General features: G+C 65.7%; 54 protein-coding genes (2 of these 54 cut by a window edge). 19 read left to right on the plus strand and 35 right to left on the minus strand.

The window, feature by feature from the left end:
* Positions 1 to 1,008, plus strand: the 3' portion of a protein-coding gene (locus FHY19_RS06575; RefSeq protein ID WP_259163112.1) for a peptidoglycan-binding protein. 861 nt of this gene lie to the left of the window's left edge; only the last 1,008 of its 1,869 coding nucleotides appear in the window; the start codon falls outside the window, past its left edge; its stop codon occupies positions 1,006 to 1,008.
* A 133-nt stretch (positions 1,009 to 1,141) separates the two neighbouring features.
* Here FHY19_RS06575 and FHY19_RS06580 read toward each other — a convergent pair whose 3' ends face one another.
* From FHY19_RS06580 to glmS, 3 genes are all read right to left on the minus strand, one after another.
* The gene (locus FHY19_RS06580; protein WP_259163113.1) at positions 1,142 to 2,296 is read right to left on the minus strand and encodes a hypothetical protein; all 1,155 of its coding nucleotides are present in this window, start codon (positions 2,294 to 2,296) and stop codon (positions 1,142 to 1,144) included.
* 374 nt (positions 2,297 to 2,670) lie between these two features.
* Positions 2,671 to 3,144, minus strand: a complete 474-nt coding sequence (locus FHY19_RS06585; RefSeq protein ID WP_259156611.1) for a hypothetical protein — start codon at positions 3,142 to 3,144, stop codon at positions 2,671 to 2,673.
* Positions 3,145 to 3,509: 365 nt separating this feature from the next.
* Positions 3,510 to 5,339: a glutamine--fructose-6-phosphate transaminase (isomerizing) gene (gene glmS, locus FHY19_RS06590; RefSeq protein WP_259163114.1), complete on the minus strand. Its 1,830-nt coding sequence runs from the start codon at positions 5,337 to 5,339 to the stop codon at positions 3,510 to 3,512.
* Between the two features lie 206 nt (positions 5,340 to 5,545).
* Here glmS and FHY19_RS06595 point away from each other — a divergent pair, with 206 nt between their 5' ends.
* The 7 genes from FHY19_RS06595 to FHY19_RS06625 all read left to right on the plus strand — a co-directional run bounded on the left by FHY19_RS06595 (position 5,546) and on the right by FHY19_RS06625 (position 13,643).
* Entirely contained in the window at positions 5,546 to 6,817 is a 1,272-nt protein-coding gene (locus tag FHY19_RS06595; protein WP_259156614.1) for an efflux RND transporter periplasmic adaptor subunit, read from the plus strand.
* Between the two features lie 101 nt (positions 6,818 to 6,918).
* The gene (locus tag FHY19_RS06600; protein WP_046963361.1) at positions 6,919 to 7,638 is read left to right on the plus strand and encodes an ABC transporter ATP-binding protein; all 720 of its coding nucleotides are present in this window, start codon (positions 6,919 to 6,921) and stop codon (positions 7,636 to 7,638) included.
* Between the two features lie 11 nt (positions 7,639 to 7,649).
* A complete protein-coding gene (locus FHY19_RS06605; protein ID WP_259163115.1) occupies positions 7,650 to 8,942 on the plus strand; it encodes an ABC transporter permease in 1,293 nt (430 codons plus the stop codon).
* A gap of 59 nt (positions 8,943 to 9,001) precedes the next feature.
* The gene (locus FHY19_RS06610) at positions 9,002 to 10,210 is read left to right on the plus strand and encodes an FtsX-like permease family protein (protein ID WP_259163116.1); all 1,209 of its coding nucleotides are present in this window, start codon (positions 9,002 to 9,004) and stop codon (positions 10,208 to 10,210) included.
* A gap of 120 nt (positions 10,211 to 10,330) precedes the next feature.
* Entirely contained in the window at positions 10,331 to 10,705 is a 375-nt protein-coding gene (locus FHY19_RS06615; RefSeq protein WP_259163117.1) for a hypothetical protein, read from the plus strand.
* Between the two features lie 233 nt (positions 10,706 to 10,938).
* The gene (locus tag FHY19_RS06620; protein WP_259163118.1) at positions 10,939 to 12,282 is read left to right on the plus strand and encodes a sigma-54 dependent transcriptional regulator; all 1,344 of its coding nucleotides are present in this window, start codon (positions 10,939 to 10,941) and stop codon (positions 12,280 to 12,282) included.
* Between the two features lie 8 nt (positions 12,283 to 12,290).
* The gene (locus tag FHY19_RS06625; protein WP_259156628.1) at positions 12,291 to 13,643 is read left to right on the plus strand and encodes a HAMP domain-containing sensor histidine kinase; all 1,353 of its coding nucleotides are present in this window, start codon (positions 12,291 to 12,293) and stop codon (positions 13,641 to 13,643) included.
* Positions 13,644 to 13,776: 133 nt separating this feature from the next.
* On the opposite strand, the gene FHY19_RS06630 is transcribed toward FHY19_RS06625, so the two are convergent.
* Positions 13,777 to 14,745, minus strand: a complete 969-nt coding sequence (locus FHY19_RS06630) for a right-handed parallel beta-helix repeat-containing protein (protein WP_259163119.1) — start codon at positions 14,743 to 14,745, stop codon at positions 13,777 to 13,779.
* Between the two features lie 96 nt (positions 14,746 to 14,841).
* Positions 14,842 to 16,206 carry a bifunctional UDP-N-acetylglucosamine diphosphorylase/glucosamine-1-phosphate N-acetyltransferase GlmU gene (glmU, locus tag FHY19_RS06635; protein ID WP_259163120.1) on the minus strand — a complete coding sequence of 455 codons (1,365 nt, stop codon included), beginning with the start codon at positions 16,204 to 16,206 and terminating at the stop codon, positions 14,842 to 14,844.
* Between the two features lie 146 nt (positions 16,207 to 16,352).
* Here glmU and FHY19_RS06640 point away from each other — a divergent pair, with 146 nt between their 5' ends.
* Positions 16,353 to 16,736, plus strand: coding sequence for a GtrA family protein (locus tag FHY19_RS06640; RefSeq protein WP_259163121.1), 384 nt, complete (start codon positions 16,353 to 16,355; stop codon positions 16,734 to 16,736).
* A 322-nt stretch (positions 16,737 to 17,058) separates the two neighbouring features.
* On the opposite strand, the gene FHY19_RS06645 is transcribed toward FHY19_RS06640, so the two are convergent.
* The 10 genes from FHY19_RS06645 to FHY19_RS06690 form a co-directional block, all read right to left on the minus strand.
* Positions 17,059 to 17,646 (minus strand): chorismate mutase, encoded by a 588-nt coding sequence (locus FHY19_RS06645; protein WP_259163122.1) that lies wholly within the window; start codon positions 17,644 to 17,646, stop codon positions 17,059 to 17,061.
* Between the two features lie 228 nt (positions 17,647 to 17,874).
* On the minus strand, positions 17,875 to 18,297 hold the full coding sequence (locus FHY19_RS06650) for a F0F1 ATP synthase subunit epsilon (RefSeq protein ID WP_005992065.1): 423 nt from the start codon (positions 18,295 to 18,297) through the stop codon (positions 17,875 to 17,877).
* A gap of 168 nt (positions 18,298 to 18,465) precedes the next feature.
* Positions 18,466 to 19,872, minus strand: a complete 1,407-nt coding sequence (atpD, locus tag FHY19_RS06655) for a F0F1 ATP synthase subunit beta (protein WP_046963369.1) — start codon at positions 19,870 to 19,872, stop codon at positions 18,466 to 18,468.
* Positions 19,873 to 19,994: 122 nt separating this feature from the next.
* A complete protein-coding gene (gene atpG, locus FHY19_RS06660) occupies positions 19,995 to 20,858 on the minus strand; it encodes a F0F1 ATP synthase subunit gamma (RefSeq protein ID WP_259163123.1) in 864 nt (287 codons plus the stop codon).
* A 112-nt stretch (positions 20,859 to 20,970) separates the two neighbouring features.
* Positions 20,971 to 22,518, minus strand: coding sequence for a F0F1 ATP synthase subunit alpha (atpA, locus tag FHY19_RS06665; RefSeq protein WP_115003856.1), 1,548 nt, complete (start codon positions 22,516 to 22,518; stop codon positions 20,971 to 20,973).
* A gap of 47 nt (positions 22,519 to 22,565) precedes the next feature.
* Positions 22,566 to 23,093 (minus strand): F0F1 ATP synthase subunit delta, encoded by a 528-nt coding sequence (locus FHY19_RS06670; protein ID WP_115050627.1) that lies wholly within the window; start codon positions 23,091 to 23,093, stop codon positions 22,566 to 22,568.
* Positions 23,094 to 23,096: 3 nt separating this feature from the next.
* Entirely contained in the window at positions 23,097 to 23,567 is a 471-nt protein-coding gene (locus FHY19_RS06675; RefSeq protein WP_003483999.1) for a F0F1 ATP synthase subunit B, read from the minus strand.
* A 112-nt stretch (positions 23,568 to 23,679) separates the two neighbouring features.
* Positions 23,680 to 23,982 (minus strand): F0F1 ATP synthase subunit C, encoded by a 303-nt coding sequence (gene atpE, locus FHY19_RS06680; RefSeq protein WP_002814105.1) that lies wholly within the window; start codon positions 23,980 to 23,982, stop codon positions 23,680 to 23,682.
* A gap of 72 nt (positions 23,983 to 24,054) precedes the next feature.
* On the minus strand, positions 24,055 to 24,855 hold the full coding sequence (atpB, locus tag FHY19_RS06685; RefSeq protein WP_039421795.1) for a F0F1 ATP synthase subunit A: 801 nt from the start codon (positions 24,853 to 24,855) through the stop codon (positions 24,055 to 24,057).
* Between the two features lie 25 nt (positions 24,856 to 24,880).
* Entirely contained in the window at positions 24,881 to 25,246 is a 366-nt protein-coding gene (locus FHY19_RS06690; protein ID WP_074059361.1) for a hypothetical protein, read from the minus strand.
* A gap of 633 nt (positions 25,247 to 25,879) precedes the next feature.
* Here FHY19_RS06690 and FHY19_RS06695 point away from each other — a divergent pair.
* Positions 25,880 to 26,692 carry a hypothetical protein gene (locus tag FHY19_RS06695; protein WP_259156657.1) on the plus strand — a complete coding sequence of 271 codons (813 nt, stop codon included), beginning with the start codon at positions 25,880 to 25,882 and terminating at the stop codon, positions 26,690 to 26,692.
* Positions 26,693 to 27,208: 516 nt separating this feature from the next.
* Here FHY19_RS06695 and FHY19_RS06700 read toward each other — a convergent pair.
* The 6 genes from FHY19_RS06700 to FHY19_RS06725 form a co-directional block, all read right to left on the minus strand.
* The gene (locus tag FHY19_RS06700) at positions 27,209 to 28,486 is read right to left on the minus strand and encodes an amidohydrolase family protein (protein WP_259163124.1); all 1,278 of its coding nucleotides are present in this window, start codon (positions 28,484 to 28,486) and stop codon (positions 27,209 to 27,211) included.
* 447 nt (positions 28,487 to 28,933) lie between these two features.
* Complete coding sequence (gene lpdA / locus FHY19_RS06705) at positions 28,934 to 30,754, minus strand: dihydrolipoyl dehydrogenase (protein ID WP_259163125.1); 1,821 nt, start codon at positions 30,752 to 30,754, stop codon at positions 28,934 to 28,936.
* A gap of 16 nt (positions 30,755 to 30,770) precedes the next feature.
* On the minus strand, positions 30,771 to 31,418 hold the full coding sequence (locus FHY19_RS06710; protein ID WP_259163126.1) for a hypothetical protein: 648 nt from the start codon (positions 31,416 to 31,418) through the stop codon (positions 30,771 to 30,773).
* The gene (locus FHY19_RS06715; protein ID WP_259163127.1) at positions 31,415 to 33,187 is read right to left on the minus strand and encodes a dihydrolipoyllysine-residue acetyltransferase; all 1,773 of its coding nucleotides are present in this window, start codon (positions 33,185 to 33,187) and stop codon (positions 31,415 to 31,417) included. The genes FHY19_RS06710 and FHY19_RS06715 overlap by 4 nt, the downstream gene beginning before the upstream one ends.
* 127 nt (positions 33,188 to 33,314) lie before the next feature.
* Positions 33,315 to 34,079 carry a YggN family protein gene (locus tag FHY19_RS06720; RefSeq protein ID WP_259163128.1) on the minus strand — a complete coding sequence of 255 codons (765 nt, stop codon included), beginning with the start codon at positions 34,077 to 34,079 and terminating at the stop codon, positions 33,315 to 33,317.
* A gap of 180 nt (positions 34,080 to 34,259) precedes the next feature.
* A complete protein-coding gene (locus tag FHY19_RS06725) occupies positions 34,260 to 34,820 on the minus strand; it encodes a DNA-deoxyinosine glycosylase (RefSeq protein ID WP_259163129.1) in 561 nt (186 codons plus the stop codon).
* A 144-nt stretch (positions 34,821 to 34,964) separates the two neighbouring features.
* Here FHY19_RS06725 and FHY19_RS06730 point away from each other — a divergent pair, with 144 nt between their 5' ends.
* The gene (locus FHY19_RS06730) at positions 34,965 to 35,636 is read left to right on the plus strand and encodes an OmpW family outer membrane protein (protein ID WP_259156667.1); all 672 of its coding nucleotides are present in this window, start codon (positions 34,965 to 34,967) and stop codon (positions 35,634 to 35,636) included.
* A 118-nt stretch (positions 35,637 to 35,754) separates the two neighbouring features.
* On the opposite strand, the gene FHY19_RS06735 is transcribed toward FHY19_RS06730, so the two are convergent.
* From FHY19_RS06735 to FHY19_RS06755, 5 genes are all read right to left on the minus strand, one after another.
* A complete protein-coding gene (locus tag FHY19_RS06735) occupies positions 35,755 to 36,312 on the minus strand; it encodes a DUF1453 domain-containing protein (protein ID WP_259156668.1) in 558 nt (185 codons plus the stop codon).
* Between the two features lie 125 nt (positions 36,313 to 36,437).
* Entirely contained in the window at positions 36,438 to 37,238 is an 801-nt protein-coding gene (locus FHY19_RS06740) for a MetQ/NlpA family ABC transporter substrate-binding protein (protein WP_259156669.1), read from the minus strand.
* 215 nt (positions 37,239 to 37,453) lie between these two features.
* A complete protein-coding gene (locus FHY19_RS06745) occupies positions 37,454 to 38,146 on the minus strand; it encodes a methionine ABC transporter permease (RefSeq protein ID WP_259164089.1) in 693 nt (230 codons plus the stop codon).
* A 2-nt stretch (positions 38,147 to 38,148) separates the two neighbouring features.
* A complete protein-coding gene (locus FHY19_RS06750) occupies positions 38,149 to 39,156 on the minus strand; it encodes a methionine ABC transporter ATP-binding protein (RefSeq protein WP_259163130.1) in 1,008 nt (335 codons plus the stop codon).
* Between the two features lie 169 nt (positions 39,157 to 39,325).
* Positions 39,326 to 40,222, minus strand: a complete 897-nt coding sequence (locus tag FHY19_RS06755) for a DMT family transporter (protein WP_259156671.1) — start codon at positions 40,220 to 40,222, stop codon at positions 39,326 to 39,328.
* A 106-nt stretch (positions 40,223 to 40,328) separates the two neighbouring features.
* Here FHY19_RS06755 and FHY19_RS06760 point away from each other — a divergent pair, with 106 nt between their 5' ends.
* The 6 genes from FHY19_RS06760 (at position 40,329) to FHY19_RS06785 (ending at position 45,681) form a co-directional block, all read left to right on the plus strand.
* On the plus strand, positions 40,329 to 40,814 hold the full coding sequence (locus FHY19_RS06760; RefSeq protein WP_259156674.1) for a YajQ family cyclic di-GMP-binding protein: 486 nt from the start codon (positions 40,329 to 40,331) through the stop codon (positions 40,812 to 40,814).
* Between the two features lie 152 nt (positions 40,815 to 40,966).
* The gene (locus FHY19_RS06765) at positions 40,967 to 41,428 is read left to right on the plus strand and encodes a hypothetical protein (RefSeq protein ID WP_259163131.1); all 462 of its coding nucleotides are present in this window, start codon (positions 40,967 to 40,969) and stop codon (positions 41,426 to 41,428) included.
* On the plus strand, positions 41,421 to 43,160 hold the full coding sequence (locus FHY19_RS06770) for an ATP-binding protein (protein WP_259163132.1): 1,740 nt from the start codon (positions 41,421 to 41,423) through the stop codon (positions 43,158 to 43,160). Before FHY19_RS06765 ends, FHY19_RS06770 begins: the two co-directional genes overlap by 8 nt.
* Positions 43,138 to 43,995, plus strand: a complete 858-nt coding sequence (locus FHY19_RS06775) for an alpha/beta fold hydrolase (RefSeq protein WP_259163133.1) — start codon at positions 43,138 to 43,140, stop codon at positions 43,993 to 43,995. Before FHY19_RS06770 ends, FHY19_RS06775 begins: the two co-directional genes overlap by 23 nt.
* Before the next feature lie 130 nt (positions 43,996 to 44,125).
* Positions 44,126 to 44,686, plus strand: coding sequence for a DUF1415 domain-containing protein (locus FHY19_RS06780; RefSeq protein WP_259156680.1), 561 nt, complete (start codon positions 44,126 to 44,128; stop codon positions 44,684 to 44,686).
* A 188-nt stretch (positions 44,687 to 44,874) separates the two neighbouring features.
* Positions 44,875 to 45,681, plus strand: a complete 807-nt coding sequence (locus FHY19_RS06785) for an SDR family oxidoreductase (RefSeq protein ID WP_259163134.1) — start codon at positions 44,875 to 44,877, stop codon at positions 45,679 to 45,681.
* A gap of 434 nt (positions 45,682 to 46,115) precedes the next feature.
* On the opposite strand, the gene FHY19_RS06790 is transcribed toward FHY19_RS06785, so the two are convergent.
* From FHY19_RS06790 to FHY19_RS06800, 3 genes are read right to left on the minus strand one after another with little or no spacing between them, the layout of a single operon-like run.
* The gene (locus FHY19_RS06790; RefSeq protein WP_259163135.1) at positions 46,116 to 46,796 is read right to left on the minus strand and encodes an HAD family phosphatase; all 681 of its coding nucleotides are present in this window, start codon (positions 46,794 to 46,796) and stop codon (positions 46,116 to 46,118) included.
* Positions 46,793 to 47,506 carry a pseudouridine synthase gene (locus tag FHY19_RS06795; protein ID WP_259156685.1) on the minus strand — a complete coding sequence of 238 codons (714 nt, stop codon included), beginning with the start codon at positions 47,504 to 47,506 and terminating at the stop codon, positions 46,793 to 46,795. The genes FHY19_RS06790 and FHY19_RS06795 overlap by 4 nt, the downstream gene beginning before the upstream one ends.
* Entirely contained in the window at positions 47,503 to 48,570 is a 1,068-nt protein-coding gene (locus FHY19_RS06800; RefSeq protein WP_259163136.1) for a class I SAM-dependent methyltransferase, read from the minus strand. The genes FHY19_RS06795 and FHY19_RS06800 overlap by 4 nt, the downstream gene beginning before the upstream one ends.
* Positions 48,571 to 48,799: 229 nt before the next feature.
* Here FHY19_RS06800 and FHY19_RS06805 point away from each other — a divergent pair, with 229 nt between their 5' ends.
* Positions 48,800 to 49,060, plus strand: coding sequence for a hypothetical protein (locus FHY19_RS06805; protein WP_104535155.1), 261 nt, complete (start codon positions 48,800 to 48,802; stop codon positions 49,058 to 49,060).
* A 475-nt stretch (positions 49,061 to 49,535) separates the two neighbouring features.
* Here FHY19_RS06805 and FHY19_RS06810 read toward each other — a convergent pair whose 3' ends face one another.
* The 5 genes from FHY19_RS06810 to FHY19_RS06830 form a co-directional block, all read right to left on the minus strand.
* Positions 49,536 to 50,873, minus strand: a complete 1,338-nt coding sequence (locus tag FHY19_RS06810; RefSeq protein WP_259163137.1) for a sorbosone dehydrogenase family protein — start codon at positions 50,871 to 50,873, stop codon at positions 49,536 to 49,538.
* 89 nt (positions 50,874 to 50,962) lie between these two features.
* A complete protein-coding gene (locus FHY19_RS06815; RefSeq protein ID WP_259163138.1) occupies positions 50,963 to 51,271 on the minus strand; it encodes a DUF3247 family protein in 309 nt (102 codons plus the stop codon).
* A gap of 216 nt (positions 51,272 to 51,487) precedes the next feature.
* The gene (locus FHY19_RS06820; RefSeq protein WP_259163142.1) at positions 51,488 to 53,521 is read right to left on the minus strand and encodes a PAS domain-containing sensor histidine kinase; all 2,034 of its coding nucleotides are present in this window, start codon (positions 53,519 to 53,521) and stop codon (positions 51,488 to 51,490) included.
* 125 nt (positions 53,522 to 53,646) lie between these two features.
* Positions 53,647 to 53,937: a hypothetical protein gene (locus FHY19_RS06825; RefSeq protein ID WP_259156691.1), complete on the minus strand. Its 291-nt coding sequence runs from the start codon at positions 53,935 to 53,937 to the stop codon at positions 53,647 to 53,649.
* Positions 53,924 to 54,370, minus strand: coding sequence for a hypothetical protein (locus FHY19_RS06830; protein WP_259156692.1), 447 nt, complete (start codon positions 54,368 to 54,370; stop codon positions 53,924 to 53,926). Before FHY19_RS06830 ends, FHY19_RS06825 begins: the two co-directional genes overlap by 14 nt.
* A 248-nt stretch (positions 54,371 to 54,618) precedes the next feature.
* On the opposite strand from FHY19_RS06830, the gene FHY19_RS06835 reads away from it, so the two are divergent.
* Entirely contained in the window at positions 54,619 to 55,194 is a 576-nt protein-coding gene (locus tag FHY19_RS06835; RefSeq protein ID WP_259163143.1) for a DUF3016 domain-containing protein, read from the plus strand.
* Positions 55,195 to 55,800: 606 nt separating this feature from the next.
* On the opposite strand, the gene alr is transcribed toward FHY19_RS06835, so the two are convergent.
* Positions 55,801 to 56,298 carry the 3' portion of an alanine racemase gene (alr, locus tag FHY19_RS06840; protein ID WP_259163152.1) on the minus strand. 603 nt of this gene lie beyond the right edge of the window, so 498 of the gene's 1,101 nt are visible here — the last part of the coding sequence; the start codon falls outside the window, past its right edge; its stop codon occupies positions 55,801 to 55,803.

Consider the following 56,298-nt stretch of genomic DNA (forward strand, 5'->3'; position numbering starts at 1 on the left):
GCATCCGAATTGCTACGCAAGGCCGAACAACGCTCCGGCGTCCTGATCCAAGGCAAGGACGTCGCTGCCCAGAACCTCAAAGAAGGCATGATCATCGGCGAGGACAATGGGTCACTGGGGTGGGACAAAGGGCGCTACAAGGGCATCGACCACATCACCATGGTGGTGCGCGACCCCAAGGATGGCGAGCTCAAGATCAGCCAATCGCGGGGCGGTGAGGGCGTCGAGCTCAGCTCGCTGGATACCTACCTTGAACGCAAGCACGCCAAGGGCGTCAAGCTCTATGCCAGCGACCCGCTTTCCGAAGCGCGCGACTTGCTGCAGGACCGCAACCAGAGCAAGCAACAATCTCACGACAGCGACGCGCACAAACCCGCGCATGCGCAGGATGCGGTACAAACATCCGGCGTGCTGCGCGAAAAGGCGCATGGCGCTGAAGTTCTGAAGGTGCAGCAGACCTTGCAGCAGTTGGGCTACAGGGACGCAAAGGGCAACGAACTCAACTCCGACGGCGCCTATGGCCAGCGGACGGGTGAGGCGGTCAAGGCCTTTCAGCGTGCGCACGGACTGCAGGATGATGGCGTCGTCGGCGGCGATACGCTCAAGGCACTGAAGCAAGCCGAGAAGACGCCGTTGCTGTCGGAAAAAACCAATCCCGATAATCCGCTGTACAACCAGGCCGTGAGCAAGCTGGAACAGCTGGGCCCGAATTCGTTCGCCGACCGTCGCGCGTTGGAGAATGCAGCGGCTTCATTGGCGTTCGAAGCAAAGGTCAGCGGTCTGCAGCGCATTGACGCGGTGATACTGAGCAAGGACGGCACCGGATTGTTCGCTGTACAGGGTCAGACAAACGACCCGGCGCACCAGCGGATCTATACGGACAAGGCAGGCGCTGCAGAACGCCCATTGGAGCAAAGCAGCAATGCCGTACGGCAGGACGCGCAGTCGCAAACGCAGGTCCAGGATCAGCAAGAACTGCAACGCAGCCAGGCACGCCAAGTCGGCTGATGCATTCCCAATCCGCAATACGGAACGGGCACTGCTCGATGGAGCAGTGCCCGTTCTGGTTTCAGGATGCGCTGATAACGATTTTTACAGATCGCCAAAGCGGTCGGATGCCCGACCGCGCCCGATCCGGCAATCAGTTGGAGGCAGTAACCGTTGCCCTGTCCGGGAACCACTGCGGCAACTGCTCGGCCAGCTTTGCGGCACATTCGTCGCTATAGGCCTGCGCAGCTTCTTTGACCATCGCGTAATCGTTTGCTTGCCATTCTTCCAGCGACGCGGTGCGCAGGGCAGGCTGGCACGACAGGCTGTACGGACTGGCCTTGCGTTTCAGGAACCCGCTTGATTCACCACCTATGCTGACCTGATAGCGCAGCTCGTACGGGGAGTTTTCGTCGCTCAGGCTCTGGTAGACCAGCCGCCATTCGGACATGAGCACCTGCAATGGAAAAGCATCGATCGGCATCGCGCCGGGCTTGGCGGTGAAGTAGCGCTTCAACTGCATGTTGATCGCATCGCGCTGTAGCGCATACCCCGGGTTGCCGATGCTTTCGATCTCCTCGCCCTTCAACTGGCGTTTGTCGAAGGTGAATCCGCCCATCCTGCCCAGCAGGACACCGGTAATTACATTTCCAGCGACCTGCCCCGCGATGACCGCGCCGGTATGACCTCGCCGGATCACGTGCAACATTTCATCGCCGGCAGGCTGACCATTGGCTGCGACGATCATGCGCGGCTGTAGCGGCAGCATCAACGCCCAGTCCGCAGAGAGCGATGGCGCAGTCGCTGCATCCCCACCACCGATGGCCGTAGGCTGATCCTGTGCTGCCACCACCACCGTCCCCGCCTCGGCAGCGGCGGCATACGCGGTTGCAGTAGAAAAGTCGCCACCCGCAAACGCAGGCAGTACCGCGACTGCTTCTGCATGACGCGTCGGGGTACAGAACGTGCCGGCGGCACGCATCTGCGCCGCATGGAATCCGATACCGTTTGTCTGGTGCACCACGGCATCCTTGCCGTACTGCTCCACCAGCTTGGCGATCAGTGCATCCGATGGCGGTTGCTGTGCGCAAACCTCGGCAGCGGCGATGCGCGACCAGGCGAACTGCAATGCAGGATCCCAGCCCATCGCATCTTCGCCCACGAAACCGTGGTCGTAGTGATACGCATAGATGGCAGGGTCGATCTCCTGCAGCGTCATTCCGCCCTGACCGGCGTAGCCCGGCGGCAGGTCTTGTGCAACAGCAAGCCCAGGCAGTGCCAACAGCACTGCCGCGATACACGTCTTCATGAATCCACGTCCCTCTGGATGGTTGCGACGCGCAGCATGTCCCCCATGCTGCGCGCGCGATGCGCCGCAGTGCACCGACGCTGCGACGATCAACAATGCAGGTCCTGATCGTCGGGTAATGGCACTCACCCAGCGGATCTGCCTGCAGGGCTAGTGTGCGCGCAGACGCAGGCGATGGCAGTCGGGACGGGCCCGACGCGTGTCGGGACGGCCCCTGCCGAGGCTCATTGTTCAGGCCGGCTGGCAACACATCGCACGCGCCGCGTCAGGTAGACGCGGACGCGGCGCGCTCATCGTCTGAGTACACGAGCGGCGATGCCGCACCGGGCACCGGCCGCACGGGCCTGGCTGCTGCACAGCCGCTTTAGCCGCTCTCAGGCCTGCAAGATCCCACCCGCCCCAGGCTGCCACTCGCGGGGCGGGCGCAATGCAGCCAGGATGCGGACCAACTCGCGATAGCTGTCGGCCAGCTGTGCGAACAAGCTCGCATCGCTGCAGCGCGTGTCGGCTACCTCCGAATACGCGCCGCGCCCCAGGTCGATGAAGTAGTCAACACTGAGGCGACGGCGCTGCGCCACGCCGGGGAATAGCCCGGCAATCAGCAGGCAGCCATCGCCGACATCGCGTAACGCATCGGCCCGCACGCTGCCGATCTGATCCTGCGCATGCAGCCACGCCAGCGCCTGGGTGCGCGACAACAGATGCGCATCGCGCTGAAAGCGCAGCAACACGAACACCAGATAATGCTCGCGCGATTCGTCCAGCGGACGTGCGATCCGCTGCCCCGCCTCGCGCACCAACGCCTGCCACAATTCCGCCGGCGCGCCCTGTTTGAAAGACTCGTGCATACGTCCTCCTGCGTGGTGTTGACCCTCGCAAGAAGCTTATGCATAAGCTGGGCCAAAGCGTTGGCAGCGGCGATGGTCGAGCGCTAACCGGCCAGCGTCGGCTGGCCGGAGTGTCGCACGGGTCTCCACCCCGATCGTCCTGAAGCCCACGGACATCGGCCGCCTCGCCAGGATCGCGGCAAGCGCGGGAGTCCGGTGTCGCGCCGGCATCCACCGCCGGTCTACGAAGCCGCCAACATCACGTGGGCGAGCGGCTCCAGGGCGGGTGCGCACGGGACACGGCAGCCGGCGTACAAGGCGTGGTGCATGCGCATTCCGGCACCGTTCGCGACCGCTCGACGGCGCAGCGGGTGTGTGGGCCGCGCTTACTCCACCGTCACCGACTTGGCCAGGTTGCGCGGCTTGTCGACGTCGGTGCCGCGCGCCAATGCGGTGTGATATGCCAGCAACTGCACCGGGATGGTGTGGATCACCGGCGACAGCACGCCGGCATGACGCGGGGTGCGGATCACGTGCACGCCCTCGGATTCGCTGAAATGGCTGTCCTGGTCGGCGAACACGAACAGCTCGCCGCCGCGGGCGCGCACTTCCTGCATATTGGATTTGACCTTCTCCAGCAGCCGGTCGTTCGGTGCGATCACGACCACCGGCATCGTTGCATCCACCAGTGCCAGCGGGCCGTGCTTCAACTCGCCGGCCGGATACGCTTCGGCGTGGATATACGAGATTTCCTTGAGCTTGAGCGCACCTTCCAGCGCGATCGGGTAATGCAGGCCGCGACCGAGGAACAGCGCGTTTTCCTTCGGCGAAAACCGCTCGGCCCAGGCCATGATCTGCGGCTCCAGATTCAGCGCGTGCTGCACGCTGCCGGGCAGGAAACGCAGCTGCTCCAGATAGTCGGCCTCTTCGGCCTCGCCGATGCGGCCCTGCAACTTGCCCAGCACCATGGTGAGCTGGAACAGCACCGCCAGCTGGGTGGTGAATGCCTTGGTCGAGGCCACGCCGATTTCGGCACCGGCGCGCGTGTAGCAGACCAGTTCGCTGGCGCGCGGGATCGCGCTTTCGGGCACGTTGCAGATCGACAGCGTATGCAGGTGGCCAAGCGATTTGGCGTATTTCAGCGCCTCCATCGTGTCCAGGGTTTCGCCGGACTGGGAGATGGTGACGATCAGATGTTTCGGGTTGGCATACGCGGCGCGGTAACGGTATTCGCTGGCGATCTCCACGCTGCACGGCAGCCCGGCGATCGCCTCGATCCAGTAGCGCGCGGTCAGGCCGGCGTAATAGCTGGTGCCGCAGGCCAGGATCTGCACGCCTTCGATGTCGCGCAACACCGCTTCTGCGTTGGCACCGAACAGCGATGCCGGGAAACCCTTCGCATCGATCGCCGCTTCGATGGTGTCGGCCAGTGCACGCGGCTGCTCGTGGATTTCCTTCTGCATGAAATGGCGAAACGGCCCAAGCTCCAGCGATGCCAGCGAGATATCGGACAGATGCAGCGGGCGCTCGACCGGGGCGTCGTGGGCATCGAAGATGCGCACGCCATCGCGACGCAGCTCGGCAGTATCGCCCTCTTCCAGGAAGATCACCTGGCGGGTCGCCTGCACGATGGCCGACACGTCGGAGGCGACGAAGTTCTCGCCCTCCCCCACCCCGATCAGCAACGGGCAGCCCATGCGTGCGCAGACGAAGCGTTCCGGCTCGGCCTGACTCATCACCGCCAGCGCGTAGGCACCGGTCAGCTCCTTGACCGTGCGCTGCAGCGCACTGAGCAGATCGCCGGCGTCGGCCAGATGGTGATGGATCAGATGGGCGATGACTTCGGTGTCGGTCTGCGACTCGAAGGTATAGCCGAGTGCACGCAGCTTCTCGCGCTGCTGCTCGTGGTTTTCGATGATGCCGTTATGCACCAGCGCCACGCCCGCACTGATATGCGGGTGCGCGTTGGCCTCGGTGACGCCGCCGTGGGTGGCCCAGCGGGTGTGGCCGATGCCCAGCGTGGCGCCGAACTGTTCGGCCTGCGCCGCCTGCGCCATCTCGGCCACGCGCCCGGTGCGGCGCACGCGGCGGACCCGGTCGCCGTCGAGCACCGCAATGCCGGAAGAGTCATAGCCTCGATATTCCAGACGCTTGAGTCCTTCGATCAGGACCGGGACCACATCGCGCCCGGCGATCGCTCCGACAATGCCGCACATAGGGACAGCTCATTTGGAAAGAAGACCGGCATTTTAGCGTGTCCGCTCTTGTCCACTGCATGACCGTGCCCGGACAGCGTGTCCGCATAGGTGTCCGCGGACACTGCGGACACCCGCCGCATTGGCCAGAACACCTTTGATATCAGCCACTTGGAAGTTGGCACGTAGCCTGCTTTGTCAGCATGACGCCACCGAGCACGCCGACCATGATTCGTGACACCTCTGCCCAGGACCAGGTTCTTCGTACACCCGCCGGCAACGCGCCGTGGCGTCGCTGGCTGTGGCCCGGCGTCGCCAGCGTGGCGGTATTGGCCGGCATCGGTTGGGCGATCACTGCCTGGAGCGCCGGCAGCCGCTCCTTCGATGCCAGCCGGGTACGCATCGCCACGGTCAGCCAGGGCGACCTGGTGCGCGACATCGCCGCCGACGGCCGCGTCATCGCCGCCAACAGCCCGGTGCTGTACGCAATCTCGGCCGGTACGGTGACGCTGAGCGTGGTGGCCGGCGACGTGGTCAAGCAGGGCCAGGAGCTGGCGCGCATCGACAGCCCGGAGCTGCGCAGCAAACTGGCGCAGGAGCAGGCCACGCTGGCCGGGCTGGAAGCCGAGTCCAGCCGCGCCGGGCTGGATGCCACGCTCGCCCGCGCCACCGCCAGCAAGCTCACCGACCAGGCCAAGATCGACAAGCAGGCCGCCGCACGCGACCTGGAGCGCTACCAGCGCGGCTTTGATGGCGGCGCCGTGCCGCAGGTGGAACTGGCCAAGGCGCAGGACACCCTGAAGAAGACCGACATCGATCTGCAGCATGCCGAGCGCGACGCATCGTTGAAGAGCCAGGGTGCGGACCTGGATTCGCGCAACAAGCGCCTACTGGCCGACCGCCAGCGCGCGGTGGTGGCCGAAGTGCAGCGCCAGGTCGATGCGCTCACCCTGCTGGCGCCGTTCGACGGCCAGGTCGGCCAGGTGCAGGCGGTGCAGCACACCCAGGTCGCGGCAAACGCGCCGATCCTGGGCGTGGTGGACCTGTCCAAGTTCGAAGTCGAGATCAAGGTGCCGGAAAGCTTCGCGCGCGACCTCGCCATCGGCATGCCGGCCCAGCTCACCAGCGGCAGCGGCGAGCCGTTCCCCGGCGCCATCTCGGCGGTGTCGCCGGAAGTGGTCAACGGCGAGGTCACCGCGCGCATCCGCTTTGCCGACAAGCAGCCGCCGGGCCTGCGCCAGAGCCAGCGCATGAGCGCGCGGGTGGTGATGGATACCCGCCGCAACGTGCTCAAGGTCGAACGTGGCCCGTTCGTCGAACAATCCGGCGGCAGCTACGCCTACGTCATGGACGGCAACACCGCGGTGCGCCGACCGGTGCGCATGGGTGTCAGCAGCCTGGGCGAGGTGCAGGTGCTGTCCGGCCTGCAGGTCGGCGACCGCGTGGTGGTGTCCGGCGCAGACAACTTCGGGGATGCACCGCGCGTCACCGTTCACTAGAAACGCTAACCCTGCAGCCTCCACACCCCGGCGACTACGCGCCACGTCGCAGCCGTCACGCTCAATCTCTTTCGCACACCTCTCTCGCAAAGGACTCGGCAATGCTCAAGATGCAATCGGTCTCCAAGGTCTTCCGCACCGAACAGGTGGAAACGCACGCGCTGCGCTCGCTGGACCTGCATGTGCGCGAGGGCGAATTCGTCGCCGTCACCGGCCCTTCCGGCTCGGGCAAGACCACCTTCCTCAACCTGGCCGGGCTGCTGGAGACCTTCACCAGTGGGCAGTACCTGCTCGACGGCGAAGACGTCAGCCATCTGTCCGACGACGCGCGTTCGCGGCTGCGCAACCGCAAGATCGGTTTCATCTTCCAGGGCTTCAACCTGATTCCCGATCTCAACCTGTTCGACAACGTCGATGTGCCGCTGCGCTATCGCGGCATGGCGGCGGCCGAGCGCAAGCAGCGCATCGAAGAGGCCTTGACCAAGGTCGGCCTGGGCTCGCGCCTGAAGCACTACCCCACCGAGTTGTCCGGTGGCCAGCAGCAGCGTGCCGCCATTGCGCGTGCACTGGCTGGCAGTCCACGTTTGCTGCTGGCTGACGAACCCACCGGCAACCTCGACTCGCAAATGGCACGCGGGGTGATGGAACTGCTGGAAGAGATCAACAGCCAGGGCACCACCATCGTGATGGTCACCCACGACCCGGAACTGGCCGCACGCGCGCAACGCAACGTCCATATCGTCGACGGTCAGGCCACCGATCTGGAACGCAACCCCGCGCTGATGCGCTCGCGCGACAGCGCACCCACCCTGGCCGAATAAGGCGCACTTCTATGTTCGGCTATTACTTCAATCTGGCGGTGCGCAGCTTCCGCCGCAACAAGGTGCTGACCGCGCTGATGGTGCTTGCGATCGCGCTCGGCATCGGCGCCAGCATGACCACCTTGACGGTGTTCTATGTGCTATCGGGCGATCCGATTCCTGGCAAAAGCCAGACCCTGTTTCATCCGCAGCTGGACCCACGCTCGCTTGGCTTTCAGGAAGACGATGCGCTTGATCAACTGACCCGCTTCGATGCCGAGGCACTTCTGCGTGAGAAGCGGGGTGATCGCCAGGTCATGCTGGCACGCGGCAGTGTTGCGCTGGAGCCTGACAACCGCGCGTTGCGGCCAATGACGCTGCAGGCAACGTACGCCTCCGCAGATTTCTTTCCGATGTTCCAGGCCCCGTTTCTTTACGGGCGCGCCTGGACGGCAGACGACGACAATGGTCGCGCACGCGTCGCGGTGATTTCCGAGGCTCTCAACAAGAAACTCTTCAACGGAGAAAACAGCGTGGGTCGCACGGTACAAGTGGACCGCCACGCGCTGCGTATCGTCGGTGTTCTCCGCGACTGGAATCTGAAGCCGAAGTTCTACGATCTGAACAATCGTGGTTACGGAAAGCCCGAACAGCTTTTCGTTCCGTTTGCGACCTTTATCGATCTAAAACTTGCGAACAGTTCCTCGCGTACCTGCTGGGGCGACAGCCTGACTGAGAACGATGTAAATGCGCCATGCTCCTGGGTGCAGTACTGGGTTCAACTCGACAGTACACAAAAGGTGGAGGCATACCGGCAGTATCTCGAGAATTATTCAGATCAGCAGCGACGCAATGGACGCTTCCAGCGGCCAAATCAGGTGGAATTGCGCAACGTGATGGAATGGCTGGACTTCAAGAAAGTGGTGCCAAGCGACGTACGTCTGCAGACCTGGTTGGCCTTTGGTTTTCTGCTGGTGTGCCTGCTCAACACCATTGGATTGTTATTGGCCAAATTCATGCGCCGCAGTGGCGAAATCGGTGTACGGCGAGCGCTTGGCGCGACCAGGCGCAGTGTCTTCGCGCAGGCACTGGTCGAAGCCGGCACGATCGGACTGGCAGGCGGTGTACTCGGGCTTGGCCTTGCCGCGCTCGGCTTGTGGGGCGTGCGGCAGCAACCTACCGGCTATGCCGAGCTCGCCCATCTTGATCCGTTGATGTTGCTGACGACCTTCGTGCTTGCCTTACTGGCCAGCGTAGTGGCCGGCCTGCTCCCGGCATGGCGCGCCTGCACCATTCCTCCCGCCATCCAGCTCAAAGCGCAGTGATGCATAGGGCAGCGCTGCCGTATGGCAGCCGTCGGCCAGCAACCCTCTAGGAACCGTCCATGGAAATTCGTCCCATTCTTTCCACCCTGCGTCGCCACAAGACTGCAGCCGCGCTGATCGTACTGGAGGTCGCACTCAGCTGCGCGATCATCTCCAATGCGTTGTTTTTGATCAGTCATCGCCTGGACCGCATGCAGCGTCCCAGTGGTCTGGCTGAGAGCGAGCTTGTGACACTGACCCTCAGCGGGATTGGTCAGGATGAAAATGCAAGAGCGCTCACCGACACCGACCTGGCGGCGTTGCGCAGTATTCCCGGCGTCAAGTCCGCATCCAGCGTCAGCCAGGTGGTTTTCGGTGGAAGCATGTGGATCAGCGGGCTCAAGCTGGCAGCCGACCAGCCAAGCGCCAGCATCAACGTCAATGATTACAACGGCGATATGCAGACTTTCGACACGATGGGACTCACGCTGGTGCAGGGGCGTCGTTTCACCGAAGGGGAGTTCAGTTGGTCGGATGACCAGGCTGCGACGGTACCGAGCGTCATTCTCACCAAGAGCGCGGCAGACAAGCTGTTCCCGGACCAGTCTGCATTGGGGAAATCGGTGTATCGGGGTACGAGCCCGATGAAGGTAGTAGGGATCGTGGAACACATGGCACGCGTCAATGACTACGGCGGCGCCGCCGCTTACGACGACGCGATGCTGACACCGGTCAAGATCCCTTATAACGAAGGCGGACGCTATCTGCTGCGGACCGATCCGGCACGGCGTCAGGAGGTCATGCGCGAGGCATTGGCGGTTCTGGAGAAGAACAGCAACAGCCGTATCATCGACCGTCCTGAGACATTGGAGGAGATGCGCAAAGAGTTCTATCGCCAGGACCGCTCCATGGCCTGGTTGCTGGTCACCATGAGCATTGCCCTGCTGATCGTCACCGCGCTGGGCATCGTCGGTCTTGCCAGTTTCTGGGTGCAGCAGCGTACCAAGCAGATCGGCATCCGCCGTGCACTGGGCGCAACGCGTGGACAGATCCTGCGCTACTTCCAGATCGAGAACTTCCTGCTGGCCTCGGTCGGTATCGTGCTGGGCATGCTGCTGGCTTACTCGATCAACGTATGGCTGATGGCGCGTTATGAATTGCCGCGTTTGCCATTGATCTATCTACCGATCGGTGCGCTCACGTTGTGGCTGCTAGGCCAGATCGCGGTGTTCTGGCCCGCACGTCGCGCGGCGTTGGTGCCGCCGGCAGTGGCCACGCGCACCGCCTGAGCAGGGCATGGGACGCTGCCTCAAGCCCATCGCCACGCCCTGGCGTCCGGCGCTGCCGGCCGCTGGTCTGCTGCCCCCGCCGACAAACCGCGATGCATCCCTCCCAAGGAGCGTCTCCCCATGCGACCGATCGTCCATCCCTGCAGCGGCGCCGGTGTATTCGCCATCGCTGCGATGATCGGCGCGCTGCATGCCGGCAGTAGCGCCTGCGCGCGCGCCGTCACGCAGACCGGTAGCGAGGTGACCGAGCGCACCGTGCTGCGCATCGACGATCATCAACTGCGCTGGCGCCACAACGCACAGACGCTGACACTGATCGCCACAGCCGCCGGCCTGCTGGTCATGCAGGCCAGCGACACGCTGGCACTGCAGCTGCGCCAGGGCGGCCCGCTGCGCGCAGCCGATGGCCGCAGCATCGCCAGCCTGGAAGATCCGCTGCACATATTGCGCGCTGCGGCCGGCCGACCAGTGCAGGTCCAGGTCAGGCACGGATGAGCCTGACCTGGACCGCACCGACGTATACGCCGCTGGCGCCTGCGCCACCGGCGCCGCCATAACGGGTGCGGTAGCCCTCGCTTGCGGCCGGGGCACATGCTGACCTGTCGCATGACCACCAACTACGGCGGGGCACTCTGCAGCCGCAACGTCCGTTGCCATCGACACCGGCTTGCGCCTTATGCTGTGGCGAGTATTTTCTCCCCCGACACCTTTCGCCTTACGAGCGCGCAATGCCGCAGATCCTGATCATCGACGACAACACCGCGGTAGCCACCGCGCTGGAGGTGCTGTTTTCCTTGCACGACATCGAGGCGCGGCACGCGCATTCGCCGCAGGCCGGGTTGGCGCTGCTGGACGAGCAGGCGTTCGACCTGGTGATCCAGGACATGAATTTCACCGCCGACACCACCTCCGGCGAGGAAGGCGAAGCGTTGTTCGCCCAGATCCGTCAGCGCCACCCGGACCTGCCGGTGATCCTGCTCACGGCCTGGACTCACCTGGGTAGCGCGGTCGGGCTGGTCAAGGCGGGCGCCGCCGATTACATCGCCAAACCGTGGGACGACACCAAGCTCCTCACCACGGTCAACAACCTGCTGGAGCTATCCGAAGCGCGCCGCGAGCTCGCGCGCCGCCGCGAACGCGAGCACCGTGGTCGCGAGCAACTGACACAGCGCTACGATCTGCGCGGCGCGGTGTTCGCCGACCCCGCCAGCGAACGCGCCATCGCGCTCGCCTGTCAGGTCGCACGTTCGGAGTTGCCGGTCCTGATCACCGGCCCCAACGGCAGCGGCAAGGAGAAGATCGCCGAGATCATCCAGGCCAATTCGGTCAACAAGCGCGGCCCCTTCATCGCGCTCAACTGCGGCGCCCTGCCGGGCGAATTGATCGAGGCGGAATTGTTCGGTGCCGAAGCCGGCGCCTACACCGGTGCCAACAAGGCGCGCGAAGGCAAGTTCGAAGCGGCCGACGGCGGCACCCTGTTCCTGGACGAAATCGGCAACCTGCCGCTGGCGGGCCAGATGAAATTGCTGCGTGTGCTGGAAACCGGTCGCTATGAGCGGCTGGGCTCCAACCGCGAGCGCCACGCCAAGGTGCGGGTGATCAGCGCCACCAATGCCGATCTGCCGTCGATGATCCGCGACGGCAGCTTCCGCGAGGATCTGTATTACCGTCTCAACACGGTGGAAATCGCGCTGCCCGCCCTGGCCGAGCGCCCGGGCGACATCGCGCCACTGGCCGAGCACTTCCTGGCAGGCGGCAAACCGTTGTCTGCGCAAGCACGCGATGCGCTGCAGCGACACGCCTGGCCGGGCAATGTGCGCGAGCTGCGCAACGTGCTGCAACGTGCGTCGCTGCTTGCGCAAGGCGCGCGGATCGAAGCCAGCGATTTGAACATGCCGCGCGCCACCGCAGCGCGGCCGGTGGCGGCAGTCGCCGGCGAGCCGGATCGCGCACGCATCGAACAGGCCCTGGCGCGCGCGCAAGGCGTGATCGCACAGGCCGCTGCCGAACTGGGACTGAGCCGACAGGCGCTGTACCGGCGCATGGACCGTTACGGCATCAGATCGGAATGACTGCGCGCATGTGGCATCGCTCCTTCACGTTCACCCTGTTTCTAAGGCTGTTGCCGGTGCTTGCACTGGCCGCCGCCCTGCCGTGGTTCATGGCGTACTGGCTGGATCGCGGCTGGCAGGTCGCTGCGATTTCGGTCGTCGTTGTGCTGGCCGCGATGTGGTTCAGCCTCATCCGCGCCACCGCGCCGATGCGCTCGCTGTTCCGCGCCCTGGCCGGCACCACCAGCAGCTACCGCGATGGCGAATACAACTTCGGCGTGTACTGGCGCGGCAGCGACGAACTGGCGCAGCTTGTGCAGGCGCATTCCGAACTGGGCGATGTGCTGCGCGCACAGCGACGCGACCTGGTGCAACGCGAGTTGATGCTCGACACCATGCTGCAGAACACCCCCGTGGCAATGCTGCTGGTGGTCGCCGGCGGCGATGGCCTGCGCCGCATCGGGTTTTCCAACAACGCCGCGCGCAAGCTATTGCATGACGGACGCAAGCTCGAAGGCCAGCATCTGGACGACGTGCTCGAACGCATGCCAGGCGAACTGCGCGATGCGCTGGCGCGTGGCGGCGACTGCCTGTTCGCAGTACGCGAGGACGGTGATGACGAGGACGACGAGCAGATCTACCACCTGTCGCGGCGCAGCTTCCACCTCAATGGCCGCGGCCACGAGTTGCTGCTGATCCGCACCCTGACCACCGAGTTGCGACGGCAGGAAGTGCAGACCTGGAAAAAGGTCATCCGCGTGATCAGCCATGAATTGAACAACTCGCTCGCACCGATCGCCTCGCTGGCGCATTCCGGCGCCGAGCTGCTGCGCCGCGAGCGCACCGACCGTCTGGGCACGGTCTTCGAAACCATCGAAGAGCGCGCGCGTCATCTGGAAGGCTTCATTCGCGGCTACGCGCGCTTTGCCAAGCTGCCGCAGCCGCAATTGCAGACCATCGAATGGGCGCCGTTCCTCGAACGGCTGCGACAACAGATCCCGTTCCAGTTGCAGGGCGAGATCAGCAGTGTCAGCAGCCGCATCGATGCAGCGCAGGTCGAACAGGCCATGCTCAATCTGCTCAAGAATGCACACGAGGCCTGCAGCGAAGCGCAACCGCCCAATAGCGAGGTTGCAGTGCGCGTGACACGCTTACCGCAGTGGCTGCGGATCGAAGTGCTCGACCGTGGCAATGGCATGAACGAAGCGGTGCTGCACAATGCACTGATGCCGTTCTATTCGACCAAACGCAATGGAACCGGGCTGGGGCTTGCGCTCACCCGCGAGATCGCCGAAGCGCATGGCGGGCGTATTTCGCTGCATAACCGCGAGCAAGGCGGCCTGTGCGTGACCTTGTTGCTGCCGTCGGCATCGGCTGCATAGCCAGACATTTTCGACCCGTCCAACGCCTCGTCCAGCGCAGCTCACTGATCGGTCGCCAAGCCCGGCAAGACCACCCCGCCGCGCGGACACCGAGTGTAAGAACGCGCACCCCCGCCCTGCCACCACCGCGCCGTCAATCGGGTTTCAGCGTGCCGCTCTCTGCAATGCGCGGCTGTTTCAGCGCGCCACACGCATCGTCTGCGCCGGTGGTCCTGGTCGCATCGATGGCGCGGTAATACCCGATGCCGACGGTATTGCCAACGAACTCGCCACCCTGCGAGGGGCACTCTCCATCGGCCTTGAACCAGTCCGAAAACGCGGCGTACTTGCCGGCCCTGAGGAAGTGGTTGCCGCCGACATAGGTCCGATCGGACGCATCGCGCGTACGCACTGCATCGCCGTTGACATCCACAAACGTATTGCCTTCGATCCGGTTACCGGACGAGTGCCGCGCCAGATACAGCGCATGGATGAAGCCCGAGGTGTCGGTGTCGTTTTCGATCGACACGAAGCGATTGTGTTCGATGCGGCTATCGCGCGACTGCTGCAGCCGGATCGCCGCAAACGAGTACGCGGCCTCGGTGCTACGACCATAGCGCCCACCGATCCGCTCGAACTGCATGTTGCGGATCGTGTTGCCGCCATTGCCGTCCTCGGCGGCCTTGCTGCTGCCCAGATCCAGCGCCATCCAGTAGTTGCTGACCTTCAACCCCTCGAAGGTCAGCCGCGTCGGCGCATTTCGACCACGTTTCAAGGCGAACCAGGTCGCGCCACCGTGTCCATCGAAGAGCGGCGGGCTGGCAGCGCCAGCAGCGGCGATGAAGCGGATCGGCGCGCCGTTGGCAAAGGTCCATTGCACCGACTGTTGAAGATAGGTGCCCGGGGCGATCACCACCTCCACGTCCCCTGCTGGCCGTCGTTCGACCAGGCGTTGCTGCGCGGCGTCGAGACTGCGCAATGCCGTCGAAGGCGCGGTGCCCGCCGCCGCATCATCGCCATCGGGCGCCAGATACAGCCGATAACTTGCCGCCGCTGCAACGCCTGACTGCAGCAGTGGCACGCCAAGGAGGAGGATCAACACCGTATGTGGACGTCGCAGCATCGTGCACCTTCCGTCGTTACCCGCAGCACGGCCAAGCATCGCCGTGCAGCACGGCTGCGCTGCGTCACTCACCCGCATCGCGATAACCGCTCCATGCTACTTCTTGGTCGGCCGCTCCCAGCCTTCGACCACGGTCTGACGTGCGCGCGTGACGCTGAGCTGGCCGGCCGGCGCATCGCGCGTAATCACCGAGCCCGCACCGATGGTGGCATTGGCACCGACGGCGATCGGCGCCACCAGTGCGCTGTTGGAGCCGACGAACGCGCCGTCGCCAATGGTGGTCTGCGACTTGTTCACGCCGTCGTAGTTGCAGGTGATGGTGCCGGCGCCGATGTTCACCTTGCTGCCGATCACCGCATCGCCCAGGTAGGTGAGGTGATTGGCCTTGCTGCCCACACCCATCGTGACCTTCTTGGTCTCGACGAAATTGCCGATATGCACGCCATCGGCGAGCACGGTGCCAGGGCGCAGACGCGCGAACGGGCCGATCTGCACCGCACCTTCGGTCACCACGCCTTCCAGATCGCAGTGCGCGCGCACCTGCGTGCCGGCACCCAGGGTCACATCGCGCAGCCGTACGAACGGGCCGATCACCACGCCGTCGCCAAGCGTGACATCGCCTTCCAGAATCACATCGATATCCAGCTGCACATCGCGTCCCACCTGCACCGTGCCGCGCTGTTCCACGCGCGCGGGGTCGGCCATGCGCACGCCCTGCAGGCACAGCGCACGCGCTGCGCGCGCCTGCCAGGCGCGTTCCAGCTGGGCCAGCTGCCAGGGGTCGTTGGCACCTTCCACATCCTGCGGATCGGCCACATGCACCATGTCGGCCGGCGTGAAGTCGGCGGCGGCGCTGGCAAACACGTCGGTGAGATAGAACTCGCCCTGTGCATTGTTGTTGGACAACCCGCCCAGCCAACGCCGCAGTGCGGTGGATTCGGCGGTGAGGATGCCGGTGTTGATGGTGCGGATGCGCCGCTGCTCGTCGTTAGCGTCCTTCTGCTCGATGATCGCCGCCACCTTGCCTTCGGCATCGCGCAGGATGCGTCCGTAGCCGGTGGGGTTGGCGAGTTCGGCGACCAGCACCGCCATCCGGCCTGGCGCATGCAGCAACTGCAACAGGCTCTCGCTGCGGATCAGCGGCACATCGCCGTACAGCACCAGCACGGTGGCCGCATCCGGAATCGCATCCATGGCCTGCTGCACGGCGTGGCCGGTGCCCAGTTGCTGCCGTTGCTCGGCCCACTGCAGATCGGCCTGTCCGGCAAATGCCGCGCGCACCTGGTCGCCGCCGTGCCCGTAGACGATATGGACCGCGGCCGGCTGCAGCTGCCGCGCGGTGGCGATGACATGCGCCAACATCGGCTGGCCCGCCAACGGCTGCAGCACCTTGGGCAGGGACGAGCGCATGCGCTTGCCCTCGCCCGCAGCCAGGATCACGACGTGCAGGGGCAGGGTCATCAAGAATTCCAAAGGCGGGAGATACGCCAAATTCTAGTCGCAGCCATGCAAAACCGCGTACTCGCTCGATGCCCTCAACACGCGATGACAACTTTTTAAGCACTGCGGCCGCTAGGATGGGCGCCCTTTCCTCGTCCCCGGTACGCATGAGCCTGTTCCGCCAAGGCAGCCAGTTCACCCTGATTGGCGGCCTGCAATTGGCTGTGGACTGCGGCATCTTCATCGCCGCCACCGCCGCCGGCATGCCGACGGTGCCGGCCAATCTGCTCGGGCGCATCAGCGGCGCGGTGCTGGGTTTCTGGCTCAATGGCCGTTACACCTTCGCCCAGCAGAGCGGCGCGCGGCTGGGCTGGCAGCGCTTCCGCCGCTTTGCGGTGATGTGGCTGGCGTTGACGCTGATCAGCACCTGGCTGCTGTCGGCGACGGTGGATCTGGTCGGCCTGCGCCAGGCCTGGCTGGCCAAGCCGCTGGTCGAAGGCGGGCTGGCGATCGTGTCGTTCTTTCTTGGCCGGCATGTGGTGTATCGCTGAACGCGATGCGGTTAGCGAGGCTGGAGCGCGCTAGCACGCAGCGTTTAAACCAAGACAGCTGGCCGCTGCCCGTTTCATCGCCAGCAGCGCGCGCACGGCAAGCGCTCACCACGCCGCTAGCGCAACCATCAGTCCAGCGTGATCCAGGCGTAAGCGCGGCATCTGCCGACGCACCACCCTTGCCTACGACAGCAACCGCGCACCGGCACTGGTCCGGCACACCGGCGGCCTTGCAAGCGCTGCACGGCGCCCCGCTGACCTGCGCCGCCCGCTCATCACGGCGGTCGCGTCGCGCCACCGGCCCTATCCCGGCAACGCCGGACTAGGTCTTGCCGGGTGCCTGCTGACAGAAGTCGCCCAGGCCACGCACCAGTGCCGCGCGGTGCAAGGCATCCAGCTGCCATTGCGCCGCGTAGTGCGCCGCAGCCCGTGCCGTGTTGGTCGTGCATTGCGCCGCCGAACGCGCCCCAGCAGCATCGGCCAGCGCATCGAGCAACTCGCCCTGCAGCTGATCCAGACGTGCGCGCAGTGCGGCCAGATCCGGGCGAGCGGTATCCGGCGCGCGTCCACGTTCGTGCCAATGGTTCAACAGCGCGTACTGCACCGATTTGTTGGCCTCGATCTGCGCGGCAAAAAAACGGGCCGCATCCTCGGCGTCCAGTCCATGCGCCGGTGCCTGGTCACGTACGCTCTGCAGCACCGCCGCTTCGCGCGCCTGGTCCAGCACCGGCTTGCCGCTATCCCACTTGCTCAGCGCCACCGCATCGCCGATCGCGTTGCGCTGCACGATGCGATCCAGCAGCGAATCCAGCGGCGGCTGGCTGCGCGCCGGCAACGCGCAGCCCAGCAGTGCGACAGCAAGCGTGCACGTCAGTGCATAACCGCGGAAGCCATCGATCGAGCGGGTCATGGGAGTGTCCTCAACGTCGGATGTAACCATGCCATGGCGCAGTGAAGCGCTGCATGGCAACCAGCCACGCAGTTTGCGCGCTGGCCGCCACACGCGGCTTTCCGCCGCGCACGCGCATCTCCAAAAACGAAAACGCCGACACGAAGGTCGGCGTTCCGGTCCACATCTGCAGGCGGCATTGCAGCTGAGGCGTATCGCTGGCCCACAGACCGTGGGCCAGGCGATCGATCAGTGCTTGAGGTTGCGACGCAGACGCTCCAGTGCCTGCAGCTGCACCGTCGCCTCGGCCAGCTGACGCTGCGCCTGGGCCACATCCACCGTGTCGCCACGGTTGGCCAGCAGACGCTCGGCTTCTTCCTTGACCTTGCGCACGGCGGCTTCGTCGATGTCCTGTGCACGCACTGCGGTGTCGACCAGCACGGTCACCACCTGCGGCTGCACTTCCAGGATGCCGCCGGAAATGGCGAAGTCCAGCTGTTCGCCACTGGCGGTGGTGACCACCACCTTGCCCGGCTTCAGGCGCGTGATCAGCGGCGCGTGCTTGGGCGCGATGCCCAGCTCACCCAGCTCGCCGGTGGCCACGACCAGCGTCGCCTCACCGTGGAAGATTTCCTTCTCGGCGCTGACGATGTCGCAACGGATAGTGCTCATGGTGCCTCACTGTAGTGAGGCGGGGAATCGGGAATCGGGAATCGGGAATGGGAAGAGCAGCTGGCTGCACGCTTTTCCCTTTCCTGTCGATTCCGACCTACCGATGACCCGCCTTTACGATTCCCGATTCCCGATTCCCGATTCCAGCCGCATGGCGGCTGGGATCCATCAGGCCTTGGCGCTCATCTTGTTGGCTTTCTCGACGGCTTCTTCGATGCTGCCGACCATGTAGAACGCCTGCTCCGGCAGGTGGTCGTATTCGCCGTCGCAGATCGCCTTGAAGCCGCGGATGGTGTCCTTCAGCGACACGTACTTGCCCGGCGAGCCGGTGAACACTTCGGCCACGTGGAAGGGCTGGCTGAAGAAGCGCTCGATCTTGCGTGCGCGCGACACCGACTGCTTGTCTTCTTCGCTCAGCTCGTCCATGCCCAGGATCGCGATGATGTCCTTCAGTTCCTTGTACTTCTGCAGGGTCTGCTGGACGCGCTGGGCGGTGTCGTAATGCTCGTGGCCGATCACCAGCGGGTCCATCTGGCGGCTGGTGGAATCCAGCGGATCCACCGCCGGGTAAATACCCAGCGAGGCGATGTTACGGCTCAGCGTCACCGTCGAGTCCAAGTGGGCGAAGGTGGTCGCCGGCGACGGGTCGGTCAGGTCGTCCGCGGGCACGTACACGGCCTGGATCGAGGTGATCGAACCGCTCTTGGTCGAGGTGATGCGCTCCTGCAGCACGCCCATTTCCTCGGCCAGGGTCGGCTGGTAGCCCACTGCCGACGGCATGCGGCCGAGCAGCGCGGACACTTCGGTACCGGCCAGCGTGTAGCGGTAGATGTTGTCCACGAACAGCAGCACGTCCTTACCCTTGCCGTTCTCGTCCTTCTCGTCACGGAAGTACTCGGCCATGGTCAGGCCGGTCAGCGCAACGCGCAGACGGTTGCCCGGCGGCTCGTTCATCTGGCCGTACACCATCGCGACCTTGTCCAGAACGTTGGAGTCCTTCATCTCGTGGTAGAAGTCGTTGCCCTCGCGGGTACGCTCGCCCACGCCGGCGAACACGGACAGACCCGAGTGCGCCTTGGCGATGTTGTTGATCAGCTCCATCATGTTGACGGTCTTGCCGACGCCGGCGCCGCCGAACAGGCCGACCTTGCCGCCCTTGGCGAACGGGCACATCAGGTCGATGACCTTGATGCCGGTTTCCAGCAGCTCGGTGCTGGAGGACTGGTCTTCGTACGACGGCGCAGCGCGATGGATTTCCCAATGGTCCGACGCCTGCACGTCGCCGGCTTCGTCGATGGGGCGACCCAGCACGTCCATAATGCGGCCCAGCGTGCCGGCACCGACCGGCACCGAAATCGCACGCTCGGTATTGGTGGCCAGGAGGTTGCGCTTCAGGCCGTCGGTGGAGCCGAGCGCAATCGTGCGCACCACGCCATCGCCGAGCTGCTGCTGCACTTCCAGGGTGATTTCGGTGCCTTCGACCTTCAACGCGTGATAGACCTTCGGCACTTCATTGCGCTGGAATTCGACGTCGACGACCGCGCCGATGATCTGAACGATCTTGCCCTGACTCATTTGGATAACTCCACTAATGTCTGTTCGATTCTTGTGTCGGGATTAGGGAAACGGGATTCGGGATTGGGAAGATCAAGTGCCGCTGCCTCGACCATTCCCGATTCTCCATTCCCTATTCCCGGCTATACGGCGGCCGCGCCGCTGACGATTTCCGAAATTTCCTGGGTGATCGCCGCCTGGCGCGCCTTGTTGTAGACCAGTTGCAAGGTGCCGATCATCTTGTTGGCGTTGTCGCTGGCGGCCTTCATCGCCACCATGCGCGCGGCATGTTCGGAGGCCACGTTTTCCAGCACGGCCTGGTACACCAGCGACTCGATGTAACGCGTCATCACGTGCTCCAGCACGGTCGCGGCATCGGGTTCGTACAGGTAGTCCCAATCGTGATGCGCCACCTTGTGCTCGGCGGCGGGCAGCGGCAGCAGCTGATCGAAGCTGGCCTTCTGCGTCATGGTGTTCACAAAGCGGTTGTAGACCAGATAGACGCGGTCCACCTTGCCATCGATGTAGGCATCGATCATCACCTTGATCACGCCGATCAGCTGCTCCACCTGCGGGCTGTCGCCCAGGTGGGTGACGCTGCCGACCATGTTGACCTTGATGCGGCGGAAGAAGGCGGACGCCTTCTGACCAATGGTCACCACGTCGATCTCGGCGCCCTTGTCCTGCCATGGACGCACTTCGCCCAGCATCTTGCGGAACAGGTTGTTGTTCAGACCGCCGGCCAGGCCACGGTCGGAGGAGATCACGATGTAACCGACCCGCTTGACCTGCTCGCGCTCGACCAGGAACGGATGCTGGTAGTCGGTGCTGGCCTGCGCCAGATGCCCGATCACCTGCTTCATCGCCTGCGCATACGGACGCGAGGTCTTCATGCGCTCCTGCGCCTTGCGGATCTTGGAGGCCGAGACCATTTCGAGCGCGCGCGTCACCTTGCGGGTGTTCTGCACGCTCTTGATCTTGGTTTTGATTTCGCGTCCGCCTGCCATACTCGCTCGCTTCGCTCGCTTAGTGGGAATGGGGAATCGTGAATCGGGAATTGGCACAGCCAACCCGCTTTGACGATTCCCTATTCTCGATTCCCGATTCCCGCAGCCGGATTTACCAGCTGCCCGTGGTCTTGAACTCTTCGATGCCCTTCTTGAATGCAGCTTCGATGTCGTTGTCCCAGCCGCCGGTGGTGTTGATCTTGGAGATCAGCTCACCCTGGGTGTTGGCGAAGTGCGCGTGCAGGCCTTCTTCGAACGCCAGCAGCTTGTTGACCGGCACTTCATCGAGGTAACCCTCGTTGACGGCGTAGATCGACAGCGCCTGGTTGGCGATGGACATCGGCGCGTACTGCTTCTGCTTCATCAGCTCGGTGACGCGCTGACCGCGCTCGAGCTGCTTGCGGGTGGCTTCGTCCAGGTCCGAGGCGAACTGCGCGAACGCCGCCAGCTCGCGGTACTGCGCCAGCGAGATACGGATGCCGCCGGACAGCTTCTTGATGATCTTGGTCTGGGCCGCACCACCGACGCGCGAGACCGAGATACCGGCATTCACGGCCGGGCGGATACCGGCGTTGAACAGGTCGGTTTCCAGGAAGATCTGGCCGTCGGTGATCGAGATCACGTTGGTCGGCACGAACGCGGAGACGTCGCCGGCCTGCGTTTCGATGATTGGCAGCGCGGTCAGCGAACCGGTCTTGCCGGTCACCGCACCGTTGGTGAACTTCTCCACGTATTCCTCGGACACGCGCGCGGCGCGCTCGAGCAGGCGGGAGTGCAGATAGAACACGTCGCCCGGATAGGCTTCGCGGCCCGGCGGACGCTTGAGCAGCAGCGAGATCTGGCGGTAGGCCACGGCCTGCTTGGACAGGTCGTCGTACACGATCAGCGCGTCTTCGCCGCGGTCCATGAAGTACTCGCCCATGGTGCAGCCGGCATACGGGCTGATGTACTGCATCGCGGCCGATTCGGACGCGGTCGCAGCCACCACCACGGTGTGCGCCAGCGCGCCGTTCTCTTCGAGCTTGCGCACGATGTTGGCAACGGTCGAGGCCTTCTGGCCGATCGCCACATACACGCACTTGATGCCGGTGCCCTTCTGGTTGATCACCGCATCGATCGCCAGCGCGGTCTTGCCGGTCTGACGGTCGCCGATGACCAGCTCGCGCTGGCCGCGGCCGATCGGAATCATCGCATCGACCGACTTGTAACCGGTCTGCACCGGCTGGTCGACCGACTTGCGCCAGATCACGCCGGGCGCGACGCGCTCCACCGGTGCGGTCTGGGTGGCGCCCAGCGGGCCCTTGCCGTCGATCGGCTCGCCCAGCGCGTTGACCACGCGACCGAGCAGCTCCGGACCGACCGGCACTTCCAGGATGCGGCCGGTGGTCTTGGCCACGTCGCCTTCGCGCAGGTTTTCGTAATCGCCCAGCACCACGGCGCCGACCGAATCGCGCTCCAGGTTCAGTGCGAGCGCGAAGGTGTTGTTCGGCAGTTCGATCATTTCGCCCTGCATCACGTCGGCCAGGCCGAAGATGCGCACGATGCCGTCGGACACGCTGGTCACGGAGCCTTCGTTGCGCGACTCTGCGGACAGCTTGACCGCCTCGATGCGGGTCTTGATCAGGTCGCTGATTTCGGAGGGGTTGAGCGTGGTTGCCATCGTTCAGTCCTAGGTGCCGGCCGCGAGGGCCATGCGTTTATGTGAATTCAGTGGGCGAGCGAGCTTTGCAGACGCGCAAGCTTGCCCTTCAGCGAGCCGTCGATGACCACGTCGCCGGTGTCGATCACCGCGCCGCCGATCAACGAGGCGTCCACCGCGGTGGTGATGTCCACCTCGCGGCCGAAACGCTTCTTCAGCGCAGCAGCGATCGTGTCCAGTTCCGCCTGGCTCATTGCAGCCGCCGAGGTCACCGTCGCCTTGACGACGTGTTCGGCTTCAGCTCGCAGTTGTTCGTACAGTCCTGCCACTTCCGGCAGCAGCGACAGCCGCTGCGCGTCGGCCAGCAGGCCGAGGAAACGCAGATAGTCTTCGCTCGCCTGCGGCGGTGCCAGCAACGTCACTGCCTGATCCTGGCGCAGGGCCGGGTTGAGCAGCAGCGCGGCCACACGCGGGTCGCCGGCCACCTGCGCCGAAAACGCCAGCGCATCGGACCAGGGCGCGAAGTTGCCGCCCTCACGCGCGATCGCAAACGCGGCGCGGCCGTACGGACGGGCAAGTGTGAGGGCCTGACTCATCGATTAAATCTCCGCCGCCAGCTCGTCGAGCAGCGCCTTGTGGGCGTTGGCGTCGATTTCGCGCTTGAGCAGCTTCTCGGCGCCACTGACCGCCAGCACAGAGACCTGCTTGCGCAGCTCCTCACGGGCACGGGTTGCAGATGCGTCGATTTCGGTCTGGGCCAGATCCTTCTGACGGTTGGCTTCGGCAATCGCCTCGAGCTTGGCCGCCTCGATGATCTGGTTGGCGCGCGCATGGGCCTGATCGATGATCTCGTTGGCCTTGGTGCGTGCGTCCTTCAGTGCTTCGTTGACCTTTTCCTGCGCCTGCGCCAGATCCTTCTGACTGCGATCGGCCGCGGCCAGACCTTCAGCGATCTTTTGCTGACGCTCTTCGATCGCCTGCAGCAGCGGCGGCCAGATTTTGGTCGCGACGATCCAGATCAGACCGGCGAAGGCCAGCGCCTGGGCAAAGATGGTAAGGGTGATATCCATGGGTCGCTCAATCGCTGTTTAGGGGTGAAAGCGCCGCCGCAGGGCGACGCTTTCCGACCTTCATCCGCGGGGGCAGCCGCACTGGCTGCCTCCACATCCTGCTACCGCTGGATCAGCCGGCAGCCTGCGACAGACGCTCGATGAACACCTGGGCCAGCGGGTTGGCGAAGGCGAACAGCAGGCCGACAGCGACGCTGATGATGAACGCGGCGTCGATCAGGCCGGCGGTGATGAACATGCGGACCTGCAGCACCGGGATCAGTTCCGGCTGGCGTGCGGCAGATTCCAGGAACTTGCCAGCCATGATGGCCAGACCGAGGCCGGCACCCAGCGCGGCCAGGCCGATCATGATGCCGACGGCGAGGACGGTGGAGCTCTGGACTTGAGCGAGGTTGGTCAGGACGGCGAGGTACATGGTGATCTCCGAACGAAAGTTTCTAAGGGTGATGGATGAATCGGGATGAAGCGGATGAAGGGTGCAGCAAACTCAGTGACTGTCTTCGGCCAGGCTCAGATACACGATCGACAGCATCATGAAGATGAAGGCCTGCAGCGGAATCACCAACAGGTGGAACAGCATCCAGCCGAGGCCGAATACGCCGCCAGCGACCATGCCGGCGATGCCCGCACCGCCCAGCACCCAGATCAGCAGGAAGACGATCTCGCCGCCGAACATGTTGCCGAACAGTCGCATCGCCAGCGAAATCGGCTTGCTCAGCCACTCGACGATGTTCAAGAGCAGGTTGAACGGCATCATCCACTTGCCGAACGGCGCCGTGAGGAATTCCTTGGTCATGCCGCCCACGCCCTTGGAGCGCAGCGAGAACACGATCATCAGGAAGAACACGCTGATCGACATGCCCAAGGTGGCATTGACGTCGGCGGTGGGCACCGGCTTCCAGGCGTGGATGCCGGCCCAGCCCAGCGGAATGGCGATGAAATCGGCCGGGATCATCTTGATGAGGTTCATCAACAGGATCCAGAAGAAGATGGTGATCGCGATCGGCGTCACCAGCTTGCTGCTGCCGTGGTAGGTGTCCTTGGCCTGCCGATCGACGAATTCCAGGCAGATTTCCACGAATGCCTGCCACTTGCCCGGCACGCCGGCCGTGGCATTGCGGGTCGCCGTCCAGAACGCCAGCACCATGACCAGGCCCATCAACACCGCCATGACCAGGGTGTCGACGTGGATGGTCCAAAACGTGCCGCCACCCTCGCGAACCGGATAGATCAGGTTCTGCAGGTGATGCTGGATATAGGAGGTAGGTGTTGCTGCCTCGCCCGCCATGTGTCTGGAGCCCTTTAAGTTCGAATCAACGTCTGGCCAGAGCCAGAACCTGAAAAATCAACCCGATGGCGATACCCGCCAACAGAGCCAGAGGAGGCAGCCGCCACAGGGCAAAGCCCAGCGACAACGCCGCAAATACCAGCACCCACTTCAGCACCATCGCCAGCACCAACCGCACCATCGCGATGCCTGCTGCCTGGATGCCGCCACCAAGCGCGGTACGTGCCGCAACCCAACCGCCCAGTACCGTCGCAAACCCGGTCAACGCCAGACCGGCAGAGTAACGGGGACCGACCAACAGCAACCCCAGACTGGTTATAGCTACAGCGGCAAGCGGATATACCGCAGCGCGCAGCATCAACCGCCGACCCGCGTCAACGGAGTTCAGCACTACGGTTACCTTACGTGTGAATGAGGGGGAAGCGCAGTTGCGCCTCGTCGAGCCGCGAAAGTATAGCAATGGGACAAATTGCGAGACAACCGGCAAAGGTCATTCGCTGCTGCAACGCACCAAGCGCGCGCCGCGGCGGCGGGTGGGAACTTTGCCACAAACTGGCGGTCGGAACTTGCGAGGCCTGCACATCCTCGTCGAAAGGTACCGCCGCAGGCCGCCTATGGGAGCCCTGGGAGACCGGGGCTCCTGCTTATTACGCAATGTCGCGCGCCGCAGCCACCTTCCCATCGGCGGTCCAATCCGCTGCATCGCACGCGCGTTTCGATCCATGCAGCGCCGCAATGGCCGCCACCTTGCCGCCTGGTGCGGCACCGGTTGCGCAGTTGGCAGCGGCGACCGTACCTGAAGGTATGCTCTACGCCACACTTTTTGCGCGTCCTTTTCAGCGCCGAATTTGCCGTGTCCGCCGCGCGGCCCCCATGCCTATTGGACATGCGGACCGTTTTGTTCGATTGCTATCTCCGTCTTCACGGGTGTGCGACAGGTCCTTCACTTTTGGAAGACGTCGTCTTATCGATAGTGCGCGCCACTGGCCCACCGGCCTGACCATTCCAAGAATTCGGAGCTCCCATGAAACACCTCCTCGCACTGGCGATCCCGTGCGTTCTGGCCGTCGCCTACGTCGCGCCCGCACACGCTGAAGATACCGATGACCGCTTCCAGATTCGCCTCGGTGCGATGAATGTGGACAACGACAACACCATCCGCGGCAACACGCTGCTGGCGGGCAACAACGTGTCGGTCAATGAAGACTTCAAGCTGGGCGGCAAGGAATGGGAGCCGCGCGTGGATGGCGTGTTCCGCATCAGCACCCGCCAGCGCCTGATCTTCGATTACTTCAAGTACGACAAGGATCGCCGCGAGACCCTGAGCCAGGATCTGAGCGCCGGCGGCGTGACCGTGCCTACCGGCAGCTTCATCAAGGGCGAGCTGAAGTATCAGGTCGCGACCCTGGTGTACGACTACTCGGTGATCGATTCGCCGGAATTCAGCCTGGGCCTGCAGATCGGCGCCGAATACGCCAAGGTCGAGGCCAATGCCTATGCGGATTTGGGCAGCGTGTTCAGCGGCGATGTCGTGGATGAAAGCGAAGACGGCGCTGCGCCGGTCGTGGGCATCCGTTTCACCGCCCGTCCGAGCGAGCACTGGCTGTTCAACGTGCAGGGCCAGTACCTCAACACCAGCTGGGGCGATTTCGGCGATTACGAAGGCGACCTGAGCCGCGCCAACGCGATGGCCGAATACCGCTTCACCAAGAACTTCGGCATCTTCGCCGGCTACGACTGGTTCAAGCTCGACGTCGACCAGCGCGGCAGCGATGGCCTGATCGGCCTGAAGCAGGAGTTCAAGGGCCCGGTGGCAGGCGTGACGTTCGCGTTCTGATCTGCACCACCGTTGCAAGCGAACGGCCCGCCCTGTGCGGGCCGTTCGCGTTTCAGCTGCCCGGCGGCGTCGACGGCGCCAGGAACGGCTGCGTAGCCACGCACACGGGCCGGCCAGCGGCATCGCGTCCATACAGGCGCGCAACACGCCCACCTGCTCCGCATCGGGGATCGGCCTGGTTATCCAACGGCACCGCCCGGCGATCAACTGGCTGCCGTAACGCTGCGGTCTGTCGTCTGCCATGAACACGCGGTCGGTCAGCAGGACCTGCTGATGCGCCGACCTCGCCACTGCGAGCGCCCTTCCTGGTCAAGGTGTCCAGCGCGCGCTCCTGCAAGGCAGGATCGGCGTGGGCATGCTGCACCGGCAGCCGGCGGCGACGCCGTCGCGTCCGGCCTGGATCGCGCTCGGCAAGCCCTGGTGCCGGGCGACGCTGTGGCGAATCTGCGGCAGATGCTCGGCGGCAACCGCGAGCATCGTCAAACGTCCGCACGCTGCAGCCAGGCGCCGGCGTGCTCACTCGGCGACGCGTTCGCCGCCCTTGATCACGCCCTCTACCTGCCGCAACACGGTGACGTCCTGCAGCGGATCGCCGCTGACCGCGATCAGATCGGCGTAGCGGCCCGGAGCGATGGCGCCGACGTCGTTGCTGCGCCCCAGAGCCAGGGCTGCGTCCACGGTGGCGGCACGGATCGCTTCCAGCGGCGTCATGCCCCACTCCACCATCTTGGCGAACTGGCGCGCATTGTCGCCGTTGGGATACACCCCGCCATCGCTGCCGAATACCAGCTTGACCCCGGCCGCGTGCGCGGCACGAAAGGTCTCGCGCTGCTTGCGCCCGATCTGGCGCTCCTTTTCCAGCGATTCGGCGAACAGGCCATTCCTTTCGCCTTCGGCCAGGATGTAGTCGTCGTTGTAGATGTCCATCGAAAACCAGGTGCCATGCGCCTTGGCCAGCTTGAAGGATTCCGCATCGGCCAGGCTGGCGTGCTCGATGGTGTCGGCGCCTGCGCGGATCGCATCGTTGATGCCGGCGGTGCCATGCGCATGCACGGCGACCTTCAGGCCCAACCGGTGCGCCTCGTCCACCAGTGCGCGCATTTCCTCCAGGCTGTATTGCTGCCCGCCGACGCTGTCGGTCTTGGACAGCACGCCGCCGGTGCCGCAGAACTTGATCACTTCTGCGCCATATTTGCGCAGCGTACGCACTGCCGCGCGGATCGCGTCCGGGCCATCGGCGACACCGGGGCCGCCGACCTTGACCGAGGGCGGAAATTCGGTGGCATCGCAATGGCCGCCGGTCGCGCCGATGCCATAGGTGGCCGGCACGATACGCGGGCCGGGCACGGTGCCGCGCTCGATCGCCTGCTTGAGCGCGACATCGTCGTAGTTGAGCGAGCCGACATTGCGCACCGTGGTGAAGCCTGCGCGCAGCGTTTTTGCGGCATTGGCCACACCGACCACGGTCCAGAAATTGTCGGTGTACTCCAGCGCCTTGTAGCCGCCCAGGGTGGGGTCCACGGTGAGATGCACATGCATGTCGATCAGCCCCGGCAACAGCGTGCGCTCGCCCAGATCGATGCGCTGCACCTCGGCCGGCAGCGGATCGCCCTGCCGACCGACGCGGGTGATACGGCCGGCAACCACTTCGATCTGCGGCTTGTCCACATAGTGGCCGGCCTGCACGTCCAGCAGGCGCGCGGCGGTGATCACGGTGGTCTGTGCGTGCGCACCCAGCGAGGCACACAGGCAGCCGGCAGCGGCGAGCAGCACCGGCAAACGCATCTTCGACATCGGGGTCGTCCCTGAGCTGCGAACGGCGTGTCCGCGCCCCGATGGTGCAAGCGTACCGCGGGCTGCGCAAGCGCCTGCGCATGGATGTCGCACCGTCGCAATGCAATGCGTGGCCTCGTCAGCCGTGTCTGGCGCGCGGGCGATGCGCCATCGCCGTGCGCCATGCCCAGGGGACCTGCGCAATCGGCTTGCAGGCCCGGCCCTGTCGAACCCGGTGATCAAGCGCAACGGCCAAGTCCGGTCGCCACATGCGGCTGCGTCGCACATCGAAAGTGCCGCAAAACTCTGCGCGTGCGCAGTCGCATCGCATGCACTAAAGCGTCCCACACGATACGGCGCAGCGCAGCGCCGCAGCGATCGTGCCAACGGCGATCGCGCTTACCCGTGCCCCTGACGACAACGCCCCGCACAAGGCGGGGCGTTGCTGACCGCTGCGGACGCGCGCGGTTACTTCTTCTTCGGGATGTACAGGTCGGTGATGGTGCCGTCGTAGACCTCGGCCGCCATGCCGACCGATTCGCTCAGGGTCGGATGGGCGTGGATGGTGTGGCCGATGTCTTCGGCCTCGGCGCCCATCTCGATCGCCAGGCCGATCTCGGCCAGCAGGTCACCGGCATGCACGCCGACGATGGCGCCACCGATGACGCGGTGGGTCTCTTCGTCGAAGATCAGCTTGGTGAAGCCCTCGGTGCGGCCGATGCCGATCGCACGGCCGCTTGCGGCCCACGGGAACTTGGCCACGCCGACCTTCAGGCCCTTGGCCTTGGCTTCGGTCTCGGTGACGCCGACCCAGGCGATTTCCGGGTTGGTGTAGGCCACCGACGGAATCACCCGCGCCACCCACTCCTTCTTCTCGCCGGCAGCCACTTCGGCGGCCAGCTTGCCCTCGTGGGTGGCCTTGTGCGCCAGCATCGGGTTACCGACGATGTCGCCGATGGCGAAGATGTGCGGCACGTTGGTGCGCATCTGCCGGTCCACCGGAATGAAGCCGCGCTCGGTAACGGTGACGCCCGCCTTCTCTGCGCCGATCTTCTTGCCGTTGGGCGAACGGCCCACCGCGACCAGCACGCGGTCATAGGCGGTGGCCTGCAGGCCGGGCTTCTCGCCCTCCACAGCCGCCTCGAAGGACACGGTGATGCCGGCCTTGTCGGCGGTGACGTCGGTGGCCTTGGTCTTGAGATGGACCTCGACGCCCTGCTTCTTCAGGCGGTCGGCCAGCGGCTTGACCAGGTCCTTGTCGGCACCCGGCATCAGCTGGTCCATGAACTCGACCACGGTGACCTTGCTGCCGAGCGCGCTGTACACCGTGGCCATTTCCAGGCCGATGATGCCGCCGCCGACCACCAGCAGGGTCTTGGGGATGTCGTGCAGCTCCAGCGCGTCGGTGGAGTCCATCACGCGCTTGTCGTCCCACGGGAAGTTGGGCAGCTTCACCGCCTGCGAACCAGCGGCGATGATGCAATGCTCGAAGCGCAGCAGCTGGGTCTTGCCGTCGTCGCCGACGATCTCCAGCTCGTTGGGCGACACGAATGACGCCACGCCGGTGACGGTACGCACCTTGCGCTGCTTGGCCATGCTGGCCAGGCCGCCGGTGAGCTTGCCGACCACCTTTTCCTTGTACTCGCGCAGCTTGTCCAGGGTGATCTTGGGCTGGCCGAAGTCCACGCCAAAATCGCCGGCATGCGCCACTTCGTCGATCACCGCGGCGGCATGCAGCAGCGCCTTGGACGGGATGCAGCCGACATTGAGGCAGACCCCGCCCAGGCTGGCGTAGCGCTCGATCAGCACCGTATCCAGGCCCAGGTCGGCGGCGCGGAACGCGGCGGTGTAGCCACCGGGGCCGGCGCCGAGCACCACCATCTTGCATTCGATATCGGCCGGCTTGCCGCTGGCCAGGGCCGGCTTGGACGGCGCCGGTTCGGCCGGGGCGCGATGCGACGGCGTCACCGGCGGCTTGCTGCCGGGTGAGGCGGCCGCAGGGGCCGCAGCAGGCGCAGCGGCCTTGGCGGGCGCAGGCGCAGCGGCCTCGCCTGCGGTTTCCAGCAGCAGCACCACTGCGCCTTCGGACAGGCTGTCGCCGACCTTGACCTTGAGTTCCTTGACCACACCGGCGGCCGAGGACGGCACTTCCAGCGTGGCCTTGTCCGATTCCAGCGTCACCAGGCCCTGGTCCTTGGCCACGCTGTCGCCCACGGCGACCAGCACTTCGATGACGGGGACATCGCTGTAATCGCCGATGTCGGGAACCTTGATTTCAATGACCGCCATTTGCTTCTCCTGTGGCTCAACCGGCCGTGCCGGCAAGCGTCTGCTGGAGTTCATCCAGCGACGATTCGATTTGGGTCCAGCGCTTGTCGCGCTTCTTTTCCTTGCCGTCGCTGGCCTCGATCAGCAACGCGGCCTGCTGCAGCAGCAGCTCGCCGGCGCCGCAGCTCGGGCGCGTACCGCTGTAGCGCACGCCGTCGACCTGGAACGACAGCACTTCGCCCTCGGTCACCGGCGCGGTGCGGCCGCTCGGTGCCAGCTGGGTCAGGGCCGCGGTCCAGTTGCTGACCAGACGCTTGGCCAGCGCCGCCGGAATCGGGATCTCGACCGTTTCCGGGGTCTGCTCGGTGCGGAACTGCACACTGCCGCGATCGGCCTGACTGACCCAGCTGTAGACGCGCTCGTCGGCGCGACTATGGCGCAAGGTCCAGTCGGCGCCGTCCTTGCCCGGCACCAGCGACACGCCGCTTTCCACGCCACGCGCGGGCAGGGTCAGCAACGACAAGGCCGGCTTGCTGGCGCCGTCGAGCAGCGTGCTCACTGCGGTGCCGTAGTTGCCCACCGCCGGCGGCCAGCCGCGCCCCAGCGTGCTGTCGCACTCGCGTGCCACCGCACCGCTGCACGGCAGCACGCCGAGCAAGGCGATCGTCAGCAGCGCAGTCCTCACAGCAGGACGCGACGCATGTCGGCCAGCACCTGGCTGAGGTAGGTGGTGAAGCGGGCCGCCAGCGCGCCGTCGATGACGCGGTGGTCGTAGCTCAGCGACAACGGCAGCATCAACTTCGGCGCGAACTCCTTGCCGTTCCAGACCGGCTGCATCGCCGACTTGGACACGCCCAGGATCGCCACTTCCGGTGCATTGATGATCGGCGTGAACGCGGTGCCGCCGATGCCGCCGAGCGAGCTGATCGAGAAGCAGCCGCCGCTCATGTCGGCCGGGCCGAGCTTGCCGTCGCGCGCCTTCTTGGCCAGCTCGCCGCTTTCCTGGGCGATCTGCAGCACGCCCTTCTTGTCCACGTCGCGGATCACCGGAACCACCAGGCCGTTCGGCGTATCGGCGGCAAAACCGATGTTGATGTACTTCTTCAGCGTGAGGTTTTCGCCGGCTGCATCGAGCGAGGCGTTGAACTCGGGGAACTTCTTCAGCGCCGCGGCACTGGCCTTGACCAGGAAGGCGAGCATGGTCAGCTTGATGCCGGCCTTCTCGTTTTCCTTGTTCAGCGCCACGCGCAGGGCTTCCAGATCGGTGATGTCGGCCGATTCGAACTGGGTGACGTGCGGAATCATCGCCCAGTTGCGTGCCAGGTTGGCGCCGGAAATCTTCTTGATGCGCGACAGCGGCTGGGTCTCGGTCTCGCCGAACTTGCTGAAGTCCACCTTCGGCCAGGCCAGCAGGTTCAGGCCGTTGCCGCCACCGGCCGGTGCGGCACCGGCTGCGGCAGGCGCGCCACCGCTGAGTGCGGCCTTGACGAAGCGCTGCACGTCTTCACGGGTGATGCGGCCGCCCTTTTCGCTGCCCTTGAGCTGGTTCAGGTCCACGCCCAGCTCGCGCGCGAACACGCGCACCACCGGGCTGGCGTAGGCCACCTTGGACGGCAGCACGCTGTCGGCGTCGAAGGTCACCGGCGGGCTGGATGGCTGCCCGGCCGACGGCTGGCCGCCCTGCGCAGGCTGCGCGGCCTCACTGGAGCGCGCGCCCTGCACCTGCGCGATCTCGCGCTGGGCCAGCTTGTCCGGCTCGGCCGACACCGCGACCGGCTCGACCTTGCCGGCGGTTTCGGCGGTGTCGGTGCTGGGCTTGGCCGGGGACTGCGCCGCACCGGCGCCGCCATCGCTGGCAGCGATGATCGCCACCACGTTGCCCTGCGAGAGCGTGTCGCCCACCTTGACCTTGAGTTCCTTGACCACGCCGGCGGCCGAGGACGGCACTTCCATCGTGGCCTTGTCCGATTCCAGCGTGACCAGGCTCTGGTCCTTGGCGACGGTATCGCCGACGGCGACCAGCACTTCGATCACCGGGATGTCGGTGTAATCGCCGATATCCGGCACGCGCGCTTCGACCAGACCGCCTTCGGCGGCAGCGGATGCAGCCGGGGCTGCCTTGGCAGCAGGTGCCGGGGCAGCAGCGGGAGCGGCCTTGGCCGGGGCAGCAGGCGCGGCAGCGGCCGGCTTGGACGCAGTGTCGGCGTCGGCATCGGCCACTTCGATCAGCGCCACCAGCGCGCCCTGCGACAGCGCGTCGCCGACCTTGACCTTGATCTCCTTGACCACGCCGGACACCGACGAGGGCACTTCCATCGTGGCCTTGTCCGATTCCAGCGTGACCAGGCTCTGGTCCTTGCTGACCGTATCGCCGACCGACACCAGCACCTCGATTACCGGGACATCGCTGTAGTCACCGATATCGGGGACAAGTGCTTCCTTGATTTCGGCCATACGGGGAACTCCGGCAACAGATGGGGAAACCCCTATTGTGGCCGGCCACGGGCCGCAGCGCCAACCATTGCCGCGGAAAAAATCGCACGGCCGGCAGGATGCAGCGTCCGCGCACGCGCGCGCATGCTTATTTCGGGGCGCGTCGTTCCACCCGCAACAGTTGCAGTGGCTCGCCCGAGGGCAAACGATACGCCAGCGCATTGTCCAGCCCATCCAGCGCTTGGACACGGTCGCACAAGCGCTGCGCGCGCGGGCGCAATGCACGCGCCTGCGGCTCGACCAGACGCTCGATGCGCGCGTCAAGCCCATCGAGCGAACGCAGCTGCACGTCGTTGCCGGTGAGCCCCGACTGCACCGCACCGGCGATCACATCGCCGATCACCTGCGGCAATACCTCGGCGACCAGCGCGCCGATGTCGTCGTCGATATTCACGGGCGTGAGCTGGCTTTTGCTGAAGCTCTGCTTCAAGCGCAGATCGATCTTTTCGCGCACGCTGGCCAGTTGCGCACGGGTGGCCTCGGGACTGCGGCTGAATCCGGCGGCCACTTCGCCGAGCGCGGTGACCGCGATATCTGCAGCCTCGCGGCCGACCTCCTGCGCCAGCGGCACCACCTCGCGGGTCTGCCGCTCGAACTGGATCAGGCGAGTGCGGTCGTCTGCGCTCAGCGTCACCCAGCGATCGTCGACGAACAACGCCCCCTGGCGCATCACCAGGCGCTGCGGCGACCCGGCGTCGCGAATCAGGATCAGGCTGCGCGGGTTGAGCGTGAGGTCGTAATCGCTGCTGACATCGCAATGCATCTCGTCGGCAGCGGTCGCATCCGCTGCAGCAACGCTGCCCAACGCCAACGCTAGCGCTGCCGCCATCGTCATTGCGTGTCTGATCGCCATTGCGGTGCTCCTTCATCTGCTGCCTGCACTGTGCGGCCACGCGCTGCGGGCTGCCTGTGCCGGACGCTGGCATGACTTATGGCGGTAGCTAGCGGTGTGGCGGCTGTCTGCGTAAGCACTGACGTGTACGCGCCGCGCCGGTACGCAGCGTGGCGCTTGTTTCGCGGTGCCAGGGCCGCATCAGTCCAATGCATCGCGCAGCGATTGCCACGCTTGGCACAGGCGCGGCAACGACCATGCAGCGTTGGCCGGACTGGTGGAGGGCAACGCCACAAGCGGCACGCTGCGCGCACCCGGCGATAGCAGCGGATCGACGTGGCGACGCCAGGCCTGCGCCGCTGCGGCGCCATTGCAGGCCACCATGCGCAGCTGCGGCAGGCGTGCCAGCACGGCTGGCAGCGGATTGACCACGACACTGTCTGCGACGATGGCAGCATCCAGGCTGCCGCGGCGCGCGCACTGGCCGATGACGTCCCACACGCCGACGCCACGCGCGTTCAGCGCCTGCATGCGTAAGGCATACGCTGCGGCGGCATCGATGCCTAATAGGGCATGCATCAAGGGCCAGAACCGATTGCGCGGATGCGCGTAATAGCGGCCCGCCTCCAACGATGCGATGCCGGGCATCGAGCCGAGCACCAGGACACGGCAATCGTTAGGAATGTGCGCTGGCAAGCCGTCACGTACGTCGCTTTTCGTCACGGCAATCGCATCTGCGTGAATGTCTTTTTCAACCTGCATGTCGCAACCGCAACCTTCTTGGGAAAGTTCCTGAACAAACGAAATTTTAGCGAGCTGCAGGTAGGCGTGGATTCAGATTTTCAGGAATAGCTTTGGCGCGGCCCACTCCACGGGCCTAACAAAAATTATGCGAGGAGACCTCCAATGCGTGCCATTTCCATCCTGAGCCTGGCTGCCGTATCCGCTCTTGCGTTTGCACCGTCCGCGTTCGCGCAGGACACCACTTATACCGGCGACACCTCCTCGACTTCCACCAGCGCCGATAGCGCGTCCGGCAAGCATTGGGCAGTGGTCGGTGGTGTCGCCTTGATCAAGCCGAAGAACGATCCGGCTCCGGGCCTGGACGTCGATGGCGGCCCAGCGCCGACGCTGAGCGCCAGCTACTACATCAACGACAACTGGGCCGTTGAACTGTGGGGCGCCGCCGACAAGTTCAACCACCGTGTCAACGCCGATGGCGCGGGCAAGCTGGGCACTGTCGAGCAGCAGCCGATCGCCATCAGCGGCCAGTATCACTTCGGCCAGGCCGACAACGTGTTCCGTCCGTTCGTGGGCGTGGGTTACTACGAATCGAACTTCAGCAACGAGAAGATCGATGCGGCGTCGACCACCGGTCAGCACGTGGGCCTGGATACCGCCAAGGGCGTGATCGGCACCGTCGGTGTGGACATGAACATCAACTCCACCTGGTTCGCACGTGCCGACGCCCGCTACATGCGTTCGCGTCCGGAACTGCGCGTGGGCGGCCAGGGCACCGGCAGCGAGCTGGAACTGGATCCGTGGACCGTTGGTTTCGGTGTCGGCGCGCGCTTCTAAGCACGTCGCGATACGCAACGTCCGAGTCGAAAAAACGGGCCGTCAGGCCCGTTTTTTTATGCACGACATCCACGACTGCGCCAGGCTGCGTCGGCGCATGGCGTGCACCTGACGCGTTTCAACGCCAGTAGACGCTGCCGCGCAAGCGCGCGGTGCGCCAACGCCACCACAGCAAGGTGGCGTAAGCCAACGCATAGCCGAGCAGCACGCCGGCGGCACCCAGCAGGCTGGCATGGCTGAGCCAGCCATCGACCGGCCATGCCACGCCCTGCCAGGCACTGCGCCACCCCTGCACCATGCCGGCGATCACCCGCACCACTACCAGCGCAGTCAAGGCCAGCACGAGCCAGAGATTGGGCCGATAGAACAACCCTTGGGTGGTGCGCTCGAACTGGGTCAGGCGCAACGCCAGCACACCCAGCGCCAGCCCGCATGCCCAGCCGAAGGCGGCATGACTGATCGCACCTGGCCAGAATGCCGCGGCGATCGCGGTGAAAATGACGAACAACACGCTGGAAAGGACCGCAGACACCAGATTGATCATCAGCAACCAGCCGCGTGCCTGGCGGCGCGCGGTACCGACACGGAAACGCTGCAGCAACGATAACGGGAACAGCACCGCGAACACCGCCAGGGCGATGATCACGGCCAGCGGGATGGCAAGAAGCAGGGGCATCGCATCGGTGGCCGGAGAGCAGGGCCGCCCACGCTACTACGCCTGCGTCAGCCCTGTGTGTTCGGTGCCGCCGGTGCGATCGGCCGCGCGCACCGGCCTGGTGAGCGCGACCGTCGTGATCGCACTCAGAACGCGGGCAGGACCGCGCCCTTGTACTTCTGTTCGATAAAGGCCTTCACTTCCGGGCTGGTCAAGGCCTTGGCCAGCTTCTGCACGCGCGCATCGTCCTTGTTGTCTGCGCGCGCCACCAGGAAGTTCACGTATGGCGACTCCTTGCTTTCGATCGCCAGCGCATCGCGGGTGGGGTTGAGCCCGGCGTCGAGCGCGTAGTTGGTGTTGATCAGCGCCAGGTCCACCTGATCCAGCACGCGCGGCAGCATCGCCGAATCGAGCTCGCGGAATTTCAGCTGCTTGGGGTTGTCGACGATGTCGCGCTGGGTGGACAGCGCGTTGCTCGGGTCCTTGAGTTTGATCACGCCGGCCTTGTCGAGCAGGATCAGCGCGCGGCTGTTGTTGCTCGGGTCGTTGGGAATCACTACGTCGGCGCCGGTCGGCAGATCGGCCAGCGCCTTGAAGCGGCGCGAGTACGCACCGAACGGCTCGATATGCACGCCGACCACGGTCACCAGCTGGCTCTTGCGGTCGCGGTTGTAGGCGTCCAGGTAGGGCTCGGTCTGGAAATAGTTGACGTCGATCTGCTTCTGCACGACCTGGTCGTTGGGCTGCACGTAGTCGTTGAACACGCGCACATCCAGCTTCACCCCCTGCTTGGCCAGCAGCGGTTCGACCACTTCCAGGATTTCGGCGTGCGGCACCGCCGTAGCAGCGACGGTGAGGGTATCGCCACCGCTGCCGCCATTGCCGCCGCAGGACGCCAACGCAAGCGTGGCCACAGCAAGAAGGGAACGAAACGCAAATGTGCTCATGAAAGGGTCCGTGGGAGGAGGAATGCGGACGGGCCGCAGGCGTTAAACCTAGCAGACCGCAGGTGCAGCGGCGATGCGGCGGCCCGCGCCGGCCGTGCAGGCAAGACGAACGCCGGGAAGATGCCAGCGCAGCCGGCTGCAGCTGACCGCAACGATGGCCGCCGATGCGGGCATGCACCGCGGCCACCGGTTGCCGACCCGGCGGCGCCTCTGGCTCAGCGGCGGCTGTAGCGGGCCACCAGGCGATCGCCCAGCATCTGCAACAGCTGCACCAGCACCAGCAAGGCGATGACGGTGATCAGCGCGACATCGGCATGCGAGCGCATATAGCCCTCGCGGTAGGCCACATCGCCCAGGCCGCCGGAGCCGATCGCCCCGCCCATGGCGGTGAAGCCGATCAGCGCGATGGTGGTGACGGTGGCGCCTGCGATCAGGCCGGGGCGCGCTTCGGGCAACAGCACCCACAGCACCAGCTGGCGCGTGGTGGCACCCATCGCCTGGCTGGCTTCGATAATGCCGCGGTCCACCTCGCGCAGCGCGGTTTCCACCAGGCGCGCATAGAACGGCGCGGCGCCCACCACCAGCGGCAGGATCGCGCCGCGCACGCCGAGCGAGGTGCCCATCAGCGCCAGGGTGAGCGGGATCATCGCAATCATCAGGATGATGAAGGGCACCGAACGCAGCAGGTTGATCACCAGGGCCAGCACGCCGTACACCACCGGACGACGGCGTAGCTGCGGGGCGCCGCACAGGAACAGCGCAACACCCAGCGGCAGGCCGATCAGCAAGGTCAGCGGCAGCGCGCCAGCCAGCATCAGCAAGGTATCCAGGGTCGCCTGCCCGATGTCGCCCCATTTGGCGGCATCGAGATTGCGGAAAAAACCGCCTGCGGCGGCGATCGGCGTCAGGTTCATACGCGCAGGTCCTCCACGTGCACGCCAGCGGCGACAAAGCCGGCACGCGCAGCATTCTGGTCGCCGCCGGTCAGCGCGACGATGAGCTGGCCGTACGGCGTGTCCTTGATGCGGTCCACGCGCCCGGACAGGATGTTGTAGTCGACCCCGGTCTCGCGGGCGATGCGGCCCAGCACCGGCTCATAGGTACCGTTCCCCAGGAAGGTCAGCCGCACGACGCGCCCGCCGACGGCGGCGAAATCGCGGTGCAGCTCGGCCTCGTCCACGTGCTCGGCTTCGGACACGAAGCGCCGCGTGGTGGCATGTTTGGGATGCAGGAACACCTCGGTGACCGGGCCGGTTTCCACCAGCTTGCCGGCGTCCAGCACCGCCACGCGGTCGCAGACCCGGCGGATCACGTCCATTTCGTGGGTGATCAGCACGATGGTCAGGCCCAGCTCGCGGTTGATCTGCGCCAGCAGTTGCAGCACCGAGGCGGTGGTCTGCGGGTCCAGCGCGCTGGTGGCCTCGTCGCACAGCAGGATCTGCGGCCGGGTGGCCAGCGCGCGCGCAATGCCCACGCGCTGCTTCTGGCCGCCGGACAGCTGCGCCGGATACTTGCTGGCGTGCTCCTGCAGGCCGACCCGCGCCAGCAGCTCGGCCACCCGCGCATCGATCTGCGCGCGCACGGTGCCGGCCAGTTCCAGCGGAAAGGCCACATTGCCGGCCACGGTGCGCGAGGACAGCAGGTTGAAGTGCTGGAAGATCATGCCGATGCGCCGACGCAGGCCACGCATGCCCTGGCTGTCCAGCGCGGTGACGTCTTCCTCGCCAATCAGCAGGCGCCCACCGCTAGGCTCCTCCAGCCGGTTGATCAAGCGGATCAGCGTGGATTTGCCGGCACCGGAATGACCGATGATGCCGAACACCTCGCCAGGGCCGATCCGCAGATCGAGCGGATGCAGCGCCACGATCTGGCGACCGTCGACGGAGTAAGACTTGTGCAGGCCCTGAAACTGGATCACCGCGCGTGGCCGATTGGGGGGTCGTGAAGCCTACCAGTCAATGTTTACGGCCGTCATTCCATTAGGTTCTAACGGCTGGGATTCGGGATTGGGGATTGGGGATTCGCAAAAGCCAAAGCGCCTTGCCGTTGCCCTTGCGAATCCCCAATCCCGACTCCCGAATCCCCAATCACGGCCTATCCAGCGGCGGCGGCCTATCGGCCTGCCTTATCCGCTCCCGCCGCAACAAATACAGCCCGCTGGCGACGATGATGCCGGCGCCGGTCCAGGTCCAGCCGTCGGGCAAGGTCTGCCACAGCAGCCAGTCCCAGCCGATCACCCAGACCAGGCCGGTGTATTCCAGCGGCGCGATCATCGAGGCCTCGCCGCGCAGGAAGGCCTGGGTCAGCGCAATCTGCCCCAGCGCGCCGGCCAGGCCCATGCCGGCGATCAGCCAGCCGTGGCTGGCCTGCAACGGCACCCAGTCGGGGATGGCCAGCAAGCCTGCGCCGATGGCCATGAACAGCAGGAACCACACCACCATGGACTGCGGCGTATCGGTGCGGGTCAGCAGGCTCACCGTGACTGCGGCGATGGCATAGGCGGTGGCCGCCAGCAGCACCATCAGCCCTGGCAGCGACACCAACCCGCCCACGCCCGGGCGCAGCACCACGATGACCCCGACCAGGCCGATGGCGATCGCCGTCCAGCGCCGCGGCCCCACGTGTTCCCCCAGTAGCGGCACCGACAAGGCCGCCACCAGCAACGGTGCCACGAAGTAGATGGTGTAGGCGGTGGACAGCGGCATCCGCTTCAGGCCGTAGACGAAGCAGCCGATCATCACCATGCCCAGGCCCCCGCGCAGCAGATGCAGGCCCCAGCGCACCGGCACGATGGCACGCGGCCCGGCGGTGGCGAACACCCACACCAGCACGAACGGCAGCGACGCGGCGCCACGCAACAGGGTCACCTGCAACGGCGGGTAATGCGCCGACAGCAGCTTCATCGCCGCATCCATCAGCGAGAAGCAGGCCACGGCGGCGACCATCCAGGCGATGGCGGCAAGCGGAGAACGGGGGTTGGGCATGGACGCATTATCGCCGTCGCAACGCGCCAACCGCCATGCGCCGATGACGGGCATCCGGGCGCGATGGCCTAGAATGGCCGCTGTTTTCAGACAACAGGAGCTTTGCATGCCTTCCTTCGACGTCGTGTCCGAAGTCGACAAGCACGAACTGACCAATGCGGTGGACCAGGCCAACCGTGAACTGGACACGCGTTTCGATTTCAAGGGTGTGGAAGCCAAGTTCGAACTGGAGGACGGCAAGGTGATCAACCAGTCCGCGCCCAGCGACTTCCAGCTCAAGCAGATGACCGACATCCTGCGCGCGCGGCTGTTGGCGCGCAGCATCGATGTGCGCTGCCTGGACTTTGGCGATGTGGAAACCAATCTGGCCGGTGCGCGGCAGAAGGTCACCGTCAAGCAGGGCCTCGAGCAGAAGCAGGCCAAGCAGCTGGTGGCCAAGTTGAAGGAAGCCAAGATCAAGGTCGAGGCGCAGATCAACGGCGACAAGCTGCGCGTGACCGGCAAGAAGCGCGACGACCTGCAGGATGCGATCGCGCTGCTGAAAAAGGCCGATTTCGAGCTTCCGCTGCAATTTGACAACTTCCGCGACTGAGCGTGCGCGGGCGATGCCGGTGAGTGCGGTGGCCGACGCCGCCATGCAGGCGCCTGCAGTGCGTTGCGGCGCCGTGCAGTGGGGCCAGCAACGCCTGCGTTGCGGCCGCGCTGAGCGCGATCGTCGCTGCGGGCCGCAGGTCTAGCGGCGCGATGCGCTCCCTGCTCACCCGCCTGCTGCATCGCCTGCGCACCTTACAGGCCAGCGCGCCTGCCGCAGGCGGCGTGCAGGCGGTCAAGATCCATGCGCAACCGCAGATCGAAAGCGGATCCACGCTGCACACCATGGCCGGCCTCGACCCGGTGGCTGCTGCGGCCTTTGCCGACGCCTTTGCGGTGGAGATCGAACACGCCATTGCGCGGTGCACGCTTGGCGACGCCAACACCAGCCGCGCGCAGGCACTGGAACAGATCCACTCGTTGAAGAACACCATCTCGTTGACCGGCTCGCAGCCCTTGCTCAAGGCCTGCGACCAGCTGCGTGACGACGTGGAACGCGACGCGTTGAGCGACATGCTTGCGCACCGCTTCACCGCCGTGGCCACTGCCGCAGGTCTACTGGTCAAGCGCTACCGGCGCACTCTTCCCATCGACGACGCGGAGCCTCATGCGTAGCACTTCCGACGGCGCAGCGCCCGGCCTGATTCTGGCCGCCCGGCAGCTGCGCAACGACAGACTGGTGCGGCTGTTCGAGTCGTTTCTGGAATACCGCGCCTGCGTCGGCCGGGTGATCGTGCAGACCATGGTGACCCTGTGGTGCCTGGGCTGGCTGTATGGCCCACAGCCGGTGCTGGTCAAGGACGCGCACAACGTATTCCCCACCGCAGTGGCCTTATGGGTCATCTCGGTCGCGTGGATGGTGCTGGTGCGGCGCCGGGTCATCCCGCCCAGCGAGTGGCTGGATGCGATGGGCTTTGCGATGAACCTGCTGTTCATCGGCATCCAGACCACGCTGGCCTTCATCCTGTTGATGTCGTTGAACGCGTTTTTGCCGTTCATCACCATCGCGGCGGTGGCCCGCTATGGGCAACGCGCGACCTTGCCGGTGCTGCTGGCCACCTTCGTGCTGATGTTGCTGACCGCGCCCAGCGGCTACTGGCTGTCGCGGCCGGCGTACTTCGTGTATGCGGTGGCGCTCAGCATGGTGCTGCCGCTGCTGGTGGCGCGCATCGTGCTTGCGATGCAGGAAGTGGCGCTGCAGGCGCTGGCCTCGCGCGATGCGCAAAGCCGTTTCATCAGCACCATGAACCATGAGCTGCGCACGCCGTTGAATGCGGTCATCAATTGCGCGCAGCTGATCGACACCGACAACATGTCGTCCGAACAGCGCGACCTGATGCAGGCCATGACCGTCAATGCGACCGCACTGCGCCATCGCGTCAATGAAGTGCTGGACGTTGCCAGCATCGACGGTGGGCGACTGCAGCTGCAGAGCAAGCCTCTGAGCCTGCTGGACGTGCTGACCACCGTCAAAGCGGTCTGCGCAACCGCCGCATCCACCAAGGGCGTGTCGCTGAGCGTGCGCATGGAGGCACCGAACACGCCCTACGTGCGGGGCGACGAAGGCCGCATCGAGCAGGTGATCAGCAACCTGGTCATCAATGCGATCAAATTCACCCCGGCCGGTGGCGCGGTCGAATTGCTGATCGAAGCCACCCAGATACAGCAGCGCTGGTTGATCGCCGCGACGATCACCGACACCGGCATCGGCGTGCCCGACGACAAGAAGGCCTACATCTTTACGCCGTTCACCCAGCTCAGCACCGGATTCAGCCGTGCCGAGGGCGGGGTCGGCCTGGGGCTGTATATCGCCCTGTCGGTGTCCGATGCGATGCGCGGCAGCCTGACGGTGGGCGACAACCCGGCCGGCGGCAGCATCTTCCGCTGGATCTTCGAGCTGCCGGTGGCCGCAGCCGACAGCAGCCGCACGCTCGACCTGCGCGATGCGTTGGCGCACCACGCGCAGACCGTGCCGCCGCTGCATTGCCTGGTCTTCGAGGACATGGACACCAATCGCCTGGTGATCGGCAACCTGCTGACGCGCGCCGGGCATCGGGTGAGCTTTCATGTCGATGGCACCGATGCGGTGCAGCGCATTGCCCAGGCCGCGCCGGACCTGGTGTTTCTCGATCTGCACATGCCCGGCACCTCCGGCTGGGATGCCTTGGGGCAGGCCCGCGATGCGATTGCCGCGCTGCCGCCGATCGTCGTGCTGACCGCCGACACGCGTACCGATTCGATGCGCGAAGCCGCAGCCGCCGGCGTGGCGGGTTACCTGTCCAAGCCGATCAACGCCCACGAACTGCTGGCCCTGCTGGCCCACCATGCACAACGACCACAGCACTGAGCTGAAGCCAGGTACCGCGGCACGCTGGCATTGGCGCAGCGCTGCCCAGCAACGCACCCCACTGGCGCTGCTGTTCCTGCATGGGTTTTCTGCAAGTCCGGGCGAGGCCGGCGCGCTGCCCGAACAGATGGCCGATGCATTGGGCGCCAACGGCTACGTGCACCGCTGGCCCCAGCATGGTGACCGCGCACCCGATGCGATGCGGGGGCTGACCACAGCGGCGCTACACAGCTCTGCACGGCAGGCGCTGGCGCAGGCGCAGCGCATGGGCAAGCGCGTTGCGATTGTCGGTTCGTCACTGGGCGGCACGCTGGCGTTATGGCTTGCGGCCCGGCATCCCGAGCAGGTTGCGGCGGTGGTGGCGTGGTCGCCCGGCATCCAGCCGGTCAATGCGGACCTGCTCGATCGGCTCTGCGACGCCGATGCGCCGATCGCCGACCCGTACCCGCGCAGCGCCGCGGAGCTGGCCTACTGGTCGGACAGCATCCACCCGGATGGCTTTCGAACCTTGCGCGGCGTCTTCGATGCGCTCGCCACCGCGCCGCCGTGGTCACAGGTGCGCTGCCCGGTGCTGCTGGGCTATTACCGCGCGCCCAATGGCGACGAAGATCAGATTGCCTCGGTGCCGGCGATGCTGGCCATGTTCGACGCGCTGGGCACCGCTGCTCCGCTCAAGCAGGCGATCGCCTTCGACAGCGGCGCGCATGCCATCGGGTCGCCGCACAAGACGCCGCTGGCCGGACACGTTGCACAGGTGTCGGTGGAGTTCTTGCGTGCGCATGTCGGTGCACATGTTGACGAGGCTGAGTACAGCGACGACGGCGACACGCGCTGATTGCGTGGGCGCAGCAACATCGCGCCGGACGGCATCGGTTGCGTCTGCTGCGTCCTCGTTGATGAATCGGCTAGCGCCGCCGCGCCCGCAGCGATCGCATACACTGGCGCGCCATCACGCTGCCGCCACGATGACCACCACGCCTGCCACGCCCGATCCGTTGACCGCGACCCGCACCTGGATCGAGCGCGCGGTGATCGGGCTGAACCTTTGCCCGTTCGCCAAGGCGGTGTACGTCAAGGACCAGGTGCGGCTGGTACTCAGCGATGCCAGCACGCCCGAAGCCCTGCTGGAACAACTGGCCGAAGAACTGGTGCTGCTGCGCGACACGCCGTCCGAGCAGATCGACACCACGCTGATCGTGCATCCGGACGTGCTCACCGACTTCCTGGAGTACAACGACTTCCTCGACAACGCCGACGCAGCGGTGGAAGCGCTGGATCTGCAAGGCATCCTGCAGGTGGCCAGCTTCCATCCCGATTACCAATTCGCAGGCGCTGCGCCGGACGATGTGGCCAACTTCACCAACCGCTCGCCGTTCCCGACCCTGCACCTGCTGCGCGAGGACAGCGTGGAACGTGCGGTGGCGGCGTTCCCGGATCCTGACGTGATTGTCGAGCGCAATATCCAGACGCTGGAACGGCTGGGCCACGCGGGCTGGGACCGCGTATTGAACGGCGCCGAGCACTGAGCACGCCTGCTGTTACGCGCCATCGCGTGCAGCAAGCCACGACCGTCGGCAGCCTGCGTCGACAGCTCATCGGTTGAAGTGCCGATAAGGACCACGTTTGCGTCGCTGTCGCACGCATACCCGGTGTTTCTGCAGCACTGACATGGCGCGCGCTACAGTGCCGCATCCTTCCGTTATGTGCGCACGCCATGGCCCTGATTCCCGCTGTTTCCGCATGGAACCCGTCACCGCTGCAGGACCGCGTGGTGGTGATCACCGGTGGCGCGCAAGGCATTGGACGCGGGATTGCGCAGGCTGTGCTTGGTGCCGGCGGCAGTGTGGTGATCGGCGATCTGGATGCCGATGCCGGAAAGGCCTGCCTGCAGGAATGGGCGCTGCCACAACGCAGTGCGTTCGTGCGCTGCGATGCCGCGCGCAAGACCCAGGCCGCGCGCTTGATCGCCACGGCGCGCAAGCGCTTCGGCAGACTCGATGGCCTGGTCAATAACGCCGGCGTCGCAGACCCGCACGTTGCGCCGTTGCCGCAGCTGGAATGGGACGACTGGAACCGGCATCTGGCAAGCCTGCATGGCGCATTTTTATGCAGCAAACATGCCTTGCCTGCGCTGACGCAGGCGCAGGACGGTGGTGCGATCGTCAATATCGCCTCCACCCGCGCCTGGCAGTCCGAGCCGCATAGCGAAGCCTATGCGGCGGCCAAGGGCGGCCTGGTCGCCTTTACTCACGCATTGGCGTTGAGCGAAGGCCCGCAGGTACGCGTCAACAGCATCAGTCCGGGGTGGATCAGCACCGATGCCTGGCGTGCGCCGCAGCGCCGTCGTGCGCCCAGACTGTCGCGACGCGACCATGCGCAGCACCCGGCCGGACGTGTGGGCACGCCGGAAGACATCGCGCAGCTGGCGGTCTATCTGCTGTCGCCGCAGCTGTCCGGGTTCGTCACCGGGCAGGACTTCGTCGTCGACGGCGGCATGTCGCGCAAGATGCAATACGTGTGAGGTGTGCTGCCGATGCGGGCTGGGTGATGCGCGTTGCAGCGTGCCGGGCGTGACGCTGCTACGCGCGTGCTTGCCGGTCTGTGGCGGTGGTCATGCACGACAACCCTGTTTGCGCATCGGTGAGGCGCAAGCTCCGATAACGGTGCGCATCGTGCATCCGCTGCAGCGGGGCTTTGCGCATTGTCCATGCGTGAAGCGGTTTGGGTTGGTTTGTCCGTACCGCACCGCGCCCAGCCCGCGTTTGCGACGCAGGCGCTCCAAACCGCGCGCGCCAGTGGCGCGCAAACCGTGCCTTCTCGCCCCGGCGGGAGCGGGGCGTTGGTGGTCGCGCGCTGATCGCCAGCGTGCCATGGGCTGATCGCCAGCGCGGATTGCTGCGCCTGGCATCGCGCTGCGGTCCGGATGCGCGTCCGCACGCTCACCCACCCTGCAGATCAGCCCGACAATTGCGCTTCCAGCAGGCGCTGTGCATCGCTCAGCGAAGGCATGATGCGATGGCCCAGCGCGCGCACGTCCGCATCCGGTTCGAGCAGGTCCGGGATCTGGATCGGGGTCATGCCCGCCGCCAATGCGGCGCGCACGCCGGTCGGCGAATCTTCCAGCACCAGGCAGTGCGCAGGGTCCACCTGGAGCGAATGCGCTGCCAACAGGTAGATGTCCGGCGCCGGCTTGGGATGGACCACATCGCTGGCCGTGCACACCGCGTCGAAGCGCCACAGCAGATCGGCCGCCTTGAGCTTGCGCAACGCAAGCGGGCGCTGGGTGGAGGTCGCCACCGCACGCGGCATGCCGATCGCCACCAGATACTCCAGCAACGCAATGATGCCGGGCCGGTGCGGGATACCGCGTTCGGCAACGACGGCATAGAGCAGCTGCGCGCGCGCCAGCATGCGGTCGGCAGCGGCGTCGCCGACGCGTTCGCCGAGCAGGCGGCGGCAGGCGACATCGCCGGTGCCCACCATCTGCAACCAGAACGCCGGCTCGATCGTCAGCCCCTGCGCCTCGGCCGCCTGTGCCAGGCAGGCGGTGATGGCGCGCTCGCTGTCGAGCATCAGGCCATCCATATCGAAGATCACCGCCTGCGGGCGGAACGGCAGCGGGGTGGCCGCCGTCATGCAACCGCTCCACGCCCGAACAACACCTCCAGATCGCTGTCCTGCAGCGCACGCCATTGCCCGGCCGGCAACGCGTCCAGCGACAAGCCGCCGATACGGCTGCGGTGCAGCGCCGCCACATGATTGCCGGCTGCGGCGAACATGCGGCGTACCTGGTGATAGCGGCCCTCGTGCAGGGTCAGACGTGCCTGGCGTGGGCCAAGCACCTCAAGCTCGGCCGGCAGCAATGGCTTGGTTTCGCCTTCCAGCAGCAGCGTGCCGCTGGAAAACAGCGCCGCTTCGTCGCCGCGCAGGTCGTCGGCCAGGCTGACGTCGTAGACCTTGTCCAACGCGGACTTGGGCGAAATGATCCGGTGCAGCAACGCGCCATCGTCGGTCATCAGCAGCATGCCGCTGGTGTCGCGATCCAGCCGCCCCACCGGCGCCAATACCGGCGCACGCGAGCGAAAGCGCGATGGCAGCAGCTCGTAGATCAGCCGGCCGGTGTCCTTGGTCGAACAGGTGTACCCGCTGGGCTTGTGCAGCAACAGGCTGAAACCCGGCGGCGGGTCCAGCGGCTCGCCGTCGATGCGGATGGCATCGTGCTCCACCTGGTCGTCGGCATACAGCACCTCGCCCTGCGCATCGGTGACGGCGCCCTGGCGAAACAGCTGGGTCACCTGCTTGCGGCTGCCATAGCCGAGATTGGCGATGTGTTTGACCAGCTTCATGCGCGCGCCGCCTTGCCGCGCACGGCAGCGATCAACTTGAAGCCGTCGCGCTCGGCGGCCACGCGGACCTGCCCGAAGCTTTCGTTGAGCACCTGCTCGTAGGGCAGATGCCGGTTGGCCACCAGCAGCAGCTGCCCGCCCGGGCGCAGTGCCTGCGCGGCCACGGCGATGAAACGCTGGCCGATGTCCGGGCGATCGGCGCGCGAGGGCGTGTGGAACGGGGGGTTGCTGACGATGAAGTCATACTGCGCCGCCAGCCCGGCGGTGACGTCATGCCAGAGGTACTGCACCTGCGCCGGATGCGCGATGTCCTGCAGATTGCGTCGCGCCAACGCCAGTGCGCGCGCCTCGGCTTCGTACAGGTCCAGCGCGGTGACCTTGGGGCAGCGCGCCAGCAGTTCGGCCGAGAGATACCCGAACCCCGCACCCAGGTCGGCGCCATGCCCGGCCAGGGTGGCCGGCAGGTGCTCGACCAGCAACGCCGACGCAGGATCGATGCGATCCCAGGCGAACACGCCCGGTCGGCTGACGAAGCGCCCATCCAGAATCTTGCGTGGCGCATCCAGCGCGGCCCAGCGCGCCTGCAACGCGGCGTCGGTGTCGGCAGGCAGCGGCGCGGTCCAGTAGGTGCGGCAGTGGTGCTTGGTCAGGCTGCCGGCCAGGCCGGCGAGCTGGCGCAGATCGGCCTCGCCCGAGCGCGCGCCCTCGTTGTTGGACTGGCACGCCACCACCCTGCCGCCGGGCGCGGTCAGCGCGAGCGCGCGTGCAAACAGCGCGCGCGCTTCTTCGCGCTGCCGCGGCGGCAGCACCAGCACCAGCGCATACCGCGTACTGTCGGCCTCGATCTCGCTCTCTTCGCGCACGCTCCAGCCGCTCCCCTGCAATGCCTGCGCAAACGGGCGAAAACTCTGCTCGCAGGTCAGCGCGTCGGCGGATGCATGCTCGCGCAGCGGAAAACCGTCGCGCGCGCGCAGAAACAGGACCGGGCCTGTCGGCCACGGCAGCGCGCCTTGGGCGAAGGGCAGGAACAGGGCTTGAAGCGGTGCATCGTGCGGGCCAGCCATCGGATCGTCGGGTCGTGAACAGGCGGCCATTGTAAGGGAGCGCTGCCTGTCTCCCGTCCTGGTCGCCTCCGATCCGGTCTTGCAGCATGACAGCTCGCCACGCGCTGACGCGGGTCGTCCATTACGTGATCTGCGAACAGGCGACCTTGCACGGTTTATACGGAGCGTTGATGCATACGCAACATCTGCCGGCCTAGGCTGGAATTCAAGCCCACACCGGAGATACGCGATGCGAGCCCTGTTCGTAGGTGGAGTTGTCGACAACAGCGAAATGGATCTGGACGACACACCGCCACCGATGCACTACCCCGAAAACACCGGCGCCGGCCGCCCCCGTTATCGTCTGCACCAGGTCGGTGAGCGCGACGACGGCAGCGTGGCCTACGCTGTCTACGGTGCGCCGGAAATGGCCGACGACGACATCAGCCGCATCACCGAAGAGCGCGGCTACGCACGCCGTTTCAGCGCATCGCCGGAATCGCCGCGCTAAGCGGTGTTCTCGCAGCCAAGGACTTGACGCGCTGCGGCTATCGACTCGCTGCCACTGTATGAAAGGTGTGCGATGGGTCAGTCAGCGGTTCACGTTTCGGCCATGCGTAAAGCCCCTCTCCCTTCGGGAGAGAGGGCACGGTTTGCGCGCCAGTGGCGCGCGCTCCGGGGGCGCCTGCGTCGCAAGTGCGGGCTGGGGCTCGGAGTGGGAGTGGGGTGAGGTCACGAGGCGAAGCCACGCTGTGCGGCAGGCCCGCGGGCTGGGCGCGTACCCCCATCCGCCCCTTCGGGGCACCGTCTCCAGGTGGGAGAAGGACAGTTCCGCGGTAAAGAGGTTGGGCGAGGCTAGGAGGCGAAGCCATGCAACGCGGTAGTTCCGCGAGGCTACGCGCGTACCCTCATCCGCCCCTGCGGGGCACCTTCTCCCGGCGGGAGAAGGGATCGAAAGATGGGATAAAACCTGCGAACGTCTCCGCTTAGCGCGCCTTCGGCGTCACCCGCCAGATCACATTGCCCACGTCATCGGCGACCAGCAAGGCGCCGCTATTGTCCGCTGCAACGCCCACCGGGCGACCCTGGGCATTGCCTTCGGCGTCCAGAAATCCATCCAGGACCGTGATCGGCGTTGCGCTGGGCTTGCCAGCGACAAACGGGACGAACAGTACCTTGTAGCCACTGGGCGGGTCGCGATTCCACGAGCCGTGCTGGCCAATGAAGGCGCCCTGGCGGAACCGCTCCGGCAGCAGAGTTCCGCTGGCGAAGGTCAGGCCAAGTGAGGCCGTATGCGGGCCCAGCGCGTAATCCGGCTTGATCGCCTTGGCCACCAGCTCGGGGTTCTGCGGCGTGACCCGCTCATCTACGTGTTGACCGTAGTAGCTGTAGGGCCAGCCATAGAAGCCGCCATCGCGTACCGAGGTCAGATAGTCCGGCACCAAATCGCTGCCGATTTCGTCGCGCTCGTTGACCACGACCCACAGCGATTTGCTCTGCGGTTCCCACGCGGTGCCCACCGGGTTGCGCAAGCCGCTGGCGAACACCCGGCTGCTGCCGGTGGCTGGATCGATCTCCAGGATCGCCGCGCGGTTGAGTTCGGCCTCCATGCCGTTTTCGGCCACGTTGCTGTTGGACCCGACGCCCACATACAGCTTGCTGCCATCGGCGTTGGCCAACAGCGACTTGGTCCAATGGTGATTGATCCCGCCGGGCAGATTGGCCACGAACGTCGGCTTGGCACTGATGTGCGTATCGCCAGGCTTGTACGGGAAGCTCACCAGCGCGTCGGCATTGGCCACGTAGAAGCGGTCGCCGACCAGCGCCATGCCGAATGGCGAGAACAGGCCGCTGATGAACTGCGTGCGCACCTCTGCCACGCCGTCGCCATCGGCGTCGCGCAGCAGGGTGATGCGGTTGGCACTGGGCACCACGGCGCCAGCTTTCTTCATCACCGCGCCCTGCACTTTCTTGCGCAGGCCGCCGCCGCTTTCGGCATTTTCCGGCTTCGGCGGTTCGGCGGTTTCGGCCACCAGCACATCGCCGTTGGGCAGCACGTAGACCCAGCGCGGGTGATCGAGATCGCGCGCGAACGCGTTGACCTGCAGATCGTCGGCCGCCATGGGTTTGGCGTTGGCGGCCCAGCGCTTGACCGGGGCCACCTTCACCGTGGGGATCAGGCGCTTGACCGGCTCGGGCAATTGCGGGTCAGGCCCGGTTCCCTGTTCGATGGCCAGCGTGGCGGTGTCGCCGCATCCGGCGAGAACGGCCAACGCCATCAAGGACAGCGGCCAGCGAATCAGCGTAGGCAGGGATGCATGCATTGCGAACCATTCCTGAACAGTTGCGACAGTCGGCCATCATGCCGACAACTGCTCGGAGAGAAGTAAATACATCGTCAACACGCCCCGTATCACGGCACGACGTGTGGATCGGAACCCAATGGCAGCGGGTGCACGGCCACGATGCGATCCATCCAGATCCAGGGCGGCTCCTGGGTGGCGTCCAGCTGATCCAGGCGCAACTGCCCGTTGACGCCTTCGTTGTCGTTCTCGTCGAGATAGGTCTGGATGGTCGGGCGCACGGCAACGGTGCCGCTGAGCGTGCTGCCGTCGTCGAGTTCGATGCGCACGCGTTCCTGTCCGTCGAGCAGGGCCACCCAATGCTCGAGGGTGGCGATCTGCACGTGCTCGGAATAGACGTGCGGGGCGTATCTGGACATCGCGATATCTCCATGAGCGGAGCGCATCACGCTAGGCCAACGTGCGTGAAAGATGCAGCAAACGCGGCGTATTGCCGCATCTACATCCGCACCCTACGCGCACCGCACAGGCATCTGCGGCTTGTCATGCGGCCAGCTATCGAGCGCAACCGCCTTGCGATCGGCCCGCGCGCACCGCGACAGCGTCGACTGCGCGAGGTTGCCGCCGCGCCCGCATCACTCCACGGATTCGCGTGCTGCCCGGACCGCGGTGACCAGCTGCGCAACGCTGTACGGCTTGGCCAGATGTTCCTGAAATCCCGAATCCAGCGCGCGCTTGCGATCGTCGTCGCGTGCCAGTGCCGTCACCGCCACCGCCGGCAGCGCCTGCCCGTCCAGCCCCAGGTTATCGCGCACGGTACGGATCAATCCGTAGCCATCCATGCCAGGCATCCCGATGTCGGTCAGCATCACGTCGAAACGCGCGTGCCCGCGATGATCGATCAAGGCCAAGGCATCGGTGGCGCTGCCGGCGGTGACCACTTCGGCGCCCTGTTCTTCGAGCAGGCGGCGCAGGTAGTCGAGCATGTCCGGCTGGTCTTCGACCGCCAGCAGGCGCAGGCCGTTGAGCGCACGCGCTTCGACGATCTGTTCGGACATCAGGCGCCGCCGCAGCTCGCGGCGCGGGCGCTTGGCGTGATCGGGAACATGCTCGGGCAGGCGCACCGTAAAGGTGGCGCCCTTGCCGCGTCCGCCGCTGGTGGCGCCGACCTGCCCACCGTGCATTTCCACCAGTTGCTGCACGATCGCCAGGCCCAGGCCCAGGCCGCCGTGCTGGCGCGTGGTGGTGCCGTCGGCCTGACGGAAGCGGCCGAACAGATGCGGCAGGAACTCGGCCGCAATGCCGTCGCCGGAGTCGCGCACCGACACCAGCAAATGCCCGTCGTCGCGCTCGATGGTGACGTCGATGCGGCCGTGCGCAGGGGTGAACTTGATCGCGTTGGAGAGCAGATTCCACAGCACCTGCTGCAGGCGCGTGGCATCGCCGAGCACCAGGCACGGGGTGGGGGGCACATGCAGTTCCAGCAGCTGATCCTTGCCGTCGGCGGCCAGTTCCTGCGTGCTCAGCGCCTCGCGCACCTGTTCGGCCAAGTCCAGCGCTTCGACTTCCAGCTGCACCTTGCCCAGCAACATGCTGCTGAGGTCGAGCATGTCCGAGATCAGCCGCTTCTGCGCGCGCGCGCTGCTGGCGATCACCGACAGGCCCTTGTAATTGGGATGCCCTTCTTCCACGCGCTGCAGCAGCAACTCGCTCCAGCCCAGAATGGTGGTCAACGGGGTGCGCAACTCGTGCGACAACGTGGCCAGGAACTCGTCCTTCAGCCGCGCCATGCTTTCGGCTTCGTTGCGCGCGCTGCGCTCCGATTCCAGCAGCTGCTCGCGTGCCAGTTCGATTTCGCGCTGCTCGGTTACGTCCGGGCTGCTGCCGGCCAGGCCGATAAAGCGTCCATCGGCCGAGTAGCGCGGCGTAGCGGTCATTTCGATCCAGCGCCACTGCCCGTCGTGGCGGCGCGCACGCACCAGCGCACGCAGCCCGCGCTGTTCTTCCAGCGCAGCCGAGAGCTCGAATTGGAAAATCGACAGATCGTCCGGGTGCAGCAGTTCGCTCCATGCCGACACGGTGCCGCTGGAAATGTCCAGGCCGAAGAACTCACCGTAGGCGCTGTTGACGAAGCGCACCACGCCCTGGGCGTCCAGCACCCATACCGGCATCGGCAGGCCGTCGGCCAGTGCGGAAAAACGCGCCTCGCTTTCGGCCAGCTCGCGCTCCACGCGTTTGCGCTCGGTGATGTCCATGAACAGCACTGCGACCCGCGCCTGCTCCGGCTGGCCGACCCGGAACGCGTCCACCGAATACCAGCGACGCAGCGCCTTGGCCTGCATTTCGAAATGGATGCGGTTGCCGCTGCGGGCGACCTGGCCATAACGGTCGAACCACTCCTGCTCATGATCGGGGAGCATGCCGCGAATGGACACGTTCAGCGCGTTGGACAAACCGGTATATCGCTCGAATGCGCCATTGGTCGTGCGAATGACGTAATCGACCGCTTCCTCGCCCTCGAACACCATATCGATGACGCAGAAACCGGCATCGATGTTATGGAAGATCTCGTGATACATCGCCGGATCGAGAAACGATTCGGCGATGGCGGCCGGCAAGGCGGCGGCCAGGTCTTGGCTGGCACTGGAGGTGTTCAAATCGGAAACCACGGATGCTGCCGGAGCGGATGACGGACAGATGAAACCATGCCCGATGTCGTCAGCGGGTGCACAGGGGCACGACGGAGTTCACGTCTCCGGTGCACCCTCTGGTCGCCTGGCGGGCTGCCGCTCACTCACCAGAGGGTGGCGGCGGCCAGGGCAATGCAGGCGGCCAGGACCACGATGCCGGCTATCACGCCGCGAAACACCCACTCGCCCTCGCGGCGCAGCTGCTCGTCCATCCAACGCTGCGCCTCCTCGCGCCAGGCGGTGGAACGTGCGTAGTCTGCATCCAGCAACAGCAGCCTTACCCGCGATAGCCCGAGTTCGGCGCATTCGCCCCGGCAACGCTCACTGAAGCCGTCTTGGCCCGGGGCCACCTGTGCGCCGAGTGGCAATTCCAGTTCGAGCTCATGCCTGGACATAACGCGGACGCTCCTGATCAAGCTCGTGTTCCAGCGCCATGCGCGCCAGTTGGGTGTAATTTGCGCGCGGGCCCTGGCCACGGCCGGTCAGCATTCCCTGGTAGTCCAGGTCCTGCCAGACCCGCCCGGTCCACTCCACGCAATCTTCGGCGATCACCAGCATCAGCGAGTAGCGATACTCAAGACCAGTTGCAGCGGTGTACGCGTATACAGGGGGAAACTGCACTGCCACGTCGACCTGACGTGCCAGCCCGGCCAGATGCTCGCGCAGCGCGTCGCGTGGGTCAGTACCCGGGTCGATGCGCAAGCTGCGCGTGGCCAGATCCAGGTCCACTTCGCTTTGCAGGGCGACGAAGGCTGCGGCGCCGGTGGCGGGATTGTGGCCGTGCTGTTTTGCCCAGTCGATGAACTGCAGGCGCACGTCCGCCGGCATGTGCGCCGGCGCCGATGAAGCTGACTTTGTGCGAAACGAGTGGGTATCCATGCACTCGATCTTCCAGGCTGCGCCGTGAAGCGCGGGCGCAGGCGCGGTGAACTCGCCGTCATGGCCGCTGCGACGCGGATTAACCGGGCGGCAACGCAGGGGCGGCACCAGTGCGGCGCGCGTTGCGGGCGGCGTGGTGCAGCCCCACACTACCTTGACAGCTGGTACGCAACGTCCCTTTCGCTTGGAGGCTTTCCATGAAACTTTCCAGTGTTTCCGGCGCCGGCCTGTTGCTGGCAGGACTGCTTGCAGCGACTGGTGTGCAGGCGCGCGTGCGCAACGTCACCGACCCGCAGGCGCCACGCGCGCTCGCCAGCGATAGCAGGGTGGATGTGCGCTGGACCGACCCGGCCGAGTTTTCCGATCTCCGCTTCAGCGGCAATCGCTGGGAAGCGCAGCGTGGCGACTGGGTGACCCAGCTGGCAACCCATTTCCGGCAGAGCGCGGCGCGGCAGCTGCCCGAAGGCCAGCACCTGAGCGTGACCATCACCGACATCCGCCGCGCCGGCCAGTACGAGCCCTGGCACGGCCCACGCATGCAGGACGTGCGCGTGGTCAAGGACATCTACCCGCCCCGCCTGAGCTTTAGCTACACGCTGACCGGTGCCGACGGCCGGGTGATCGACCAGGGCGAACGCAAGCTGGTGGACTCGGCCTTCCTGATGAGCGGCCCGCGACTGACCGACAGCGACCCGCTGCGCTTCGAGAAGGCGATGATCGACGACTGGGTGCGCAAGCAATTCCGCGGCGATCGTAATACGGCCGGGTTGTGAGCTGACGCTTGAAGCCCCGCTCCCGCTGGGGCGAGGAGGCACGGGTTGCGCGCCGCTGGCGCGCGTGACCTGGAGCGCCCGGTCGCCAACGCGGGCTGGGACGTGACGCGGGGTTGAGGTGAGGGCATGGGCGACGCTTTCGTGTCGTTCAAACTGCATGAGGTCTCAAGCGCACCCTCATCCGGCGCTGCGCGCCACCTTCTCCCGCCTGGCGGGAGAAGGACAAGCAGTCGAGCTGACGTTTGAAGTCCCGCTGCCGTCGGGGCGATGGGCGCCGCTGGCGCGCGTGACCTGGAGCGCCCGCGTCGCCAACGCGAGCTGGGACGTGACGCGGGGTTGAGGTGAGGGTATGGGCGACGCTTTCGTATCGTTCAAACTGCACGAGGCCTCAAGCGCACCCTCATCCGGCGCTGCGCGCCACCTTCTCCCGCCACGCGGGAGAAGGACAACCCGTCGAGCTTGCCGCCCAGGTCACTCCCCCCTAGGGGCGAAAAGGCACGGTTTGCGCGCCACTGGCGCGCGTGCCCTGGAGCGCCCGCGTCGCCAACGCGGGCTGGGCGCGCAGCGGGGGTCGGGGTGCAGGTACGGGCAAAGCGCGCGTGTCGTTCAAACTGCTGATCTTTCAACTGCTGCAGCCTCGCCCACATACACGCGAGGCACGCGCTTGAGTCCGCACAGCAGCTGATACGCGCTGACATTGCACTGCGTCGCCAGCGGGCTGACGCGCGGCGCATCGCCCCATAACTGTACGCTGGCACCGATGTCGGCCTGCGGGTGGTCGGTAAGGTCCACGGTGAGCATGTCCATCGACACGCGGCCGATCAGCGGGCAGACCTGACCGTTCACCAGCACCGGCGTGCCGTTGGGCGCGAACTGGGGGTACCCGTCGGCATAGCCCATCGCCACCACGCCCACACGCGTCGGGCGCTCGGCCACGAAGCGTGCGCCGTAACCCACCGGCTCGCCGGCCGGCAGGTCGCGCACGCTGATGATGCGCGAGCGCAGCGTCATTACCGGCCGCAGCTGCGTGGTGAGCTCGGTGTCCTGCGGGAACGGGTTTGCGCCGTACAGCATCAGGCCCGGACGCGACCAATCGTTGCGCAG

Source organism: Xanthomonas sp. 4461 (assembly GCF_024806475.1).
In the GTDB taxonomy this organism is placed as follows: Bacteria; Pseudomonadota; Gammaproteobacteria; order Xanthomonadales; family Xanthomonadaceae; genus Xanthomonas; species Xanthomonas arboricola_F.

Excerpts from the sequence above, each read along its gene's own strand:
- FHY19_RS06580 (WP_259163113.1), bottom strand. The coding sequence starts at position 2,296 with ATGAAGACGTGTATCGCGGCAGTGCTGTTGGCACTGCCTGGGCTTGCT.
- FHY19_RS06585 (WP_259156611.1), bottom strand. The coding sequence starts at position 3,144 with ATGCACGAGTCTTTCAAACAGGGCGCGCCGGCGGAATTGTGGCAGGCG.
- glmS (WP_259163114.1), bottom strand. The coding sequence starts at position 5,339 with ATGTGCGGCATTGTCGGAGCGATCGCCGGGCGCGATGTGGTCCCGGTC.
- FHY19_RS06595 (WP_259156614.1), top strand. The coding sequence starts at position 5,546 with ATGATTCGTGACACCTCTGCCCAGGACCAGGTTCTTCGTACACCCGCC.
- FHY19_RS06600 (WP_046963361.1), top strand. The coding sequence starts at position 6,919 with ATGCTCAAGATGCAATCGGTCTCCAAGGTCTTCCGCACCGAACAGGTG.
- FHY19_RS06605 (WP_259163115.1), top strand. The coding sequence starts at position 7,650 with ATGTTCGGCTATTACTTCAATCTGGCGGTGCGCAGCTTCCGCCGCAAC.
- FHY19_RS06610 (WP_259163116.1), top strand. The coding sequence starts at position 9,002 with ATGGAAATTCGTCCCATTCTTTCCACCCTGCGTCGCCACAAGACTGCA.
- FHY19_RS06615 (WP_259163117.1), top strand. The coding sequence starts at position 10,331 with ATGCGACCGATCGTCCATCCCTGCAGCGGCGCCGGTGTATTCGCCATC.
- FHY19_RS06620 (WP_259163118.1), top strand. The coding sequence starts at position 10,939 with ATGCCGCAGATCCTGATCATCGACGACAACACCGCGGTAGCCACCGCG.
- FHY19_RS06625 (WP_259156628.1), top strand. The coding sequence starts at position 12,291 with ATGTGGCATCGCTCCTTCACGTTCACCCTGTTTCTAAGGCTGTTGCCG.
- FHY19_RS06630 (WP_259163119.1), bottom strand. The coding sequence starts at position 14,745 with ATGCTGCGACGTCCACATACGGTGTTGATCCTCCTCCTTGGCGTGCCA.
- glmU (WP_259163120.1), bottom strand. The coding sequence starts at position 16,206 with ATGACCCTGCCCCTGCACGTCGTGATCCTGGCTGCGGGCGAGGGCAAG.
- FHY19_RS06640 (WP_259163121.1), top strand. The coding sequence starts at position 16,353 with ATGAGCCTGTTCCGCCAAGGCAGCCAGTTCACCCTGATTGGCGGCCTG.
- FHY19_RS06645 (WP_259163122.1), bottom strand. The coding sequence starts at position 17,646 with ATGACCCGCTCGATCGATGGCTTCCGCGGTTATGCACTGACGTGCACG.
- FHY19_RS06650 (WP_005992065.1), bottom strand. The coding sequence starts at position 18,297 with ATGAGCACTATCCGTTGCGACATCGTCAGCGCCGAGAAGGAAATCTTC.
- atpD (WP_046963369.1), bottom strand. The coding sequence starts at position 19,872 with ATGAGTCAGGGCAAGATCGTTCAGATCATCGGCGCGGTCGTCGACGTC.
- atpG (WP_259163123.1), bottom strand. The coding sequence starts at position 20,858 with ATGGCAGGCGGACGCGAAATCAAAACCAAGATCAAGAGCGTGCAGAAC.
- atpA (WP_115003856.1), bottom strand. The coding sequence starts at position 22,518 with ATGGCAACCACGCTCAACCCCTCCGAAATCAGCGACCTGATCAAGACC.
- FHY19_RS06670 (WP_115050627.1), bottom strand. The coding sequence starts at position 23,093 with ATGAGTCAGGCCCTCACACTTGCCCGTCCGTACGGCCGCGCCGCGTTT.
- FHY19_RS06675 (WP_003483999.1), bottom strand. The coding sequence starts at position 23,567 with ATGGATATCACCCTTACCATCTTTGCCCAGGCGCTGGCCTTCGCCGGT.
- atpE (WP_002814105.1), bottom strand. The coding sequence starts at position 23,982 with ATGTACCTCGCCGTCCTGACCAACCTCGCTCAAGTCCAGAGCTCCACC.
- atpB (WP_039421795.1), bottom strand. The coding sequence starts at position 24,855 with ATGGCGGGCGAGGCAGCAACACCTACCTCCTATATCCAGCATCACCTG.
- FHY19_RS06695 (WP_259156657.1), top strand. The coding sequence starts at position 25,880 with ATGAAACACCTCCTCGCACTGGCGATCCCGTGCGTTCTGGCCGTCGCC.
- FHY19_RS06700 (WP_259163124.1), bottom strand. The coding sequence starts at position 28,486 with ATGTCGAAGATGCGTTTGCCGGTGCTGCTCGCCGCTGCCGGCTGCCTG.
- lpdA (WP_259163125.1), bottom strand. The coding sequence starts at position 30,754 with ATGGCGGTCATTGAAATCAAGGTTCCCGACATCGGCGATTACAGCGAT.
- FHY19_RS06715 (WP_259163127.1), bottom strand. The coding sequence starts at position 33,187 with ATGGCCGAAATCAAGGAAGCACTTGTCCCCGATATCGGTGACTACAGC.
- FHY19_RS06720 (WP_259163128.1), bottom strand. The coding sequence starts at position 34,079 with ATGGCGATCAGACACGCAATGACGATGGCGGCAGCGCTAGCGTTGGCG.
- FHY19_RS06725 (WP_259163129.1), bottom strand. The coding sequence starts at position 34,820 with ATGCAGGTTGAAAAAGACATTCACGCAGATGCGATTGCCGTGACGAAA.
- FHY19_RS06730 (WP_259156667.1), top strand. The coding sequence starts at position 34,965 with ATGCGTGCCATTTCCATCCTGAGCCTGGCTGCCGTATCCGCTCTTGCG.
- FHY19_RS06735 (WP_259156668.1), bottom strand. The coding sequence starts at position 36,312 with ATGCCCCTGCTTCTTGCCATCCCGCTGGCCGTGATCATCGCCCTGGCG.
- FHY19_RS06740 (WP_259156669.1), bottom strand. The coding sequence starts at position 37,238 with ATGAGCACATTTGCGTTTCGTTCCCTTCTTGCTGTGGCCACGCTTGCG.
- FHY19_RS06755 (WP_259156671.1), bottom strand. The coding sequence starts at position 40,222 with ATGCCCAACCCCCGTTCTCCGCTTGCCGCCATCGCCTGGATGGTCGCC.
- FHY19_RS06760 (WP_259156674.1), top strand. The coding sequence starts at position 40,329 with ATGCCTTCCTTCGACGTCGTGTCCGAAGTCGACAAGCACGAACTGACC.
- FHY19_RS06765 (WP_259163131.1), top strand. The coding sequence starts at position 40,967 with ATGCGCTCCCTGCTCACCCGCCTGCTGCATCGCCTGCGCACCTTACAG.
- FHY19_RS06770 (WP_259163132.1), top strand. The coding sequence starts at position 41,421 with ATGCGTAGCACTTCCGACGGCGCAGCGCCCGGCCTGATTCTGGCCGCC.
- FHY19_RS06775 (WP_259163133.1), top strand. The coding sequence starts at position 43,138 with ATGCACAACGACCACAGCACTGAGCTGAAGCCAGGTACCGCGGCACGC.
- FHY19_RS06780 (WP_259156680.1), top strand. The coding sequence starts at position 44,126 with ATGACCACCACGCCTGCCACGCCCGATCCGTTGACCGCGACCCGCACC.
- FHY19_RS06785 (WP_259163134.1), top strand. The coding sequence starts at position 44,875 with ATGGCCCTGATTCCCGCTGTTTCCGCATGGAACCCGTCACCGCTGCAG.
- FHY19_RS06790 (WP_259163135.1), bottom strand. The coding sequence starts at position 46,796 with ATGACGGCGGCCACCCCGCTGCCGTTCCGCCCGCAGGCGGTGATCTTC.
- FHY19_RS06795 (WP_259156685.1), bottom strand. The coding sequence starts at position 47,506 with ATGAAGCTGGTCAAACACATCGCCAATCTCGGCTATGGCAGCCGCAAG.
- FHY19_RS06800 (WP_259163136.1), bottom strand. The coding sequence starts at position 48,570 with ATGGCTGGCCCGCACGATGCACCGCTTCAAGCCCTGTTCCTGCCCTTC.
- FHY19_RS06805 (WP_104535155.1), top strand. The coding sequence starts at position 48,800 with ATGCGAGCCCTGTTCGTAGGTGGAGTTGTCGACAACAGCGAAATGGAT.
- FHY19_RS06810 (WP_259163137.1), bottom strand. The coding sequence starts at position 50,873 with ATGCATGCATCCCTGCCTACGCTGATTCGCTGGCCGCTGTCCTTGATG.
- FHY19_RS06815 (WP_259163138.1), bottom strand. The coding sequence starts at position 51,271 with ATGTCCAGATACGCCCCGCACGTCTATTCCGAGCACGTGCAGATCGCC.
- FHY19_RS06825 (WP_259156691.1), bottom strand. The coding sequence starts at position 53,937 with ATGTCCAGGCATGAGCTCGAACTGGAATTGCCACTCGGCGCACAGGTG.
- FHY19_RS06830 (WP_259156692.1), bottom strand. The coding sequence starts at position 54,370 with ATGCCGGCGGACGTGCGCCTGCAGTTCATCGACTGGGCAAAACAGCAC.
- FHY19_RS06835 (WP_259163143.1), top strand. The coding sequence starts at position 54,619 with ATGAAACTTTCCAGTGTTTCCGGCGCCGGCCTGTTGCTGGCAGGACTG.